The sequence below is a fragment of the Corynebacterium tuberculostearicum genome, assembly GCF_030229345.1.
Lineage (GTDB): Bacteria > Actinomycetota > Actinomycetes > Mycobacteriales > Mycobacteriaceae > Corynebacterium > Corynebacterium tuberculostearicum_G.
In genome coordinates this window covers 54,914-112,047 of record NZ_JASPGP010000005.1, presented here as the reverse complement: position 1 = coordinate 112,047, position 57,134 = coordinate 54,914, and the positions used below count along the sequence as shown (strand labels likewise).

Below are 57,134 nucleotides of genomic sequence, written 5' to 3'. Positions count from 1 at the left end.
CGATTACACTGCCTTCACACAAAGAGTGCGACACAATTTGGGAAAGCTGGTTTATACATGTCTGCCTGGGATCTCTACGATGACCTCATCGATGCCATTCCCCGTGACATAATGGTCTCCCGCGCCGCCCAAGGCCCGCGGTGGACGCGGGTATACACCGAAAGCCCTAGCTGCGGCATGGCCATGACCATGTCTGCCACCTCTCGCCCGGCCCAGATGCGCGCCGAGTACACCGGCGTTCCTCTACGCGCCATCGCACAGCTGGCCAAGAGCTGGAATTTCTCGGAGGCTTCCTTCGGCATGGCTGCGCTAAATTCCTACTACGCCACGCCTTCTGTAGCCGATGAGCATGGTTTTACGCTTGTCGACTCCCCCTGGCCCCACTTCTTTGATCCCTTCCGCAACGCCGTCGCGGGGAAGAAGGTCGCGGTCATTGGCCACTTCCCTTTTGCACCCAAGGCACTCAACCAGGCTGCGGATTTTATATGTTGGAGCGCTCGCTCAATGAGGGCGACTACCCCGATTCCGCCGCCGAATACATCCTGCCCGAGTGCGATTATGTCTTTATTACCGGCTCTGCCTTTGTCAATAAAACCGCTCCCCGCCTGCTCGAGCTCTCCCGCGAGTCCTTCAATGTCGTCCTGGGCCCATCAACTCCCCTAGCCCCTGTACTGCTTGAACACTACGGCGTATCGCAAGTCACCGGCATGGTTTCGTCCAATCCCGCGGGGATGTTTGAGGGCCTAGAGAAGGGTGATTCCCTCGATATGTTCAACTTCGGACACCGAGTCACCCTAGGGCGCTAAACAATCAACCCGGCCAAGATTACAGCAGCGAGAGCACCCAGGCCCGCCGCCGCAGTCCAGCCGATGAAGCGCACAGCTCGCAGCTGCGCCTTAAAACTGCTCCGGCTTACCAGGAACGCACCCAAGGATGCGCCGAGGGTATTGAAGACCAAGTCGTCTACGTCGCTAAATCCCAGCGAGAATACGTATTGGGTAATTTCGATACCTAGGCTGAGCGCCATTGCCAGCAGGATGGTTCCGCCGCGGCCAAAGCGGATGCGCCGCGAATTGTGCCCCATTACTACCAAGCACGCACCGAGCGGCATAAACAGCGCGATATTGCCAAAGGTATTGGTCCACGGACCCCACCACGGATGAGGGTTATTAAAGCCGTTGAACATTTGCAGATCGAGGCTGCGGCGTGCGTGCGCAGACGCATCAACCACACCGGGGATATCTATGAAGGGCTTGCCCACCGTAGCTACTGCGATAGCCACCATGACAACCACGCAGGCTACGGCTGCACTGCGCCACAGCGTGCGCTTAGCAGGCAGTCCACGCGCACCAATCTGGCGCGAGGTGCGGGTGGGCATCGTGGTCATCGTCATGTTATTCAAGTTAACAAGCGAGCCTGAAAAATCCCCGTGATATTCGCTGTTAAATCGCTGCATCACATTTAACGTACGATGGTGAGCATGAGCACTCTACTAGTTACTCGCAACGATGATAAATCCGTCACGACCTCCTTTGAAGAGGGAGAGTTCCTCGGCGAGGGCGACCTTATCGTCGATGTGTCTTATTCTTCGCTGAACTACAAAGACGCCATGGCAATTGCCGGCGATCGTGGTGTCATGCGCACCAGCCCACTGGTTCCGGGCATCGACGTGGTCGGCACCGTTGCCGAGTCCAACGTGGAACGCCTCCCGGTTGGCACCCTGGTAGCTTCCTTCGGTGATGGCCTAGGCGAGTTCCGCCACGGTGGCTACACCCCGAAGCAGCGCGTGAATTCCCAGGCAACCGTCGCCCTGCCCGCGGACTTCACCGCAGAGCAGGCGGCCGCCGTTGGCACCGCGGGCTACACTGCCGCCCTATGCGTTAATTCTCTGCGCGGGCTACCCGATGGTCCAGTTTTGGTCACCGGCGCCACCGGTGGCGTAGGCTCCATCGCTGTGAACCTCCTCTCCAATGCTGGTTACGAGGTTCACGCGATGACCGGCCGCCCGGATGACTACTCCCAGTACCTCCACGAGCTAGGCGCCCACACCATTGTGGACCGCGCCGAATTTACTGAGGCCGGAAAACCCTTGCAGAAGGCAACATATGCCGGTGCGGTTGATACCTCCGGCTCCCACGTCTTGGCTAATGTATTGTCCCGCACTGTGTGGGGCGGCACCGTTGCCTCCACCGGTATGGCCGCCGGCCCAGACCTGCCTACCACCGTCTTGCCGTTCATTCTGCGCAACGTGCACCTCGCCGGCGTTAACTCTGTCGACGCCCCGCTGCACTACCGCCAGAACGCTTGGCAGCTGCTCGCACGCAAGCTGGACCGGTCCATCCTTGAGTCACTGACCAACACGATTCCATTGTCGGCTGTAGTCGAAGAATCCACGTCGCTCCTCGAGGGCACCCACCACGGACGCACCGTTCTTAAGATTTCCTAGGTCCCGCCTAGCCAATCTTCTAAGGCGCCCGCCGTTATAGCGGGTGCCTTTTTACATGCACCGGTCGGCGCGGACAGCTAGCTTTCCGACGTCCCCTCTTTAACTACCGCGCGTAGCAATTTGCGGGAAACCCTGCCCAAGGTTTGTAGGTCTTCATCACTAAGGGTGCCCACCACGATTTCCTCGACTGCGGCGGTATGTCGCTCGATCGCTGCGTTGAAAGCAGCACTTCCCTTTTCCGTCACAGTGACTTCAACTGCACGGGTTCCTAACTCCGGCGCCTCGCGCCTGGAAACCAATTTTCGGGACTCCATACGCACTAACTGCCGATGCAGCCGCGACTTCTCCCACCCGAGCTCGGCCGCCAATTCATGCGGGCGTGTAGGGATCTGTCGGCGCCGATATAGGACCGCCAAGACCGCGTAGTCCGCCTCGCTCAAACTAGAGCCACTTTGCAACTCCCCAGAAAGCCGCGCGTGGAGCGCTTCCTGCATGGCAACAAAGTCACCCCACGCCACGCTCTGCTCCACACGCATCGCATTCCTCCTTTGGTTTTCCTTCTTTCACCAGTCTATACTGCAGAGTTGATCTAGCAACTCATTGGCCTGCCGGGAGTTGATACACCAACTCCCACTACTGCACGGCGATGTGCGTATAGGAAACCCACAATTTCACAAACCAATGCCTTTGGTCTCGAAAGCACTTATGTTTTGCTTTTGAATACCTATCTGATGAATCTCACCATTGTTTGAGTAGGTATGTTCTTGACCGGAAAATTAAATAGTGAAGCAACTACTCGCGGCAAAGATGCGGCTGCGAACGCAATGACCGCTCCGGCAGAGAAGACTGCAGCGTTTAGAATGGCAAACATGGATAAGCTATTTAGCACGTGCGGTTTCGACTTCGCGGATACGGAAGAACTCATTGCGGAGCTGCCTACCGACCACGACCTGTGGGACGCGCCCGGATTTGATCGAGTGCTGTTCCACGCCGACCCGTCCGGCATGGCGGTTACAGCTATGGAGTACGAGGGGGAGTGGGCAGCGGTTCCTTCGTACCGGGGTGGAGAAGAGGCACCGGGGACGATATATCGCGCAACGCCCTATATCGGCATTGTGGAAACGGGGGATTTACGGTTCGCGGCGCTGGCGGATGCGCCCTTTGCCCTGCCAGCGGGCAACCCGGTCGGCGGAGAAAAGCTCCAGGGACAGGTGCGGCCGGCGGTTGTGGCATTGAAATACGAGGTAGGGGAGCCGGAAGAGTTTTCCTTGACTTCGCCTGCAACCGAGCGCTTCTACCGAAACTTCAAGCCCAGCATGCTTAACCCGCAGGTAGAGGTAGCGGGGACTATCGGAGGCGTCGCCAAGCACAGCAATGAACTGGGCATGGGGGAGTTTTGGGTATGCAACCTCGACGGCCTCCCGCTCATTGTGAACGAGAAGCTGGAGGTAGGCCAGGGGATCCGGACGCACGGCATTGCGCTGTGCGCCACGGAATTTTGGGACGAGTAACTACTTGACCACGAGGTTGACCATGCGGCCCGGAACGTAGATCTTCTTCACTACGTTCTTTCCGCTGGTCAGATCAGCAATCTTCGCGTCGGCGAGGGCAACGTCAAAGACCGCGTCCTGGTCCGCATCAGCGGCAACGTTGATGCGAGCCTTGACCTTGCCATTGATCTGAACCGGCACCTCGATCTCATCATCGACCAGGTACTTTTCCTCAAAAGTGGGGAAGGGCTGGTAGGTGATGGTCTCGTCATGGCCGAAGCGCTGCCACAATTCCTCCGCAATATGCGGGGCAATGGGGGAGACCAACTGTGCGATCGGCTCCACGGCAGCGCGCGGGGCCTCGGTGCGGTAGGTCTTGGTCAGGTAGTTGACGTACTCGATAAGTTTGGCCACCACGGTATTAAGCCGCAGGTTCTCGTAATCATCGCGCACGCCCGCAATGGTGCGGTGAAGCTGCTTGAGGTCATCCTCGCTCAAGGCGGCGTCGGTAGTGGCCAGCTCGCCGGTGTCCTCGTTGACGGCCAGGCGCCACAGGCGCTGCAAGAATCGCTGGGAGCCTACGACGTCCTTGGTAGCCCACGGGCGAGACGTATCCAGCGGACCCATGGACATCTCATAAACGCGCAGGGTATCGGCACCGAAGTCGCGGCAGATATCGTCCGGAGCCACGGCATTCTTGAGGGACTTGCCCATCTTGCCGTACTCCTGATTGACCTCTTCGCCGTTGTAGTAGAACTTGCCGTCCTTTTCCTCTACTTCAGCGGCCGGCACGTACACGCCGCGGGAATCCGTGTAGGCATAGGCCTGGATATAGCCCTGGTTATACAGGCGGCGGTAGGGCTCTTGGGAGCTAACAAAGCCCAGGTCAAAGAGCACCTTATGCCAGAAGCGGGAGTAGAGCAGGTGCAGCACGGCGTGCTCAACGCCGCCGACGTAGAGGTCCACGCCGCCCGGGTCCTGCGGGCCATGCTGTTCTGGACGCGGGCCGGTCCAATAGCGCTCGTTCTCGATATCGCAGAATGCCTCATCATTGCGGGGATCGATATAGCGCAGCTGGTACCAGGAAGAACCCGCCCACTGCGGCATAACGTTGGTATCGCGGAAATAGGTCTGTGGGCCGTCGCCCAGATCCAGCTCGACCTCTACCCAATCGCGCACCTTTGCCAGCGGTGGTTGTGGGTCGGAGTCCTTGTCCTCTGGATCAAAGGAAACGGGCTTATAATCTTCTACCTCTGGCAGCTCTACCGGCAACATGGATTCCGGCAGGGCGTGGGCAAAACCGTCCTTGTCATAGACGATGGGGAAGGGCTCGCCCCAGTAACGCTGGCGGGCGAAGAGCCAATCGCGCAGCTTGTACTGCACCTTTTCGCGGCCGGAGCCGTCCTTTTCCAGCCATTCGATGGCCGTGGCAATGGCCTCAGCCTTGTTCAGGCCGTTGAGATCCAGGCCCTTGTCGTTGGAGGAATTAACCAGCGCGCCGTCCTCGGTCCAGGCTGCTTCCTCCACGTTTCCGCCAGAGACAACCTCCGTAATAGGTAGGCCGAAGGCCCGGGCAAACTCGTAGTCACGGGTGTCGTGCGCCGGAACTGCCATGATGGCGCCGGTGCCGTAGCCGGTCAGGACGTAGTCTGCGATGAAGATCGGGACCTTCTTGCCAGAGACCGGGTTGGTGGCATAAGTACCCAGGAAGACGCCGGTCTTTTCCTTGTTCTCCTGGCGCTCCAAGTCGGACTTGGCGGCAATATCGGTGCGGTAGGACTCCACGGCCTCCTTCGGATCATCGTGGCCATAGGTCCAACGCTCATCCACGTCATCGTCATAAGGGATGGGGGAGAGGAGGGCGTCGACAAGCTCATGCTCTGGGGCCAGCACCACGTACTCGGCACCGAAGAGGGTATCCGGGCGGGTGGTAAAGACCTCGATCTCGTAGCCCTCGGCAGGGAAGGAAACCTCTGCGCCGCGGGAACGGCCGATCCAATTGCGCTGCATGGACTTCACCTTGTCCGGCCAATCCAAAAGCTCCAGGTCATCCAGCAAGCGATCGGAGTAGGCGGTAATGCGCATCATCCACTGCGAGAGGTTCTTGCGGAAGACCGGGAAATTGCCGCGCTCGGACTTACCCTCAGCGGTGACCTCCTCGTTTGCCAGCACGGTACCCAAGCCCGGGCACCAGTTCACCGTGGAATTAGACAGGTAGACCAAGCGGAATTCATCGATGGCCGCGGCCTTTTCCTCTTCGGTGAGGTCCTCGTAGTAGCGGCCGTCCTTAGTGGTGCGCTTATTGGCCTCTAGTTCCTTGATGAGCTCTGCAATGGGACGCGCCTTCTGCTGCTCCTCATCGAACCAAGAGTTATAAATCTGCAGGAAGATCCACTGCGTCCACTTGAAGAACTCCGGATCGGTTGATTCCACAGAGCGGCGCGGATCGTGGCCCAGGCCCAACATGTCCAGCTGGCGGCGCATGTTTTCAATATTCGCCTCGGTGGTGGTGCGCGGGTGGGTACCGGTCTGAATGGCGTACTGCTCGGCCGGCAGGCCGAAGGCGTCGTAGCCCAAGGTGTGCAGCACGTTCTTGCCCAGCATGCGGTTATAGCGGGCGTAAGTATCGGTGGCGATATATCCCAGTGGGTGTCCCACGTGCAGGCCCGCACCGGAAGGGTAGGGGAACATATCCTGCACATTGAGCTTTTCCTTAGGCAACTCGCCCGCATCGGTGGCGAGCTCGCCTACCGGGTTCGGGGCATTAAAGGTGCCATTGTCTTTCCAGTACTGCTGCCAGGTCTTCTCGATCTGGTTCGCCAGCTCCGGGGTATAGCGGTACGAAGTGGAATCGCTCTGGGTAGTCATAATCACACAGTGTAATAGCCGCATCCCGGAGCGGGGTAGTTCACTACGCTTTCCGCGTTCCGCAGGGCACGCACACCCAAAATCCCCGCCGTAATCGCCCCCGGTTTTCGCGTCATTTCCGCCGCTCGCAGCCAAAATGCAGATCTGCATGAAAATGTTCTAGGCTGGGGTAAATGAGCCAGGAGAAGTTTCGCAGCCAGCTATCATCTTTTGCAGACGCAGCGGTATTTCAGGGGATCCCGCACCTGCGCCTCTCTCCAGCTACCGACACATTGGAGCTGTACCTACCGGCCGTAACCGCAGGTTATGAGCCAGAAGATCCCCAGTGGACCGTGACCGCACAGCTGCTCGACGGCAGCGAGGACACCCGCAAGTTCTACTACGTGGAGGGCGAGGAGCCCGGCTTGTGGATCAGCATGCCGCGTGCCTTTAGCCACCTCAGCGTCTCCTTTGAGGAGCACACCGTGGAATTTGCCGGCGTGGCCAATGGCGGCCTGCTGCTGGATTCCACCCATCGCCCAATCGATACCACCACCGCGGTGGCTAAGGGTTCTTATACCTTTATCGCCCCGGCCGGCACGGAGCTGGCCAAGGCCAAGGTCGGCGAGTCCCGTCCCCACGGCGCATGGGAGGGCTGGACCATCACCCCAATAGAGGTCAGCCAGTCTTTCACCGTGGAGGTTCCGCGCCAAGAAGCCGCAATTATCAAGGTGTCCGGCAGCCCTGATTTTGCCTGGGACATGGCCGTCAAGACGCTACCCAATGCCCATGGCCTCGATGGCGAACTGGTCTATACCCAGTCCCCGCGGGTCATCGCCAATACGGAACTCAGCATGGAGCTGGCCTATGTCCCCATTGGTGGGGAAGAGGAGGCCGTGCTGGAGGACGAGCTGCCGGAGGGTATTCACGAGGTGCTTCCCGCAGACGCCTTCGAGGATCCCTGGGTAGGCCGCTACCGCTTCACCCTGTACAAGGACGAGGAACTGGTGGATATCCAGTACCTCAATTTTGCGGAGTCGCTGCACATGCGTGCCAAGAACGAGGGCCCGCGCGGCACCAACTTCCGCTTTATCGATGCCCTGGGCAACCTTTCGCCGTTTAGCTATGCCTTGGCTTCTGCGCCGGGCAAGGCTATCCAGATGGAAAAGGGCCAGCGCGTCTTTGGCGAGGACGAAAGCGTGCGCGAGGAGACCGTCGGCAGTGAGGCCGGCTATGAGCTGACCTTCCAGGTGGAACCGGCGACGATTCGTACTCGCGTGAAGCGCACCGCGGCCGAGCCCGTGGATTACCTGGATAAGCAGGTCATCCTGGCGGACCAGCTCGATGCGGATGCACTTTTTACCATCCACTCACCGGAGCCACTGCCGCTGGCAAAGTTCGTGGTCATTGACAAGAACCAGAAGATTAGGGACCTGGTCACCGCCAATGGCTCGACGGAAGCGGCCACCAGCCTGTCCGTACCAAACCGCGCGCTGAAGTCGGCGCTGACGAAGAAGACCTCGCTGGAGCTCTACCTCCTGTGGTCCACGTTGTCCTATGAGGAATACCTCGAAGGACTGCCGGAAAAGGAGCGCGCAGCGCACCAAAAGCGCAGCTTTGAGCGTCGCGTCATGGAATATGAGGCCACCGCGGCCAGCGACCTCATTTATGCCGCCATCGCCACCGTGCGCAAGGCACCGTTGGTCGCCCGCGCAACCATTGAGGACGGCATCCTCATCCCCGAGCAGGCACACGAGGAAGAGGTAGAGCTATTGGCTTGGGCGTGGCCGCTGGGCAACCCTGCGGGCGAGCCGCAACCGCTGGAACCCACGGAGGAAGGCTTCGAGCTGCCCGAGGAGCTGCTGAACGCCGGCCACCTCATCGTGGACTTCCGCGAGGATGAGCCGGCCAGCGACTTAGCCGCGCCACAGTACCCGCCGGCTAGCGCCCTCATCATCTTCCAGGACGGCGAAACCGAAAACACCGAAGGTATGTGGCCTACCTACGCGGCCATGCGCCGCCTCGCGCCCAAGGCCAAGGAAACCTTCGAGGGAATCATCAAGGAGATTGAGGCGGATCCGCGCGCCAGCATGGACGCCCTTATGGCCGCAGACTTTGAGCCAGGGCAGCGCATGCGCGCCTTTGTCCGCACCGGCTTGGTCTCCCGCACCTTCCGCCGCGAGGAGCCGGCCACCGAGCCTTCCTCACTCTTGGCCGCGCTTGCCGACGCCGCCCATGACTACGTCGAAGCCCACGGCTCCGCCTCCCTCGCGCGCGTGCCGTCCACCGGCGTCGACGATGTCACCCGCCCCATGCTGCTGATGAGTGCAACGGGCGAGGCACCTACGCCAGCAATGGACAGCGACCAGCTCTGCGATGATGCCCACCGCATCGCCGCACTGCGCGAGTGCTTTGCCAATGACCTTGCGCTCACCCGCCTGGGCACCATTTCTAACCTGCGTAGCACCGCAATGCAGCTGCGGGTGACGCTGCAACAGCTGGGCGTCGATAAGTCCGTCCTGCATACCCTGCTCGCGCTGGACGCCTTTGGCGATGGCAATTCGGAGCTCGGCGATTCCGCCTGGATGCCGTTTATTTCCTATGTCTTTGCCATCACGGCGCGCGGCGTGGCCAATGGCAAGCTGGCGGACCCTGCTTTCGCCGCCACGCTTGACGACGCCCTCCCACAGCTCGCCGAGGCCGTCTCCCTCGCCCCGCAGCTGTTCTACCGCGATATTCTCACCGCGGAGGCGCTCACGCTCAGCTAGGGTGGCAGGCATGCAGGTCATCTCTACCAATGTCGCCGTCCGCCGACCGGACCCGAGCGGGCGGCATGAGTTCTCGGGCATCGACAAAAAGCCGCAAGACTTTATCGATCTGGCAGCACCCGGACCCCATTATGGCGATGGGTCCGGCGTGCGCGGCGATATAATTGGTGACACCCAACATCACGGCGGCAACGATAAGGCCGTCTATGCCTACTCCCGTGAGGAACTGGATTACTGGCAATCCGAGCTTTCCCGCCCGCTGGCCTCCGGCAGCTTTGGCGAAAATCTCACCACGCAGGGCATCGAACTGTCTGCTCTGCTCATCAATCAGCGCGTGCGCATCGGCACCGCCGTGCTTGAGGTATCCGTGCCCCGCCAACCGTGTGCCACCTTCGCTGGCTGGCTAGGGGAGCGCGGCTGGCTCAAGCGCTGGACCGCGCGTGGCGACTGCGGCACCTACCTGCGCATCATTTCCCCCGGCCGCATTCGTCCCAGCGACGTCATTGAGCTGGATACTCCGCCCAGCCACGGCATCACGATGCGCATGGCCTTTGCCGCCAAGATGGGCGACCGCGCCCTTGCCCGGCGCGTTGTAGATGCTGGCTGCCTGCCCACTCACCAACAGAACTCGCTTCGCACCTAGTTACACAAGGGCTCATAGTCCGCCGATCCAATCCACCTTGAACGTTCCCCATCACTATTGGCACTGCTCGAAAGGTATCGCCTTGCCGCGTCCTCATGTCGAGCTCAGCGGGTCTCGACGCATACTCTACTCCCGGAACCGCAGGCTGAGTCATGGCCTTTAGCTTACCGGCGAGGACAGCACCCTCTTCCTGCCCGGAATGCGCGCAAAACAAAAGCACGCCAGCGCTAAGCGCTGGCGTGCTTTTCATGCCGAGTGCGAAGGAGGGGCAGTGGCTGTGTTACTTGCCCGCTTCAAAGCTCAGATGGTGCCCCTTCGCCTTAGGGAAGCGGCCGTGCACGAAGAAGTAGTAGATAGCGGCGATGACCACGAGACCCGCGAGAATGAGATACATCGTGTCAAAGCCCGTTGCCCCAACAATGGGGCCCAGGCCGAACGGGGCCAGGCCAATACCGAGGTCCATGAGCAGGAACATGGTGGAGATACCGGCGCCCATCTGCGCGGTAGGAACCGAGCGCACGGAGATGGCTTGGCAGGCGGGGCTGAGGGTGCCGAAGCCCAAACCGGTGCAGGCGCCCGCGACCACCAGCATGACGTCATTGGTGGGGAAGCCCATGATCAGCAGGGCCACGACAAAGGCGGCCAAGCCGAGGTACATTACGGCATTATCACCCTTATGGTCCTGGATACGGCCCAAGAAGAAGCGCATGATGAGCATCGTGACCGCATAGCCGATAAAGAAGAGCCCTGCGCCGGTGGCCAGGTCTTCCTTGCGGGCGTAGGCGTTGAGGTAGGTCACCACGCCGGAGTAGGCGATGCCGACCAGGAGCATGAATAGACCGATGGGCACCACGTTGGGGTGCACGGCATTGCGCAACGTAAAGGCCGGCTTTTCGGAGGAAACCTCGGCCGGATAGCGCAGCACCAAGGCCAGGATCAGGGAAACAATATTTGCACCAAGGGCGGCAGCAAAAAGCGTGGTGTAGCCGATGTTATTGGCCAAGAGCAGGCCGATAGCTGGACCAAACGCGGTTGCAAGGGTAGTGCCCAGGGCGAAGTATCCGGTGCCTTCCGCACGGCGTTCGTGTGGGATAACGGACTGCGCCACCGCCATGAGTGCGGTGGAGGTCAAGGCATAGCCCGCGCCGTGCACCATTCGCACGATAATCAAGACCGCAACATTATGGGCAAAAAAGTACGCCACAGCTACAACTGTGACGAAGGCCAGGGAAGTCAAGGCCGCTTTCTTATGGCCCACGCGGTCCACGATCCAGCCGGAGAACACGCGCATGCACGTCGCGCCCAGAACAAAGGCACTGGAGGCGAAACCACCGACGGTATCCGATGCCCCGAAGCTCTCTACCGCGTAGAGGGCCATGGTGGTTACGAACAGGTAAAAGACCAAGAACTGACAAAAATTAGCCACCCACGCGAGGACAAACGTAGGCGTAATCAGCTGCGGCTTAGCCGCTGCAGATTCTGTAGGCGTCATATACTCACTCCAAATAACAAAAAGAAAATTCCCTCTCCACGCGCTGGCCATAAGGCCGCGCATCGCAGACGAAGGAAATAGAAATTGAATTATACGGAGAGGCACTATACGCCCCGCAGGCTGCAAAGGTTAATTAAAAGCCCTTACAGGCTCTTATCGAAGCCGCCCTCGTGTAGGCGGCTACCGGCAATCGCCACGCCTTGAACTGGCACAATGCTACCCACTGGGCAGGTAGCACAGATTCGTGCACGCTTAAGAAAGTTTCTTCAGCGCTGTCTCTTCAGCACTGTCTACTGAATAGACTTGAGCTGGGGCGCGAAAGAAAGCCCGGCTGGTTTCTCGCCTTGTTAGGCGCTCAAACCTTTAGGCGCCGGTATAAGGATTACGGATACCCAAGTACTGCACCGCGGTATATTCTTCAATACCTTCGGCGCCGCCTTCGCGTCCTAAACCAGATTGCTTGACACCGCCGAATGGGGCAGCGGCATTAGAGATGACACCGGCATTGAATCCCATCAAGCCAAACTCGAGGCCGTCGGCAACGCGCCAGAGGCGATCGGAATCCTCCGTATATACATAGGAGGCAAGTCCGTACTCCGTATCGTTCGCAATCTCTAGCGCTTCCGATTCATCCTTGAAGGTAAGGATGGGCGCGACCGGTCCAAAAATTTCTTCCTGAGCCACGCGAGTTTCACGTGAAACATTGCTCAGAATTGTGGGCACATAGAAGTGGCCCGCGCCCTCGCCGCGAGAGCCGCCGGTGACAACGGTCGCGCCCTTGTCCACCGCATCCTCAACCAGGGCTGCGATATTGTCGAGTGCCTTAGCCTCAATCAGCGGACCACACGTCACGCCTTCGTCCATGCCATTGCCGACGACGAGCTTCTCAAACTCTGCTGCCAGCTTCTGCGTAAACTCTTCCGCCACGGACTCGTGCACCACGAAGCGGTTGGCCGCGGTGCAAGCCTCGCCAATATTGCGCATCTTCGCGCCCATGGCTCCCGCAACCGCTTGGTCGATATCCGCATCCTCGAAAACAATGAACGGTGCATTACCGCCTAGCTCCATGGAGGTGCGCAAGACATTGTCCGCGGCACCCTTGAGGAGGGTTTTGCCCACTGGGGTAGAACCGGTGAAGGAGAGCTTGCGCAAGCGGACGTCGGCAAGCAAGGGCTCCGAAATGGCCGAAGCGGAGCTACCGGAGACAATATTGAGGACACCCTGCGGCAGGCCGGCATCGAGCATGGTTTGGGCGAAGTACTGCGCGGTGAGCGGCGTCAGCTTGGCCGGCTTCAGGACCATGGTGCAGCCCGCTGCAACGGCTGGGGCAACCTTTCGGGTGGCCATGGCGAGGGGGAAGTTCCATGGAGTAATCAATAGGCACGGACCCACGGGCTTGCGGCGGGTAACCATGCGCAAGGTGCCTTCCGGGACAGGGGAGTAGCGGCCATAATCGCGCGTGGCTTCCTCACTAAACCACCGCAAATATTCCGCACCATAGGTGACCTCACCTTGCGACTCGGCAAAAGGCTTTCCCATTTCAAGGGTCATCAGGGTGGCGAACTCATCGGCGCGCTCGTGTACCAATTCAAAGGCGCGACGGAGAATATCGGCGCGCTCGCGCGGAGTGGTGCGCGCCCACTCATCCTGGACCGCACAGGCAGCATCGAGGGCAGCCACCGCATCATCAGAATTCGCCGACGACAGCGTGGCGATGGTCGCGCCCGTCGCCGGATTTTCTACGTCAAAGGTCTCGCCGGAAGACGCGTCGCGCCACTGTCCGCCAATCAAAAGCTGAGTGGGGACCTTCGCTAATAGTTCCTTCTGATCGATGCTCATATTCATCACCTTTCTCCATTGCGTGAATGCACTCCACAGTACCGCGATTCGTTAGCTGGTTTTCTTGGTTCGGCGCCTAGCACAAGCGCATAGGGGGAGAGGATGAATATTTTTATCGATTACCTGACAGGCTATAGAAATGTAGGTTAGTATGACCGACATGAAGAAGATGACTACTGCTTGGTGGTGGCGCGCGTAACCCGCGGGCCTTATTCCACCTCCCATTTTTAGGCTCGCATTCTGCGGGCCTTTTGGCGTTTTAGTGCCCCTGCTCGCGGAAGCTCACTATCCGTTTCCCTCACCCAGCGAAAGGGCACTGCAATGCCATACACCGCCACTCGCGATATACCCTACGACAGCGACGCGGCCGCGATTTTTGACGGCCTCGCACAACCGCACGACTCCCTATTGCTCGAGAGCGCAGACATTGAGACCAAGAAGAATCTCAACTGCCTCGCCGTACTCAAGGCGGCCCTGAAAGTAACGTGCCACGGCCAGAGGGTCGAGGTACGCGCTCTCACGGAAGCGGGGGAGTCGCTCCTTCCTTCCCTGGAGGAGCGGTTCCACCATCGCTTAGTTTCACGTGAAACTACCACCGCGGTTTTCGAGTTCTCGCTGTCCACACACCCAGACGAGCGGGAGCGGCTTCTTGCCGAATCTACCGCTGATGTTTTGCGGTTCCTGCAATTAGAAGCCAACTATTCCACTCCTTTATTGCCGTTCCTTGGGGGTGGATTCGCCTATGACTACCTCGCTACTTTCGAGGAACTGCCCGAGGTTAAACCGGGGGCCAACACTTACCCGGACTATGAATTCTTGGTAGCCCAAACGGTCCTGGCAGTGGACCACCTGCAAGGGACTGCGCACCTAGAAGGCTGGGACATCGACGACAAGCGCCTGCGGGAAGAGTTGGATTCTCTTGCCTCACTGCCGGCCGCCGCTCGTCCCGCGGCGCCCCAAAAGGAAAAGATCCGGGCGGTGGCGGATGTGGATGATGCAGGGTTTCGGGCGGGCGTCGACAAGCTTAAAGGCAATATTCACGCCGGTGATATCTACCAAGTAGTGCCCGCGCGCGCCTTCACCGTGGAATGCCCCAACGCCCTGGCTGCCTACCGAGCACTGCGCGAGACCAACCCCTCGCCTTATATGTTCTACCTCCGCGGTGCCGCCTATGAGCTCTTCGGCGCCTCGCCGGAATCAAACCTCAAATTCACGCCAAAAGATAGGCAGGTCCAGCTCTATCCCATTGCCGGAACCCGGCCGCGCGGGCTCAACCCGGATGGCAGCATCAACCATGAACTAGATATCCGCAACGAGCTGGACATGCGTACAGACCAGAAGGAGATTGCGGAACACACGATGCTGGTTGATCTTGCACGCAATGACCTCGCTCGCGTGGCTGTGCCCCGCAGCCGGCAGGTGGCTGAACTCCTGCACGTTGACCGCTACTCGCGGGTCATGCACTTGGTCTCCCGCGTCACGGCGACGCTCCACCCGGACTTCGATGCGCTCGATGCCTACCGTGCGTGCATGAATATGGGAACGCTTACGGGAGCACCCAAACTGCGCGCCACCGAACTGGTGCGCCGCACGGAGGGAAAGCGCCGCGGCTCCTATGGCGGGGCGGTGGGATACCTGCGCGGCGATGGAGCCATGGATAACTGCATCGTCATCCGCTCGGCCTACGTCCAGGACGGCACCGCGGTGGTACAAGCCGGCGCCGGCGTGGTCAAGGATTCCGTGCCGCAAGCCGAGGCCGATGAAACGGTGCATAAGGCCTACGCCGTCCTCCATGCCATCGCTATGGCACACGGAGCCGAATTGGAGGTACAGCGATGACCTCGCCGCATATTGTCCTTTTGGATAACCACGATTCTTTTGTCTACAACCTCGTCGATGCCCTCGCTGGGTTCGATACCACCGTGTTTCGCAATACCGTTGCGGTCCAAGACGTGATGCGCGCGCAGCCCGACATTATTGTGCTTTCCCCGGGCCCCGGTCATCCACGGGACGCCGGCTGCATGATGGAGCTTATCGACGCCACCCTAGGCACCATCCCGATCCTCGGCGTGTGCCTCGGCTTCCAAGCGCTACTCGAGCACCACGGCGGCGCAGTCGAACCGTGCGGGCCCGTACACGGGAAATCCGTCCCGATGACTCTTACCGAGGCCGGGGTAATGCACCCCGTCTTTCAGGGCCTTGCCACTGATACCGAGCCGGACCAACCGGGTCACCTAGGTACGCAAGTTCCGGTGGCGCGCTATCACTCGCTTGGATGCGCGGACCTCCCTCAGGGGATGCGGTGTCTCGCACGTACGCCCACGGACATCGGAGAGGTAGCCATGGCGGCCGAGACGGATGACGGTAGCACCCTTGGCTTCCAGTTCCACCCCGAGTCTATCCTCACGCCCCGCGGCCCCCTCATGCTTGAGCGTTGCATTAATCAATTATATACGCACACCACTATGGATACGGAGAACTAAAAATGAATCACCACCCACTGCGTACCTTGGAAGCCTTCCTGAATAACTCTCAGCCCACCATCGAAGAAGCCATGGAAGTATTTACCCCCTTGGCCGTGGGCGACTACGACGATATTCATATCGCGGCGCTGCTTACCCATATCCGCACCCGCGGCGAGACCTTCGCAGACATTGCCGGCGCGGCCAAAGCATTCTTGAAGGTGGGCTATCCATTCCCCATCACCGGAGAAGGACTCATGGATTCGGCCGGAACTGGTGGCGATGGCGCGAATACCATCAATATCACTACCGGCGCCTCCCTCGTTGCCGCCGCTGGGGGAGTGAAGATGATCAAGCATGGCAACCGCTCAGTCTCTTCCAAGTCCGGATCGGCCGATGTTCTCGAAGCCCTGAATATCCCACTGGACCTAGACGCCGCCCGAGCAGTGCGCCAATTTAAAGCTTCCAACTTCACGTTCCTATTCGCCCCGGCCTACAACCCAGCAGTCGCCCACGTACAACCGGTGCGCAAGGCGCTAGGTATCCCCACCATCTTCAATACGCTAGGACCGCTCCTGTCCCCAGGACGCCCCTCTCTCCAAATCATGGGCATCGCCAACCCGGCGCAAGGCCAACTCATCGCGGAAGTCTTCCGAGAACTCGGCCGAAAGCGCGCCTTGGTAGTCCACGGTGCTGGCACCGATGAGATTGCTACCCACGGCACTACGCAGGTCTGGGAGCTCAACGACGGCGAGATTGTCTCTTATGAGCTCACCCCAGAAGACCTCGGCATTGAGCGCCACGAGCTGACGGACTTGACCGGAGGCGACGGAGCCGCGAATGCCCGAGCCCTTCGTGCGGTCTTTGCCGGACGTGGCGAGTCCGCCCATTGTGACGCCATTGCCGCCACCGCCGGCGCCATGTTTTACCTCAACGGGACCACGGAGACTATCGCTGCGGGAGTCACTCACGCCAAGGAACTGATTAGTAGCGGCACTGTTGAAGATTGGCTCGCACTCCACGAGAACGCCAACTATGCCGTAGGGGAGGAGAGCTAATGTCGGAGAATACTTTGCCTACGGTGCTCGAGGAGATCGTCGCCCAGCGCCGCACTCACCTGCCCGCACTCCGGGAGCGCCTGTCCCACGTGGACTTGGCTCGCGTGCCACGCTCGGAGCGTTCGCTTGCCGACGCCCTCCGTGGAACCAACCGCTTCATCATGGAGTGCAAGTCCGCCTCGCCGTCCCTTGGCAAAATTCGCGAGGACTATCGCCCGGGCGATATCGCCCGGATCTACTCGCGCTACGCTTCCGCCATCTCAGTGTTATGCGAGCCCAATCGGTTTGGCGGCGACTACGACCACTTGCAGACCGTCGCGCTATCCACCCATGTACCGGTGCTGTGTAAAGACTTCATTGTCGATCCCATCCAGGTCTATGCCGCGCGTTATTACGGCGCCGATGCCATCTTGCTCATGATGTCTATCGTGGACGATGACACCTACGGTGAGCTCAAAGCACTGGCAGTCAAACTCGGCCTAGACGTCTTGACCGAAGCCATCACCGAGGACGAAGTGGATCGCGCGGTGAATTTCGGCGTCGATATCATCGGCATCAACAACCGCAATCTCCACGATCTCAGCATTGATCTAGGCCGTACCGAACGCCTAGCCCGCCATGTTCCAGACGGAAAGGTGATCGTTTCCGAATCTGGAATCCGAGATAATGCCACCGTCCGCCGGTTAGGAGCCCACGCTCATGCTTTCCTTGTAGGCTCCCAGCTCACCTCCCACGAGGATATCGATCGGGCGGCGCGCGACCTCGTCTTTGGCACCAATAAAGTATGCGGCCTTACTACCGCCTCCTCCGCACAAGCAGCGCGCGCTGCTGGAGCCCGTTACGGGGGACTCATCTTCGCGCCGGATTCGCCCCGCAGTGTTTCACGTGAAACCGCACAAAGCATCATTTCCGCGGAACCAGAGTTGGAGTACGTAGCCGTGACGCGGTCTACGGATTTGGACGTGCTAGGAAACCTAGCCAGGATCCCCGGCCTCAAAGTTCTCCAGCTTCACGCCCCATTCCAAGGCAGTAGGAAAGCAGAGCTGGAATTCCTTCAAGATGTTCGCGGCGTCGCTGACGGCCTTAACCTTTGGCGGGCCATCGACATGAATATCTCTGATTTCGCTGCCTTGACGCCGGACCTAGTGCCAGAGGTAGAGGCCCTCGTCCTCGACTCCGGTAGTGGCGGGACGGGAACCACATTTGACTGGCAGACGATTCCCCCTGAAGTGAAGGAGAAAGCTCTCCTCGCTGGAGGACTCCGGGTAGAGAACCTCGAAGAGGCACTGAGAATCGGAACCTCGGGACTGGACCTCAACTCAGGCTTGGAGTATGCACCGGGCCGCAAGGACTCCTCATTGATCGCCCAAGCCTTTAGCACCATCCGAAACTACACACACCCATAGAAAGAAGAGAACGATGACAGTTTCACGTGAAACGCTCCTTCCGGCATACTTTGGTGAATTCGGCGGACAGTTCGTCCCCGAATCCCTCATCCCAGCGCTCGACCAACTTGAGAAGGCTTTTGTCGAAGCACAAAACGACCCAGCCTTTCACAAAGAGCTAAGCGCACTGTTGCGTGACTATCTCGGCCGTCCCACACCAATTACAGAGGCGAGGAACCTCGGCGGCAAGGCGCGCATTTTCCTCAAGCGTGAGGACCTCGTACACGGTGGAGCACACAAGACGAACCAAGTTCTCGGCCAGGCACTGCTAGCAAAACGAATGGGGAAGACACGCATTATTGCGGAGACCGGAGCGGGCCAGCACGGCACCGCTACTGCACTTGCTTGCGCACTACTGGATCTCGAGTGTGTGGTCTACATGGGCGCGAAAGATGTGGCCCGACAGCAGCCAAATGTATTCCGTATGGAGCTGATGGGTGCGAAGGTCGTCGCCGTCGACACCGGATCCGGAGCTCTTAAGGACGCGGTGAATGAAGCCCTCCGTGATTGGACCGCCACTTTCCATGAATCCCACTATCTCCTCGGTACCGCGGCCGGACCCCATCCATTCCCAACCATCGTCCGAGAGTTCCACAAGGTGATCTCTGAAGAGGCTAAGACCCAGATGCTTGAGCGCACCGGTGGGCTACCGGATGTAGTCGTGGCTTGCGTCGGCGGCGGTTCTAATGCAATCGGTATATTCGCAGAATTTATTGAAGAAGAGGAAGTGGAACTCGTCGGCGCCGAACCTGGCGGCGAAGGCCTAGACTCCGGCAAGCACGGTGCCACCATCAACAACGGTACGGTCGGCATCCTCCACGGCGCGCGCAGCTACCTCATGCGCAACGCGGACGGCCAAGTGGAGGAATCTTATTCGATTTCCGCCGGGCTCGACTACCCGGGTGTAGGACCGCAGCACGCGCACCTTCACGCCAGCGGCCGCGCACAATATGTCGGCATTACTGACGCCGAAGCACTCGAAGCATTCCAGCTTCTTACCACTAAGGAAGGCATCATTCCCGCTCTGGAATCCTCTCACGCGTTGGCCTACGCCTTGAAGCGGAAGGATGAGGACATCAACATCTTGGTCTCCCTTTCCGGCCGCGGCGATAAGGATATCGACCACGTTCGCCACAGCCTTGAGAACCACCCAGAATTTAAGCTCCAGGAGAAGAACTAATGAGCACCCGATACGAAGACCTATTCCGCTCACTGCGCAACAGGGGAGAGGGCGCTTTCGTCCCGTTCCTTATGTTGGGCGATCCCACGCCGGAGTACACGCTGGCCATCGTGCGAACGGTCGTCGCGGCCGGAGCCGATGCATTGGAGCTCGGCGTTCCATTTTCTGACCCAGTGGCCGACGGCCCCACCATTCAGGCCTCCCACCTTCGGGCGCTTGATGGCGGCGCCACCGTAGATTCCGCTTTGGAACAGGTGCGAGCAATTCGCGCGGAATTTCCCGAGCTTCCCATCGGCATGCTCATCTACGGCAATGTGGCTTTCACTCGCGGTTTCGACCGGTTTTACGCCGAGTTTGCGGAAGCGGGCGCGGACAGCATCTTGCTTCCCGACGTCCCCGTGCGCGAAGGCGCTCCCTTCATCGCCGCAGCAGAAAAGGCCGGTATTGACCCAATCTTTATCGCCCCGGCCCGCGCGACTGCGCACACCCTCGAGGGCGTCGCTCAAAGCTCGCGCGGCTATATCTACGCAGTATCGAGAGATGGAGTTACCGGTGCCGAAAAGGAATCCGAGACTATTGGGCTCGAAGAAGTCGTCGCCAACATCAAAAGATTCGATGGACCTCCGGTACTGCTAGGATTCGGCATTTCCGAGCCGCAACACGTGCGCGATGCCGTGACCGCTGGGACAGCGGGCGCCATTACTGGCTCCGCAATCACCAAGATTATCGATCGCCACGTTTCACGTGAAACAGACGCGGAAGGCAGGCCAGTGGAAGGAACTCCAGGCCGCATTTCCGACGAGAGAGCATTACATAAGGAACTCGCCGAGTATGTAGCTCGCATGAAGGCAGCGACTCAAGAGTAGTCCTGAAGACGCGAAGAACCCTCCTCAGCTCTCGGCAGCTGAGGAGGGTTCCCTATAAAAAGCCTCTACGCGGTTGCTTCTGCAGATTCCTCTTCGGTGTGGTCCTTCTTGGAGCCCGCGAACTTGTCCACGATCATCGCGATAGCGCCGTCGCCAGTAACGTTGGCAGCTGTGCCGACCGAGTCAATGGCGATGTAGGCCGCGATCATCAGCGCCACCATGCCATCGTCAAAGCCCATCATATCCGCCAGTAGTCCAGCTGCGACCATAACCGCGCCGCCAGGCACACCTGGTGCCGCAATCATCATGATTCCCAACAGGAAGATGAAACCAAGGCCGGCGCTCATACTAATATCCAGGTTCGCCATGTACACAATCGCAAAGGCATAGAGCGTCAGCTTAATCATGGAACCAGAGAGGTGAATGGTCGCACACAACGGGATAACGAAGCTTGCCACTGGCTTCGAAATGCCGTTCTTCAAGGTGGACTCCATAGACACCGGGATGGTGGCGGCAGAAGAAGAAGTTCCGAGTGCGGTGAAATAAGCCGGAACCATATTGCGCAATGCCTTGAAAGGATTCTTACCGGTGATGGCACCAGCGATGATGTACTGGAGCACCAGGTAAACCAGAGTCATGACAACCGCCAGGATCAGGACCTTCGCGAAGGCCGAGAGTACTGAGCCCAAATTGCCATTCATGCCCAAGCCTAGGAACATGCCAAAGATATAGAAGGGCAGAATTGGCACTACAAAGCCCCAAATGACCTTGACTACTACGCTCTCCAATTCCTTTGTGACCGCATACAAGGTATCGGACTTCACTGTAGTCATCGCTACACCGATGCAGAATGACAACAAGAGAGCCGTCATGACCTCAAAAGGCGGCGCCATTTCCACCTCGAAGTACGGAGTGAGTGCCCCCTCATCAATATCGGAGACATTTGTAATCAGATCCTGACCACTGAGCATGGTGGGGTAGAGCCAGTGCGCAAGTACGTAGGCAAGAAGACCCGCAACAATCGTTGAGCCGTAGGCAATACCCGCAGTAACACCCAGCCATTTTCCGGCTCCCCGTCCCAGACCAGCAATCGACGGGGCGATAAGCGCGAAGATCAGGACCGGAATAAAGAAATTGAGGAAGTTACTAAAGAGTCCATTGAAGGTGGCGAATACGCGGCCAAACCATTCGGGCGCGAATTGGCTCACCACCACGCCAAGGATGATGGCGACGATGATACGGAACAATAGAGATTCCGAGAGTTTCTTGAAATTCATGTACTTACAATCAAATCGGGTGTTTCGCCCCTTGGTAAAAGTTCCAGAGTGAAACAGCGCGGTACAGAGGCAACGGCCGCTTCAATATCTATCGATCGACCTTAAAGGTATACTACCCGACAGAAGACCTAGCCATTACACTCACCCCAGCCACGATTTTTATCTTGGCGCTACAAGGTTAAACTAAGTACATGATCGCTGTGGGAATCATCTTTTTAATCCTCGCCGTCTTTCTCATCGTCGTGGGAGCCTTGGCCTCGACCAAGCGCCTACCTGGAAATAGCTATATCGGCTTGCGCCTGCAGGAGATTCGCAAATCCCGCGAAGCATGGGACAATGCCCATCGCATTGCCGGGCCATTCTGGATGCTGAGTGGCGTCTGCTTAGTCTTCGGCGGCATCGTCGCGCTCCGCGCTGAGGGCTGGATGTGGCTCATCCCGGTTCTTACTTTTGTGGCCGCTGTACTAGCCCTCTCCATCGGTTCCAACCTCGGCTCACGTGCCGCGTTCCTCTACGAACAAGCACACGCAGACGAGGAGGGTTGCGGAGACTCCTGTAATTGTGGTTCCGACGGTTGCGGTGGGGAAGAGGCCGCCGCAGCACCCGCCCCTCAGGTTGATGTCGACGCGCTCCGTCACGCCGCTCGCGAATCCGATAGGTGACCAAGCACTGCTGCGTAATCTTCCCCTTCTGGAAAAGAATCACATTTCATCCAGAAGGGGAATTTTTGTAGCTATGCCTTTCGTATTGAATTATCGTCACACGCTTCAGTCTAGTCACAGTGACGTTACTTTCCGGAGCAGTTGCTTACTCGATTTCAGTAACAGTCGATATTATAACTCTGGATATCTTCTGGCCTAACCCATACTTGACCGCACCTATAGTAGGTCCATCGTCCCATTCTGGTTCCTGCGAGGGAGGGTAGAGGTTGCGTAAAACTGCCATGGAACCCCGGCGGCTAAGGACGTAATCAGTACCCTAAAGGGCAGAATATAGTCCATGAAGAAAAGTACCGCCATAGCGGCCATCGCCGCTTCAACTTTTGTTATCGGCGCTTACGCTGAGCAAGACCATAAGGTAACGACGTCCGTAGCAGAAGCACACGAACAGCAATCTGCACAGAGCATCGTAGATGATTTAGGCTTCGAGTCTGGCACCTATGAACTTGTCACTACTTCCGAGGGCTCTCCGGAGACTTGGGAAGGACTCCTAGCTAACTAACTACAGTGTTTCACGTGAAACTCTGATTGCAACCGGCCAAACGGGTCCGACACATTACGCAAGACCAACGGGCTAGAGTAGAGGCATGATTAAGTGCTCCCGTCGAACGTTCTTGCTTGGAACCGCCACCACATTTGCAGGCGCCTACGCCGCAGCCTGTGGCTCCTCTCCGTCCGCAGAAATTGCGGCTACCGAGATACCAATTGGCTCCGCGAAGATTGTTGATGGCGTGATCTTCACCCAACCCAAGGAAGGCGAGTTTAAAGCCTACTCCCAAACCTGTCCCCACCAGCACAATCCAATCACCGAGATTGATGGTATGACGGCCACCTGCACGGCACACAACACTTCCTACAATCTCAGCGATGGAAGCGTAATCTCCGGCCCGGGACGCGATCCATTGGAAGAATACGAAGTTAAACAAGACGGCTCTAACGTCACCACGGCCTAAAGTGCACTTCCCGTGTAGTTTCACGTGAAACTACACGGGTTGTGTTTTCTTGGCCCGAGTATCTGCAGCATGTGATGACGAATCGGGTTTAAACTCTTAGCATGCTGCAGCGTTTGAAGAAGCCCGACCCGCTTATTGTCCTCATTATCTTGGCGGTCATCATTGCGATCATTGCACCAGCCCGCGGGAGCTTTGCCGACATATTCGGCAAATTAACAAACGTGGCCATCGCGCTACTCTTCTTTTTGTATGGCGCGAGGCTTTCCACTCAAGAAGCCCTCAACGGACTAAAACACTGGCGGCTACACCTCACAATTCTCGCTTTCACCTTTGTGGTTTACCCGCTAATAGGCATAGCACTGCGACCACTCACCGCTGTCATATCGCATGACATGTACCTGGGCATCTTATTCCTCACGCTGGTTCCATCCACGGTGCAGTCTTCGGTTGCCTTCACCTCAATCGCGAAAGGAAACGTGGCGGGCGCAATCGTATCGGCTTCTGCCTCAAACCTGGTGGGAGTGATCATCACTCCATTGCTCGTCATGCTCCTCATGGGAACTGGGGGAGGAGTTCGCATCGATACGTCAGTATTCGGCGAAATTGCACTTCTATTGTTGGCGCCATTTGTTTTAGGTCAGCTTACTCGGCGCTGGGTAGGCAAGGTTGCACAAAGCAAGGCCACTAAGGTCGTGGACCGCGGCTCAATCGCGATGGTGGTGTATTCCGCTTTTTCCAAGGGTGTGGTGGACGGAATTTGGTCCTCTATTTCTCTGTGGGACCTGGCGTTCCTAGTCGTCTTCGCCGCGATCTACGTCGCCTTCATGCTGTGGCTCACCAGAAAGGCAAGCCAAAAGATGGGATTCAACCGCGCCGATACCATCGCTATCGAGTTCTGTGGATCGAAAAAATCATTAGCCACGGGACTGCCAATGGCCTCGGTCATCTTTGCTTCTGGCGGTGCGTCTCTTGGTCTACTGATCCTCCCGTTGATGATTTACCACCAGGTTCAGTTGATGATGTGCTCGTGGCTAGCGGCCCGTTACGCACAGCGTCCCAGCACGTAGCTACACTTAAATGCCATGAAGAATTACCTTTACGTACGAACCGAACTAAATGTGCCCGGAGTGGGCTCAGCGATCCACATGGCAGAAATGGAAGAGCGCGACGCAAGCAGCTGCCGCATGGTGCGCATGATTGCACTGGATCCCTCGGATGCCATCGTCGGGGTAGCAACACCGACCAGTTCCACGGGCAACGTAGATCAGCCGCAAGAGGTTGTACCTCACCCGGATACCTATGATGATTTTCCGGATATTAGCGCGCAGTACGTGGACCAGTCTCGGTTCGACGCCCTGTGGTCCGAGGCCACCGCCAAGTTCGGCCTATAAGAGTCGCAAGGGCTAAAAGACTACGTTGACGAGGATCATATAGAAGGCGGTTCCACCGAAGATGGACAGCGCAGACTCCCGCTTCCACAGGTGAAGCAGGAAGGTGACAACCGCGCCGAGGAGAGCCGCCCAGATGCCACCGGGGGCGCTGGACTGCCCGTGGACGGTATAGACGACCAAGATGGTCATCACGCCCACAGGCATCATCATGCCGAGCAAGGAAAAGAACTGACTATCCTTCATCCATTTCACAAAGGAGAAAGGAAGTTGGCGTAGTACAACGGTAATGAGGCCGACGGGAACTAGGACGGCCGCGATGGAAGCAAGGGTGACTCCAGCCGGCATTTAGCACCCCTCCCGGAGCCGCTTAAGGTCGCCTCGCCTACGCAAGGTGAAAGCCGCATCGACGCGTGGGGATAGGTACCGAACAATGAGCAGGATGAAGTAGGCGCTCAGGGCCACCATGAGGAGTTGACCTGGGGCGAAGGCGGCCGCGAGGACTCCCACCAGAGCCGCGCTTAGGGGTAAGGAGAAGTCCTGGTTATTGCGGAAGGAATCCATCGCCAGTACGACGAAGAGCGCCACTAGGGCGAATTCCATGCCCTGCACGGTAGAGGGAATCACCTGACCGGCGAGAGCACCGACAATGCCACCGCCTACCCACAGAGCCTGACAAAAAATTTGGATGGTGAGGATCCGGGCCCCGGTCGGGCGGTCGTCGGTGGGGAGGGAGGAGACGATGGCATAGGTTTCGTCGGTAAGCGCATAGGTGGAATAAGCCCTGCCTAGGCGCGAGTGAATGCGGTGGCGAGGGAAGGTGAGGCCATAGAAAATATGGCGGAAGTTCACCATGAAACCGGTAACCAGGGAAGCCACGGCTGTGGCGCCGCCGGTGACCATGGAAATGGCCAGGAACTCCATAGAGCCGGCGTAGATGACGATGGAAAAAATCGGCGTCCACCACCAACTGAAGCCGGATTGGACCATGAGCAGGCCGAAGGCAAGGCCGAGGGGAATGAGGCCGATGGCGGCGGCCCAGGTATCCCGCAAACCTTGGGAAATATCCTCACGCATGCGGGCTAGTTTAGCCCACTGCCTGCAGCTCGATAGGAATTAATTGTCTTCTACGTTGACAGGGTAAGTGGAGTACAGCGGCAACGGCATGGGTTGGCGCTTCATAACATCGGACCAGAGGTCGGCCGGGCCCGGCGTAATAACGTCTTGGGCCAGGGCAGGGGAGACGAACCATTCGCCGGCCTCGATTTCCTCTTCTAGCTGGCCCGGGCCCCACTCGGCGTAGCCGGCAAACATGCGCATACCCGAGACCAAGGGCTCTATCTCTTCCGGCTCCGCGCGCAGATCCACATGCGCGAGGCGCGGGGCGAGGCGGGTGAGGCGATCATGCTTGTCCGGATCGACGCCCTGGTTGGTCTGCGCGAGCCCGACGACGGATTGCTGATTGAGCGGGCCGCCGATGTACAGCGCCTGCGGCTTGGCCACAACGGGAAGCCATTCTGGCAGCACATTGAAAATCGCCACCTCGGAGCGCTTGGTCAGATCCACGCCGAAGGTCATCATGTCATTGTGCTCAATGACGAGGATGACGGAACGGGCGAATTCCGGCGAAAGCATGCCCGGAGCGGCGATGAGCAGCTGGCCGGGGGCGGGGTCATTGCGCTCGAGGGCGTTGAATAATCTATCGGCAAACATCACTGTTTAGAATCCCACCACTCGCGCAACTTCGCAATCGCTTCCTCGCGCTCGAGGGGACCATGCTCGAGGCGCAGCTCCTTGAGATAGGACCAAGCCTGGCCCACCTCAGGGCCGGGCTGGAGGCCTAAGATCTCCATGATCTCGTTGCCGTCGAGGTCTGGACGCACGCGCGCCAGGTCCTCCTTGCGGCCGATCTCTTCGATGCGCTCTTCCAGCTGATCGTAGGTGCGCTGGAGGCGGCGGGCCTTCTTGGCATTGCGGGTGGTGCAATCGGCGCGCACCAGCTTGTGCAGGCGGGGGAGAAGATCACCGGCGTCGGTGACATAGCGGCGCACGGCGGAATCGGTCCATTGATTTTCCCCAAACCCGTGGAAGCGCATATGCAGATAGACCAGCTGGCCGATGGCCTCCGTGGTGGCCTTCGGGTACTTCAACTTGCGCAGGCGCTTGCGGGCGAGCTTGGCGCCCACCACCTCGTGGTGGTGGAAGGAGACCTTGCCATCGGTGTTATCAAAGGTATCCGGCTTGCCAATATCGTGGAGCAGCGCCGCCCAGCGCAGGACAAGATCAGGACCATCTTCCTCTTGATCCATGGCCTGGCTCAGCACCTTGAGCGAGTGCGCATAGACGTCCTTGTGCTGCGCGTGTTCGTCCGCAGTCATGCGGAGCGCGGGGATCTCGGGGAAGATATAGTCCGCGATTCCCGTAGATACCAGTAGATCAATGCCATCCCACGGGGCCGTGCCGCAGATGAGCTTATCCAGCTCCACCTGCACGCGCTCGACGGTGATGCGCTGAATTTCGCCAGCCATATCCCGCATGGCCTCCACGACGCGATCGGCGACGCGGAATTCCAACTGAGAGGCAAAACGCGCCGCGCGCAGCATGCGGAGCGGATCATCGTGAAAGGAGATCTCCGGCTTATCCGGGGTATCGAGCACCCGGTCAGCTATGTCCTGGAGCCCGTGGAGGGGATCGTGGAACTTAAAGGAGGCGTCGGCAAGCAGCTCAATGGCCATCGCATTGGCCTTGAAGTCGCGCCGGACAAGATCGCCTTCCAAGGTGTCGCCGTAAACCACCTCAGGATTGCGGGACTGGCCGTCATAAGAATCGGAGCGGAAGGTGGTGATCTCAATCTGCTGGCCCTTGTAGGCCGCGGAGACGGTACCGAAGTCTATGCCGGTATCCCACACGGTTTCGGCCCACTCATCGAGGATCTCCTTGACCACCTCGGGGCGGGCCGGGGTAGTAAAGTCCAGGTCATTTCCCAAGCGGCCCAAAAGCGCATCGCGCACAGAGCCGCCCACGAGGTAGAGCGAGTAGCCGCGCGCGGCAAATTTCTCCACCAGCTCACCCAGCAGGTTGCTGAGGGAGGAGACGGTGGATTCCGCGCGGGCAAGAACGCCGATTAGCTGAGTGTCCTGAAAATTCACGGGTGAGAGTCTACTACGATTGGCAGGGATGACTAACCAAGAACAGGGCCCCTCCAAGGGAGGCGGCCGCAACCGCAACCGGTCCCGGCGCAGGCGGCGCCGCCGGCCGGATAATCGCGCGCGCCGCACCACTCAGCAGCGCAAGCCCTACCGCGGTGGCAATGGCCAATCCACGGCCATGGAAACCCGCGATGAAACCTCCGCGGGTGGCCTCGTTGTCTCCGGCTTGGCGGAGTGCGTCGATGCCAATGGCAACGTCGACCTTTCCCGGCTCTATGTGGCGCTCATCGGCCGCCTTGACCGCCGCGGACGCCTGCTGTGGTCCATGCCTAAGGGCCACGTGGAAAATGGCGAGGCCAAGGAGGTCACCGCTGAACGCGAGGTATGGGAAGAAACCGGCATTTCTGGTGAGGTTTTTGCGGACCTCGGCATGATTGATTACTGGTTCGTCTCTGATGGGGTGCGCATCCATAAGACCGTGCACCACCACTTGCTGCGTTTTGTAGACGGCATTATGAACGATGAGGATCCAGAGGTGACTGAGGTCTCGTGGATCCCCGTCTCTGAACTCATCGAGCACTTGGCCTACGCCGATGAGCGCAAGCTAGCGCGCATCGCGCATGATCTTCTTCCCGATCTCGCACGAAAGGAAGCCGCGGCGGGGAAAGTGACGCCACGGTAATGCGCCTACGCCTGAAGTCTTGGGTCGCCGTGGGCGGCTGCATGGCGGTAGCGGGGTGGGGCTTGTGCCTGCCGCTACCAGAAGCCGCCGCGCAGATGGACGCGGCCGCCGAAAAGCAGCAGGATATCCAGGCATGGTTGGGTGCGCGCGGGCCGGAGCGGGCCAACCTTGATCTCCTTGCGGCCGAGCCCTTTACCGTGGGCAAAGACCTCAAACTGACCTTCCGGCTGCACAATCCTACCGATGAAACCATGGAGGATCTCCAGCTCACGAGCCGCCGCGGCGATGCCGTGGAGGATACCGCGCAGGCCCGCACGCAGTTGGCCACCGGCGAATTCCCGTATTACGGTCCCAGCACTACCACCGCGCCCCTGCAGCCGGGCGAATCCCGGGAGGTCACCTTCCAGGTTCCTACCTCCCTGCACGGCGAGCAGACCCTGGCCATCGAAGAGCCTGGCTCCTATCCGCTGCTGTTTACCCTCACCGGCACCGTAGGCGGCGAGGCGGTCAGCTTTGCGGAGGAACGCCTTGTTGGCCAGATAAAGGGGAAGAAGCAGGCGCTTGGCGATGCCCCCTCGGATCCCACACCCCACGATCTCACCGTGATCTATCCCATCAGCGCCGATATTGACTCGGTACCAGGCGGCGCTGGGGGAGAGGACCTTATCCTCTCCTCTGATGAGCTGGCCGGTGAGCTGGCGGAGGGTGGCCGGCTCGATCGATTGGTCAGCACGTATGCCAGCCACGATCTGCGCGGGGCAGGCTGCGTAGCCATCGATCCCGCCCTCTTGGATACGGTCAACCGCATGGCGGAGGGCTATAAGGTAGGTTCGGCCCGCCCACCTCAAGCCGAGCGCCCTAAGCGCCTGCGCGATTCGTGGTTCACTAATGAGGACGATGTGCACCTCGAACCCGGCACTGGAAAAGAAGATGCTGCCCGCTGGCTCAAGCGCCTGCGCGAGCTCGATTGCTTTATGTCTATGCCGTGGGCGAATGCCAATGCTTCCTCCGTGGCCAAAGCGAATAATCCCTTCCTTACCTACGAGGGACTGCAACGCGGCAATCACACCATCGAGCGAATCCTCGGTGCCAAGCCGGCCACCACCGTGCTCGCGGTCGGCTCCGGCTATGTAGATCAGCAGCTGCCCCTGCCCGCATTGGTGGCGGATAATACTTCGTGGCCTGGCCGCGCCGTGACTTTCGACGCCTCCCTGGGCGCCCTCCTCGCCCAAACCGGCTCCAAACCACAGACGGTGGGCTATTCCAACCCGGAGCTGCGCTACGATTACTCGCTCGATTCCGATCTTTCTCGTGCCATCACCGGCGGCGCCGCACTGAGCTTGGCCGCGAGCGATGACACCGTGGCGCGCTTGCCCAATTACTTGGATCCCAGCGCGGCCGAGTACGCACTCGACTCTGCCGAGGCGCTCATCGCTTCCGGTAAGTCCCATCCGCGCACCGTCGGTAGCCTAAAGCAGGAGACCGCGGAGCCCGGTTCACTGCCCGGCAGCCCCTTTAGCGATCCCGCCGCCTTTGCCGAATCCGATATCGTCCGCGTGGAGCAGCAGGCCCGCTATACCGATGAGCTGATGAATATCATGGTCGATGATCCCGATATCGCGCTCACTCGCTATGAATTTGTCTTGCCTTTGCGCAGGGATCTGCTCGCCGCCCTCTCGCTGACCAACCGCGATAGCTTGAGCGCCAATGCGGAGGCGCAGCGCCGGTTCACTCACACGATGGATGTGCATTCCGATACGCTGCGGGACCTGCGTTCTTCTGTGGCTCTTATCCCACCGGGCAATGTCTATACCCGCGTATCCGAGTCATCGCCGCTGCTCATCGTGGCAGAAAATGGCCTGCCACTACCGGTGGAGGCCAAGCTGCAATACGATGCCCCCGATGGCGCGCGCCTCAACACGCCCAAGAGCGTCCGTATTCCGGCCAAGGGCTCTATTACTGTATCCATGACCGCCGATATGCCTAAGGACGTCGATCGCACGGACATTGGCCTGTGGCTTGCCACCCCAGAAAAGCAAACCATCTCCGAGCCCATCAATATCGCTGTGCAGACGCGTGCCGGTATCGTAAGCGTGTATGGCGTCGGCATAGCCGGCGCCCTTGCGCTGGTCTTAGCCACGCTCTTCCGGCTAGGCCGCCATCGGCGCAAAAAATCACAAAGGCTTAAAAAGTAAGTTGAAGTTGTATCCTCTATGACTGATAAGACTGGCCGCGAGGCCGAACACGTGGAGAAGTCACCTGCGGGTGTAGTTGACCCGAAGGATGCCGCCGCGCCGGCAGAGCACCCCGCCCCAGCGGGTGCCCGCGGCCGCATCGTCCAGGCCTCTCCTCCCGCTCCGGTACCAGAAAAGCGCCCCACCCCAGCGGTGAAGGACACAACCGTTCCTCCTGAGGAGGATAAGTCCGCGCTCACTGGACGCAACGCGGACAATGAATCATCCAATCAGGATGTCATTCGCGCAACGGGCACGATGGCCATCGCGACGCTGCTATCCCGCATCACTGGCTTCTTGCGCCAGATGCTCATCGGCGCCACGCTCGGCGCCACGGTGGGAACTGCGTTTAGCAGCGCCAACCAGATCCCGAACCTCGTCACCGAGATCGTTTTGGGTGCGGTGCTGACCTCTCTGGTTGTGCCCGTCCTCGTGCGCGCCGAAAAGGAAGACACGGACCGCGGCGAGACCTTTGTCCGGCGGCTATTTACCCTGGCCTTTTCCATCCTGGGCATAGTCACCATCGCCTCCGTGGTGCTCGCGCCCTTCTTAACCAGGATGATGCTGCCGGAAGATTCCAAGGCCAATGCCGTGCAGGCAACCTCCTTGGCCTTTTTATTGCTGCCGCAGATTCTTTTCTACGGCCTCTTTGCCCTTTTCCAGGCCGTCCTCAATACCAAGAATGTCTTTGGTCCGGGCGCCTGGGCACCGGTGATCAATAACTTCATCTCCATTGGCGTGCTGCTGGCTTATCGCTTCCTGCCCGGCCAACTAGACCCGCATGAGCCCACGCCGGTGGCCGATCCCCACGTCATGCTCTTGGGCTTGGGCACCACCACAGCGGTGATGGTGCAGTGCCTCATCCTATTGCCATACCTGAAGAAGGCTGGCATTAACCTGCGCCCCAAGTGGGGCTTGGATGCGCGCATCAAGCAATTTGGCGGCATGGCTTTGGCCATCATTACCTATGTGGCCATCTCCCAGCTGGGCTACGTGGTCACCTCCCGCGTGGCCGCCTATGCGGATGCCGGCGCACCGCTGGTCTATCAGAATGCTTGGCTCATGCTGCAGGTGCCCTATGGCGTTATCGGCGTGACGCTCCTGACGGCAATTATGCCGCGCCTGTCCCGCAACGCCGCCGACGGCGATGTTGATGCCGTGGTCCGCGATCTCACCCTGGGCTCCAAGCTGACCTTCATCGCGCTTATCCCCATCGTCATCTTCATGACCGGCTTCGGCGTTCCTATCGCCCGCGCCCTCTTCCAGTACGGTGCCTACGGCGCCGAAAGCGCCGAGCAGCTCGGCCTGACCATCAGCTTCTCCGCCTTCACACTCATCCCGTATGCCTTGGTGCTGTTGCACCTGCGCGTGTTCTATGCCCGCGAGGAAGCCTGGACGCCAACCTTCATCATCGCTGGCATCACGCTGACCAAGATCGTCCTCACGCTTTTGGCACCATTGATGACATCCAACCCGGACCGCGTGGTGATTCTGCTCGGTACGGCCAATGGCTTTGGCTTCGTCTCCGGCGCGGTCATTGGCGGCTTCCTGCTCAAGCGCAAGCTCGGCAGCCTCGGCGGCAAGGCCGTCACGCAGACCGTGCTGTGGGCTTCCGGTGCCGGCCTAGTGGGCTTGGTCTTCTCCTGGGTGCTGTACTGGGGCGTGAATTGGCTCCTCCCGGAGAATCTGCCGTCCATCGTCTCGCTGATCAAGGTCGCGGTGCTTGGCATCATCTTCCTCATCGCCACCGGCCTGGTGCTGTCCAAGTCCTCCTTGCCGGAGGTCCAGAACCTGGCCCGTGCCCTACAGCGCATCCCGGGCATGTCCCGCTTCATCAAGGTCGATTCCTCCAAGGCCATCGAGCTGGAGGAGCCCGACGTGCCGGAAATCCGGCCGGTCTTTACCCAGGACGCTTTCAATGCCACCCTGGTGCCGCCGCCGATGTCCGCGGGCATCGTCCGCGGCCCACGCCTGGTCCCGGGCGCCCCGGTATCGGATGGTCGCTTCCGCCTGCTTCAAGATCACGGTGCGGTTACTGGTGCACAATTCTGGCAAGCACGCGAGCAGGCCACCGGTCGCCTGGTCGCCTTGACGTTCGTCGATACCAATAGCCTGGCGCCAATTGCGCCGGCGACGCCGGGAGTTGCAGCCCGTCGCTCCGCAGAGATTTCGCGCAATACCCGCCGCCTTGCCGAGCTGGAGCTCGATACCGTGGCGGATAATATCCAAGTTTTGTCTTATCGCACCGGCTGCCTGGTAGTGGCGGATTGGTTTGAGGGCACCTCCCTTAAGCAGGTGGCTGAGGCCGATAACCTCGATCCCCATTCCGTCGCACGAGCTACTGCGCCGCTTTTTGCTGACGCCGCCGCTGCCCACGATGCCGGCCTCATCCTCGGCGTGGAACACCGCGATCGTTTCCGCGTTTCTACCGACGGTGTGGTCAAGGTTGCCTTCCCCGCCGTGCTGGATGGCACCTCCGCCGCTACCGACCGCGAGGCTCTAAGCTCCGCCCTCGAGCTGCTCGTAGAGTCCACGGAGCCTTCGCCGAAGAAGCTGCGCGATATTTCTGAGGACGCCAACCTTCCCGCGGACGAGGCCGCCCAGCGCGTCGAAGATGCGCACTACGCGCTCGATAGTGCCGACGAAGACAGCCGTGAGGAAAAGATGGAGGAGCTGCAAGAGGCACAGGCGCTAACCTTGGCCGGCATCGCCCAGCGCCTGCGCGACTTCGCACCGGATGAACCAGAAGAAGCACCTGAAGCCCTGCCGGTGAAGGCGCAGGTAGAACCGGACCAAGAGGATGACCCGGCGCAAGAACCCGGCTTTGGCGGCCGCGGTTATTCCGGTTCCGGCGTCATCGTCATCGGCATCTTCGCCACCATCTTCGTCGTAGCAATGGCCGCGCTCACCACCTGGATCATGTCCTTGCTCAGCAATGTGGAGGCATCCAACCCGGTCAGCGAGACCATCCACGGCAGCACGGACATTCCGGATACCCCGCCGGTGCGTCTCCAGCCTTCCTCTGCGGTTACCGTCCCTGATAACAAGGACAATGCAGCGCTTATCGACGGCAAAACGGCCACCACTTGGTCCACCGAAGAGGAGGACACCGGCGTCCTCGTCACCTTGGATACGCCAACGCACCTTGCGGTCCTGCCGGTGGTGCAGTCCAACTCCACTGGGGCGAAGTACGCCGTCTATGGCGTAAATCAGGACAGCTTCAATCCGGAGAACCCACAAGCTGGCTCCCTGCACCAACTGGCCAGGGGCAAGTTCGAAAGCGGCAAGGAAGATATCGAGCTGGAGGAAACCACCGAGCAATTCGACGGCCTCCTCCTCATGATCACCGAGCTGCCCAAGTCCGATAAGGCAACCATCGCAGACATTGGTCTCGTCGGGCAGCCCTAGGCACAACCCACACCGCTATCGGATTCGTCGCCAAGCATGCAATGGTCACCAAGGTTCGCGGTAACTTCGCAGACTTCGAAGGCACCATTACCGTGGCCGAGAACATCGCTGAGTCCGCTGCTAAGGCCACTATCCGTACCGCATCCATCTCCACTGGCAACGACGACCGCGATGCGCACGTAAAGAACGAGGACTTCTTCGCGGTAGAGCAGTACCCGGAGATCACCTTCAAGACCACCAACCTCAACGTTGATGAGAATGGCAACGGCACCGTCACCGGTAACCTCACCATTAAGGACACCACCAAGTCCGTTGACCTCGACGTTGAAGACGTTGCTACCGCTGAGGACCCCTTTGGTAATACCCGCCTGGGCTTCGAGGCAACCACCAAGATCAACCGCAAGGACTTCGGCATCGACTTCAACGCTCCGCTGAAGACCGGCGGCGTGCTGGTCTCCGAGGAGATCAAGATTGAGCTCGAGGTTTCTGCTATCAAGCAGTAGACCCATAACCCCAGACACACTAGAAGCATTGAGCTTCCCCAAGCCCGCAGCCACCTTTGGCTGTGGGCTTTTTCTTGGTGCTGTTGCAAAGTTGGGCGGAGAGCCGAGACGCCCCAGTTTCTCATTTCCTGATGGCCGCTGCGTGCCGGCGTTCTCAGGCCGTCTCGAAGACCCGGTTGACGATCACCGCGTCCGGATTGGGGTGCCCATAAGCAAACATCGTGCCCTGACCTTTCCGTAATGAATGCATCGCTTCCATCCCTTTCAACGTCCGGTAGGCGGAAATTCGGTTTTTGAACGCCCCCTTCGGTCCCAGGATTCGTTTCAACCGGCCATGATCTCCCTCGAGAACGTTGTTCAGGTATTTCACCTGACGGTGCTCCACCATCTGAGGGCAGATTCCCTCCGCCTTCAGCTCGGAGATCGCCTTGGCCAGGGAGGGTGCCTTATCTGTATTAATTACCCGCGGGGACCCGGCTGTTGTATTCGATCGCAGCGTCTTGGCCAGGAAACGCTTGGCCGCCGCGACATTGCGCTTCGGAGAGAGATAAAAGTCCAGGGTCTGCCCACCGGCGGTAATAGCCCGGTAGAGATAGCACCACGTGCCGCCGACCCGAATATAGGTCTCATCCACCCGCCAGGACCGGGCCTGCCAGTCGGGTACCTGCCGGTACCACCGAGTGTGCTTATCCAACTCAGGGGCGTATTTCTGCACCCAGCGGCAGATCGTGGTGTGATCGACTGGCACACCCCGCTCGGTCATCATCTCTTCGAGATCGCGGTAGCTCACGCCGTAGCGGCAGTACCACCGCACCGCCCACAGGATGATGTCACGGGGGAAATGCCGACCGGAGAAGATGCCCATGGCCGTGATTATTTCACGCCGGTCTTTCTACTGCCCCAACTTTGCAACAGCACCAGTGCTACTACTGCGGCGTTGTGTCTTTTGCCTTCACGGCGCTTTCGTTCATAGAATTGCCGGGAACGCTCGTGGAATCTGATGGATGCAAAAGATGATTGCCATAGGGCGTTCTTTAATTTTTTATTGCCGGCTCGGTTCAGTGAGTTCGACATGATTGAGGTTCCGGACTGATTCGTTCGGGGCGATAAGCCAGCGTAGGAGGCTAGGTGCCCAGCTGACGGAAAGTCGGACATGTCGCCCGCGGTCATGAGAATTTGGGCAGCCGTCTTTGGCCCGATTCCCAGCATGGATAGGAGGAATTGGGTGTGGGGGATGTCGTTGATGAGCTCGATGACTTCCTTTTCGATTTGTTGGCGGTGCTCGAGCTTTAAAAGTGCGTCCTTCGCCGACATTGCTACGCCCATTTCGGCATAGTGTGCACCTGCAATGGTGACTGTTTGCTCAGAGATGGCAGCGAATATGGCATCGAGGACAGGTTCGGGATTTCGTGCCTTATATCGTCGAGCAAAGGCGGCTGCCTTGGCCTTACCTAAGCGCTTTATCTTGGTGGGCCCCGCCGTAGCGTGCAAGTAGGTGCAGAACCCACTTGCGGTGGATTATCTGGCCGCGAAGAGCTTGTTCGAATTGCGGGTAACAGCCAACTAGTGCACTTCGAATCTGATTGATGAGCCTGGTGTAGGAGCGCGCTAAGTCCTCGTCGATGCCGTTGAGGACTTTCAACTGGAGGAAGGCTTCTTCGACGCGGTCGACACTGCGGAGGGATTCCGGAAGGTTCTTTGCAGCGTGGGCGATGATATATGCATCCCGGATATCAGTTTTGGCATTACCAGCGTGGATGCGTGAGAGTTGACGCATAGCTAAACCTGGAAGGTAGCGCACGTCGATTCCGATATCTTGGGCAACTGCGACAGTTAGTCGCCCAATGTTATTGGGCTGGTCCACGACGACAAGGACCTTGTGGTCGTGTGCGCTGAACGCTGAAAACAGTGCGCGCAGGGATTGTTCATTTTGATTGATGCGCTTAGATAGCACCTGGGTGCCGTCGATATCTAAGACGCAAGCGTGGTGAAAGTATTTGCAGGCGTCCATGCCGATGACATAGTCGTAGGTCATGCCAGACCTCCTAGCGAATTGAATGAGTATGGGACTTATTTCATCGCTGGTGGTCGGACATACTTCACGCTGGCATCCACATTACTTTGAGACCTCGCACATTCTGTGCGGGTCAGGTTCCTATTAGCAGTCTGGAGTATGTCACTGCCTTCGGCGGCATCACCCCCGGATCATTTTCAGACAGGGACGAAAATAAGCCATACCGAAGCCAGCGACTAGTTCCACTGCCACAAGGCAGAAGGAACGCAGATAAACATAGCCTGCCCCAGCATGGGGCTAGGAGTACGAATCCTGGGCTCCTTCAAGCGGAACTGCCAACAACGTAATGGGATTAGGCTGGGATCTGGCGCGGGTCAGGAGGCGCAGCAGGAGAGTTTGGAGACGTCGGTGGTGAAGGACTGTGCGGCGATTTTGATCCCTTCGGCCATGGTCAGGTATGGGCACCAGAGGTTCGCGACCTGGTCAACGGTCATGCCGGCCTCGAGGATGTAGACTCCGGCGGCGGCCAGGTCACCGGCCTCCTTGCCGACGGCGGTGATCCCCACAATCCGTCCGGTGTCGGCGTCGGCGACGATTTTGATGAAGCCGCGGGTGTCCCGGTTCACCAGTGCCCGGGGAACGTATTCCAGGGGCAGGACCCGGCATTCACACCGGATGCCCGCCTCGTTGGCTTCCTTGTCGGTCATGCCGACCGCGGCCAGTGTCGGGCTGGTGAACGTCACGCGGGGCAGGTGCCGGTAGTCGACCTCGCGCCCGGCGTTGTTGAAGGCGTTCTCCACCATCAGGGTTCCGTGGGCGGACGCGACGTAGACGAATTCTCGGTGCCCGGTCACATCCCCTGCGGCCCAGATCCTGGGGTTGGAGCTGGCGAGTGTGCTCTCGACCAGGATCTGGCCGGTGTCGCCGGTCTTGACGCCGACGGCGTCCAGGTTCAGTCCGTCGGTGACGGCGCGTCGGCCGGTGGCTACCAGCAGCTTTGCGGCGCGGAATTCCTCCTGGCCCCCGGCGACCGTGGCGGTGACAAGGACCTCTGCGCCGGCGGGATCTGTGCGGACCGAAGTTACGGCTGCGCGGCGGACCACGCGGATGCCCTCGTCGGCGAAGACGCCCATCAGCGCACGGGAGGCTTCCGGTTCCTCGTGCGAGGCAAGCCTGGAGCGGACCAGCAAGGTCACTTTGGATCCGAGGCGGGCAAAAAGCTGCGCCTGCTCCAGGGCCACGTACCCGCCGCCGAAGACGATCAGGGACTCGGGCACCTCGTTCAGTTCCATGGCGGTGGTCGAGGTCAGGTAGTTGACTTCATCCAGTCCCGGCACCGGGGGTGCCCACGGGGTCGAACCGGTCGCGACCAGATAATGGGCGGCGGTCAGGGAGTCGCGGGTGCCGTCGGGTCCGGTGATTTCCAGGACCGGTTCCTCCGGGGTGCCGGCGAACACCGCGGTGCCCTGGCGCAGGTCCCATCCGTAGTCGGCGGCCAGATCCACGTATTTATCCGAGCGCATTCCCTCGACCAGGGAGCGTTTCCCGTCTATCAGTACACCCATGTCCACCGGGGCGGCGGAAGTGCTGATCCCGGGGAACCTTCCGGTCGCATCCACAGCGACATGCCGGGCTTCGGCGGCGGCCAGCAGGGCTTTGGAGGGAACGCACCCGGTGTTCACACAGGTCCCGCCCACCGTGGAGCGTTCGATCATCACGACCCGATTGCCCAGCTTGGTGGCCCGGATGGCGGCGGCGAAGGCGCCGCCTCCGGAACCGATCACGGCTAAATCAAAATCTGGTGCTGCCTCAGGCATTAGTCCTCCATGGAGTCTCGAATGAACACCCCGGGGGCGTTCCTTTTTGCATACTGTCCCCAGTCTGCACCTTCCCCTGCACGGGAAGGTCAAGAACGGGAGCGAAGAGATCGGTGTTGCTACGGAAGTGTTGTGTCAAGAAATTCCTTCAGGGCATCGGCCTTCATGGGCCGGGAATCGGCCCGGCCCAGGATGTCACCGTCAGGTGCGATGACGACGGTACTGTCCAGGGATGTGACCGCGTACTTTTGGGTGAGTTCCCCGGTCCGGTCGACAACGAAGGGGTATCCGGGTGTGCCGGCCATTTCGCGGAACTGGTCCACTTGGGTTTTTGTGGTCTCCGGCGTCACGTCCACGGCGACGAAGTCTGCCTTATCGGCATATTCCTGTTCCAGTTCCTTCATCGCTTCTGTCTGCGGAACGCAGGTATAGCACCAGCTCGCCATGAAATACAGCACTGTCGGGCGGGTGGAAGGGACGGTGAGGGCCTTGCCGTCCACAGATGTGATCTCGATCCTGTCCACGTTGTTTGCGCCCGCTGGCCCGGCGGCGGGAGCGGTTTCGCTCCCGCGGTTCAACGCAGTGAGGGCCAGGACCAGGATGAGGGCCGCGGCCGCTACGACGGCAGTAATGGTGAAGATCCGCCGGTGGTTTCTGGTCGTTGTCATGGGTTTCCTTTCTGGTTGGTGCGCCCTGGCGCCGTGTCGGGAAGAAGATGTTCCGGGCCGCAGCACGCTTCGGTGCTGTCGCTGCTCTCAGCCCCATCCGTGATTGCGCTGTTGTCCTGTGCCTTGCTTTTACTGCGGCGCCGCAGGGCCAGGGCCGCGGCGGCGAGGACGGCGGCCACCGCGGTGAGGGTGATGATGGGCCAGTTGCCCGAGATGAAACCGGACAGCGCCACGCTGGCTTCGGTGACCGTCCCGCCCATGATCTCCCCGGCCTGCCCGCCGGACAGGGCCGGAACCCAGTAGAGCAACAGGTAGATCCCTGCGAGGATAAGCGCGGCTCCGCCGAGACGATTAACAAACGGCAGGATCCTTCGGACGTGGCGTGCCAGGACGTCCCGCGCTACCGCTGCACCGAGGGACAGAAGGACCAGCACCACCGAGGAGCCCAAGGCGTAGGCGGCGAAGACCGCCAGCAGCCCGGCCAGGCTCCCGGTGGACACAGCCTGGGCGACAACAGCCAGCAGCAGGGCCAGGCTGCAAGAGAGCGCAGCCACCGCATAGGCCACCCCGTAGCCAAAGACCGCCCTGAGGCCCGAACTGGTCCCGTCCGTCTTCAGAATCCGGGGCAGGTTCAACCTCGCCCCGGGCAGCTGCCATCCGAACACCATGCCAAGGCCGGCAACCACAATAACCGCTCCGATCAGCGCCGCCGCCCAGGGAAGCGCCGACGCCACCGACCGCAGGCCTACAGCGGCGAGCAGGCCGGCCGTAACAAAGACAGTGGCGAAACCGGCGCTGAGGGCAACCCCGGCCTGAAGACCTGCAAGCAACGGCCGCTTCCGTCCCGCACCGGGGCCTGAACCAATGAAATACGCCAGATAGGTTGGCAGCATCGCAAACCCGCATGGATTCACCGTGGCAAGCATTCCGGTCAGAAAGGCCAGACCCAAAACACCCGTCATCCCTGTGACCCCGCATCCTCAGAAGCACCGGCCCGGGACTGCCCGGACCGCTCCTGCTCCGACGATGAATGAGGTGTTGGAGTAGAACTCGCGGACAGGCTGGCCCCCGGGCGGGAACGGGCGCAACAATCCGTCCCCGGGCTGCCCCGACGCTGCGCCCGCAGGAGCAGGGCCCCCGCGGCAAGGGCTGCGGCGGCAAGGGCTGCGGCGGCAATGAACCAGAGGTTGCCGGCCATTGCGCCGGCCGCGGCGAAAACACCGGCTGCAGCCGTCAGAACGGGTACCCCGCAGCACACCAGCGCCACCATCACAACACCAAGGAAGGACAGCAGAGTGCCTGCCGCAAGCACCAGGCCAGAGCGCTTCCGGCCCTTCACTTTTATTGACATGATCATCCCTTCATATGTCCGGCTCGTGTCCGGAACCCCGACAGGGGACCCCAACACGAAACCGGACGGCCAGTAGTACGTCACACCCCATTATCAACCTTCCACTAAGGGGGAAGGTCAAGCTGGCGACGGGACCTGTTGGTTTGCGGGTGCCGATGCGGAACGTTCCAGTACGATGGAAGGGTCATATGCGATTTTTTGGAACGAGATGAGGACCCGAAATGCGAATCGGTGAAGTTGCTGATGCTGCCGGTATAACAACCAAGACGATCAGGTTCTATGAGGACCGGGGCCTGCTCCCACCGGCTGAGCGCTCGGCCAACGGCTATCGTGACTACACCCACGACACCCTCAGCCGCCTCGAATTCATTCGCCGCAGCCAAATCGCCGGGCTGACCCTGGCGCAGATCCAGGGCATTCTGCGGATCCGCGATAGCGGTTTGACGCCTTGCACCCACGTACGGGATGTCCTGGGGAAACAGTTGCAGGACCTGGACCGGAAAATCGCGGAGCTCACCGCGCTCCGGGTGACCGTGGCCGAACAATATGCAACCGCCGAGGTGGCCGACCCTCAGCGCTGCGATGCTGAACAAATCTGCAGTTACATCTGAGCCCGCCGCAGGCTAAGGGGCTTCACTGAGCCGGCTCCCGCCGCGGCCAGTGCCGTCCGCAGTTACGCAGCACCCGGCTCCACGGCACGGAAGACCTCCGTGCCCGCGGCGTCCAGGATTACAGCGGTGCTTACCTGGTTTATCCGGTAGGCGGTGATGAGCCGCGTATCGGTATCAGAGGCAAAGGCCAGGGATGACGCCCCATTTCCGGCCAGGAATTCCCTGATTTCATCGGCCGTCTCGTAGGACGCGATGTCCACCGCGACATAGTTCACGGCAGCAGGAGAGCTTCGCTGGACCTTGGCAAGCACCCGGGCTCCCGGCTCGAGGGTCAAGCCCCATGGTGATGCCGTGGCCCGGCGAGTGAGCGAGGTCAGGCCGGTTGGCGGCGGCTTTCGGTGGGAATGATCTGGGGTAGGAACCGGACGTAGAGGATCATGCTCTGATTCTTATTCTCTCCGAGACAGATAACACTTGCAAAAGTTGATTACACCCTATTGTTACGCCGCTTTGGAGCAGAATGTTTCCTGTAAATAGGGCCGTTCCTAGCATTGTTTTACACGCGTCTAGTGGGGTCTAGGCCTTATGTTTACAGAAAGTGGTGAGTGTGGTGTTATCGCCTGACGGTTTCCATAGGTTGCATCCCTCAGTGTGGTGTAACGCTTGCTGATGGTCACTGGCATTTTGCGCCACATGAAGAGTATGGGACGGGCAAAAACTAATCCAACTGGTCCACAGCGGGGCTCCGAAACCTGCTGGGTAATTTGCCTCTAAAGGGCAGCGGGCTTAGGACCCCAACCCCGCACCCTACGTGACGGCGGTAACTATAGTTCCTAAGTATGACCGCACCACAAAATAAGACGCAGCACGAGTTGCTCCAAGAACGCGCAGCGGCGGTGGACCTGCGCGCCTATCACCTCCACCTCGATCTCTCGGAGGTACTCGATAGCCCCACCTACCGCGTGACTACCCGCCTCGAGCTCAGCAGCAGCGAACCAGAACTTTTCCTGGATTACCTGGGCGAATCCGTCGCGGAGGTCAAGGTCAATGGCACCCCGCAGGAGGTAGATTTTGATGGCAGCATCATCCGGCTGCACGGCCTGCCGGTAGGGGAGGAGCTCGCCATCGAGGTCACCGGCCACTCGCGCTATTCGCGCACCGGCCAGGGGCTGCATCGGATGCACGATCAGGCCGATGACGCGACCTACCTGTATTCGCACCTCGAGCCTTCCGACGCCCGCCGCATCTTCCCCTGCCTGGAGCAGCCGGATCTCAAGGCCGTCTTCCACGTGCGCATGACCGCACCGAAAAAGTGGCAGATCCTTTCCAACCAACCGGAAGTCGAACGCAGCGAGGAGGGCGATCTCGCCACCGTTACTTTTGCGCCAACCCCGCCGCTGTCGACGTACCTGACTTCTTTCGCCGCCGGCCCCTACCGGTACCAAGAGCGCACGTGGACCGCCCCGGATGGCAGCCACTCGGCACAGCTGCGCGCCTTTGCGCGCGCATCCATGTTTGAGCACCTGGACGAGGAAATCCTAGAACTTACCGCCCAAGGCATGGACTTTTTCCACCAGAACTTTGGCTATCCCTATCCGTGGGGCAAGTACGATTCCATCTTTGTACCCGAATACAACCTCGGCGCGATGGAAAATCCCGGCCTGGTGACGTTTACGGAGAACTACATCTTCCGCTCCCGCGCTACCCGCGCGCAGCACGCCGGCCGTGCAAATACCATCCTGCACGAGATGTCCCATATGTGGTTCGGCGATCTGGTCACTCCGCAGTGGTGGGATGACCTGTGGCTCAAGGAGTCCTTCGCGGAATTTATGGGCGCGGATTCTTCCGTGCACGGCACCGACTACACCGAGGCTTGGGCCAATTTTGCCGGCGCCCGCAAGAATTGGGCCTACCTGCAGGATCAGCTGCCCACCACGCACCCCATCAAGGCGGATATCCCGGACGTAGATGCCGCGCGCCAGAACTTCGATGGCATCACCTATGCCAAGGGCGCGGCGGTGCTCAAGCAGCTGGTGCACTACGTCGGCCACGGTAATTTCTACGCCGGTGCGCGCGACTACTTCCAGGAGCACGCCTTTGCCGCCGCCACCTTTGATGACCTCCTGCAGGCGCTCAAGAAGCACACGGACCGCGATCTTGATGCCTGGTCCCAAGCCTGGCTGCGCACCTGGGGCCCGGATACCCTCACTCCGGAGTTGCACACCGAGGGCGAGAAGATTGCAGAGCTGGCCATCATTGCAGACGCCGAGGACGTCACCCGCCCGCACCGCCTGACCGCCTCGCTCTTTGATGCGTCCCTGCACAAGTACCGCGAGATCGACATCGATCTCCCAGCCGGTGATGGCACCACCCGCACCATCATCGATGAGGCGGCCGGCCTTCCGGCTCCGGCATTGCTGCTGCTTAACGACGCCGACCATACCTACGCCAAGATCCGCTTCGACGAGGCCTCCCTAGACACAGCGGGCGAGCGCCTGACCGACATCGAGGATGAATTGACCCGCGCGGTGATCTGGACCGCCCTGTGGAACCTCACCCGCGATGGGGAAATGTCGGCGATTGACTATGTGGGGGTCGTCGTCAAGCACGAAGCCTACGAGACCAATACCACGCTGCTGGCTGCTGCCTGCGCCAATGCCAACTTTGCCAGTGCGCATTATGTTGCCGACGCCGACCGCGAGCAGGTCCGCACCGACTATGCCGAGGCAATCTGGGGCCACCTAGACGAGGCCGAACCAGCCTCGGATGCCCAGCTGGTGCTCGCTCGCGCCGCCATCCGCGCCCTCGCCGCAACGCCGGAGGAATCCGGCACCGAACGCCTTAAGGCCCTGCTTTCCGGTGACATTGCCGGCCTTCGCTTGGACCCCGAAATCCGCTGGTCGATCTTGCGCGCCCTCGCCGCTCGCAATGCCGTAACTCTGGCCGAGCTTGAAGAGGAAAAGCAGCGCGATAATACGCTGACCGGCGCTACCGAATTCCTCGGCGCCAGCCACGCCTTCCCCACGCCGGAGACCAAGCGCTCCGCATTCGATAAGGCGCTCACGCCCGGCGCATATTCCAATGCCGAGGTCGACGCACTGGTCGCCGGATTCAATGCCCCGCGCTCAGCTAGCCTGCAGGAGGCCTTTGCGGAGGAATTCTTCTCCCGCGTGGAAGACATCTGGGCCGCGCACCCGATTGAGATTGCCAACCGCCTCATCCGCGGCTTCTACCCAGAGTTGCCGATGGCCGATGCCGCCACTACGCGCCTGCTGCACCGGGAGCTGCCAGGAGCGCTGCGCCGCATCCTGTTGGAATGCCGCGATAACCTGCGGCGCACCCTGCGCGTGCGGGCTGGTCAATAGACTGTACCGCCTAGCGCTCGCGGCCTAGTTCCCCTCGGGTCACACTGTGTATAACAGTTGTTGATCCGGGGGGAATCTACATATGACGCTCAGTCATGACCGCAGTGACGAAGAACTAGTTGATGCTTTTATTGAGGGGGATAATAAGGCCTTTTCCACCATCGTGGAACGCCACCGCACGCGGCTGACCACGGTGGCGCGCCGCTACACCAGAAACGATCATGACGCCCAAGATGTGGTTCAGGAAGCCTTCCTGCGCGCCAGCTGCAACCTGCACTCCTATCGCCGCGAGTCCGCGCTATCGACCTGGCTGCACCGGCTGGTGAAAAACTCTGGCTATGACTACTTGAACCACCGCTCTAACAGGGAAAATGCTTCATTAGATGCGGAGGACTTTGACGACGATCGCAACCCGCTGCTCGCGCATAACCCTTCCGAAAACCTAGCGGAGCAGCTGGTGGTGCGAGAGGCAATGCAGCTGCTGCGGGAGGATCAGCGCGAGGCGCTGGTGCTTACCGACGTCGCCGGGTTCCGCGTCGGCGAAGTTGCCACCGCCCAAGGGGTAAAGCCCGGCACTATCAAATCCCGCCGCGCCCGAGCGAGGGAAGTCCTACGCGCGGCCATGGGGTGAGTTTGCTAATACCGACGTTTATCAGCGCGGCGGGTAGACTCAGGGCGTTACGCGAAACCACACTCTGATTTAAGGGAGTTAGCAATGACCGTCCACGATGTTGCCATCGTAGGTTCCGGCCCTGCCGGTTACACCGCCGCGCTGTACGCGGCACGCGCTGAGCTCAACCCGATCGTCTTCGAGGGCTTCGAGTACGGCGGCGAGCTTATGAATACCACCGAGGTAGAAAACTACCCCGGCTTCCAAAAGGGCATCATGGGCCCAGAGCTCATGGAAGAAATGCGCGCCCAGGCCATCCGCTTCGGTGCGGATCTCCGCATGGAGGTCGTTGACTCCGTAGAGCTAGAAGGCGATATTAAAAAGCTGCACGTGGGTGACGAGCTCTTTGAGGCTCGCACCGTTATCCTCGCCACCGGTGCCGCCCCGCGCCACCTTGGCGTTCCCGGTGAGGAAGAACTGTCTGGCCGCGGTGTATCCACCTGCGCTACCTGCGATGGCTTCTTCTTCAAGGGCCACAATATTGCCGTTATCGGCGGCGGCGACTCCGCCATGGAGGAAGCTACCTTCCTCACCAAGTTCGCGGACTCTGTCACCATTGTGAACCGCTCCGAGAACTTCCGCGCCTCCAAGATCATGCTGGAGCGCGCCCAGGCCAACGAAAAGATCAAGTGGGAGACCAATAAGGTCGTCGAAGAAGTTATTGAAGCCGATGGCAAGGTCGGCGGACTCAAGCTCAAGGACGTCACCAACGGCGAGACTTCCACCTTGGATGTCACTGCCATGTTCGTAGCAATTGGCCATGATCCGCGCTCTTCCTTCCTCACTGATCAGGTCAAGCTCAATGACAACGGCTATGTTGTAGTTGAACAACCCACCACCAAGACCTCCCTGCCAGGCGTTTTCGCCTGCGGTGACTTGGTAGATGACCACTACCAGCAGGCAATTACCGCGGCCGGCTCCGGTTGCCGCGCGGCAATTGATGCGGAACATTTCCTCGCAGAAAGCCGTTAATTCAGTATGAGCAACGTCAAGAAAGTAACCACTGATACGTTCCGTAAGGACGTCATCGAGTCCGATAAGCCCGTCGTCGTCGACTTCTGGGCCGAGTGGTGTGGCCCCTGCAAGAAGCTTTCCCCGATCCTGGAAGAGGTAGCGGAGGAGCTGGACGGCCAGGTCACCATCGCCAAGGTCAACGTCGATGAAGAGCGCAACCTAGGCGCCATGTTCCAGATCATGTCCATCCCAAATGTGCTGATTTTCAACCACGGCGAAAAGGTAGACGAATTTGTAGGTCTGCGTTCTAAAGATGACATCGTGGCGCAAGTGAAAAAGCAGCTTTAACTGTTAATCTAATTCCTATTAGATTAAGCGTGTAGAAATTCTGGAATGCGGCCCTAACTAAAGCGGGCTGTGAAAGGGGTATAAGGCGTGAATCGCGTTCTTCGAGTCGGCGATACAAGCGTGCGTGTAGCTGAGGCTCGCGCTACCTTGGCCCGTCTCGGCCTCTTGTCAGATTTCAAGGGGGAACTTTCTGCGTGGAAGAAGCAGAAGTACTCCGAGAGCGACAAGAGCTTTGATGCCAATTTGTCTGAGGTCCTCAAGGCCTTCCAGCAATCCCGCGGTATCGTGCCCACGGGCGAGATCGACGATCTCACCCTGCGCGAACTGCGCCAAGCCTCGTACACGCTCGGCAGCCGCGTACTTAGCTACGAGCCTGCGAATGAGCTGGTGGGTGACGATATCTCGCAGCTCCAGCAGCAGCTGCAGGAGCTCGGCTTCTACCAGCAACGGGTAGACGGCCACTTCGGTACCAATACCCACGCGGCGCTGAAGGAATATCAGCACAACTGCGGCCTGCAAGAAGATGGTGTGTGCGGCCCCGCCACCATCCGCGCCCTTGGGCTGCTTGGCCGCCGTATCACCGGCGGCTCCGCGCACAATATCCAAGAGCGTGAGCGCGTCCGCAACGCCGGCCCAAAGCTGGCGGGCAAGCGTGTTGTCATCGATCCCGCCTTGAGCGGCGGCGACGCCGGCCAGCTGGTCAAGGGTCGCTTCGGTGATATTTCCGAGCAGGAAATCCTGTGGGACCTCACCCAGCGCATTGAGGGGCGCATGATTGCCGCGGGCATGGAGACCATCATCTCCCGTCCCCGGACCTCCGATGCGGACGTGAAATCCCGCGCCGAGTTGGCCAATGCCTTCGATGCGGACATGGTCATTTCCCTAGCCTGCGATTCTTACCCCAATGAGAAGGCCAATGGCGTTGCCACCTTCTACTTCGGTTCCGAATCCGGCAACTCCTCTCTCATTGGTGAGACCCTTTCCGGTTTCATCCAGCGCGAGATTGTCGCGCGCACTGAGCTGCTGGACTGCGGCAACCACGGCCGCACCTGGGACCTGCTGCGCTTGACCCAGATGCCGGTCATCCAGATCGTACTGGGCTACCTGACCAACCCAGAGGACTTAAAGATCCTCACCAACCCGTCCTGCCGCGATGACATTGCGGAAGCGATCGTGATTGCCGTAAAGCGCATGTACCTCATGGAGCAGGACACCGCCGTAACCGGCACCTATAAGTTCTCCGAGCTGCTCCAGGCCGAACAGGCCTAGACCTAGTTCTTAGGCCAAGGCGCGGGCTAGGAGGTCTTCGGCCGCTGCCGCACTGAGCATATCGTGCTCTGGCGGCAGCTCGAGCCGCAAGCGGGGGAGTACTGGGTGATCTGCGGCTACCTCAAAGCCGGCGGAGCGCAAAGTCTCATAAGACATCAGCCCGATATAGGCCGGTTTGTGGCCCAAGAAATCCGCCGCTGCCGCTGGATCGCCGTAATAGCCAAAGGCCTCCACGGCGGTGCTGCCGCGGTTGGTGAGGTGCATAATGGCGGCGTCGACAAGCACTGCTTCAATGCCACGCCCCATTAAATGTGCCTTAACGAAGAGCGAGGTAATGATCTCCGCATCGTTTGAAACGGGGGCGGTGGGAAGCTTGGCGGCGCCGGCAGCATCCTCGCGGGAGCAAAAGAGAATGGTGGCGTCCTCGCCCACGGTAAAGCCGCACTGACCAAAGGAGAGCAGGGTAGTGGCCAGCCACGCTTCCTTTTCAAAGGCGGGATCGACCACGGAGGCCTCCAGCTCCCAAAAGGTGCTGCGCGCGGCCTGGCGGTGAATGCGCGTGCCTTCGCGTACCGGCTCGAGGATCATCGCCCCGGTTTAGTGCTGGCCCTCAATGAGCGCCATGATGCGCTCGAAATCTTCTTGGTCGCCGAATTCCACGACCATCTTGCCCTTGCGCTTGCCCATGGTCACGGTGACCTTGGTATCGAAACGATCAGACAGGCGCTCAGCGGAATCGGTAAAGTACTGCGGCTGCGGTGCCGGCTGCTTCTTCTTGGATTCGGCCGGCTTACCATCGCGTTTGTAGAGGGTGACTGCCTCCTCGGTGGCGCGTACGGACAGGCCCTCCGCGATGATGCGGTTGGCAATGTATTCCATGGCCTCGGTGTCATCCAAGGACAATAGGGCACGCGCGTGGCCGGCAGATAAGGTACCAGCAGCTACGCGCTTTTGTACCTCTACCGGCAGCTTGAGCAGGCGCAACATATTGGTCACCTGTGGGCGCGAACGGCCAATGCGGTCCGCCAGCTCGTTCTGGGTAACACCGAATTCTTCCAGCAGCTGCTGGTAGGCGTGCGCCTCTTCCAAGGGGTTGAGCTGTACGCGGTGGATGTTCTCCAGCAGGGCATCGCGCAGCAGGTTGTCATCCTTGGTATCGCGCACGATGGCCGGAATCGTGGCCAGGCCCGCCTTGGAGGAAGCGCGCCAACGACGCTCACCCATGATGAGCTCAAAGCCGCCTTCCTCGGAAGGACGAACGACCACAGGCTGCAACAGGCCAAACTCGCGGATCGAGTGGACGAGCTCGCCGAGTTCATCCTCGTCGAAGACCGTGCGCGGCTGCTTCGGGTTGGGGATGATATCCCCAATGGAAATCTCGCGGTAGGTCGCACCGATAGGAGCCGGGGTGGCCTGGCGCTTCTTGGAGGACTTAGAGCCAGAACCCTGCTGAATGGTGGGAGCACCCTTTACGCGCTTGCCTTCACCACCCTTCCGGCCCGGCTGCGGGGTGGAATTACCCAAAATAATATCCGCGGCGGAATCGCCCAAGCGCGGCTTGCGGGTAGGAGCATCAGGACCGGACGGGATGAGTGCGGCTAGGCCTTTGCCAAGGCCACCTTGCTTCTGTTCTGCCATGAGTTCCTATCCTTCCAATTCCGCGTAAATCTCTGGGCTCACGCCAATCGCCCCGGTGGTCGGGTGCGGGCGATAATCGCCACGCCGGTCAAGCTCGCGCGCGGCCGCAAGGTAGGCGCGGGCACCGGTGGACGAGGGAGCGTAATCAATAACCGTAGTACCGTACCCCGGTGCCTCGGAAACGCGCACGGAGCGCGGGATAACATTGGCCAGCACCACGGCGCCAAACTGTTCGCGGACGTTATCTGCCACGTCCTCGGCCAAGCGCGTGCGGGCGTCATACATGGTCAGCAACACGGCGGAAATATGCAGATCCTCGTTGAGGTGCTCGCGAATCATGGAGATATTGCCCAGCAGCTGGCCCACGCCCTCCAGGGCGTAATACTCGCATTGAATCGGGATGATGACCTCTTCAGCGCACGTCATGGCGTTGATGGTGAGCAAACCCAGTGATGGCGGGCAATCAATGAAGACATATTCAAAGCCGTGCTCTTCAAGGAAGCCATTATGTAGGGCGTCGTACAGCCGAAATTCACGGCGTACCAAGGAGACCATTTCAATCTCCGCGCCGGCCAGATCAATGGTGGCGGGGATGCAAAAGAGGTTCTCGTTGTGCGAGGAGGGCTGCATGGCCTTCTCGGCGGTGCAGTCTCCTAGGAGCACCTCATAGCTGGAATCGGTGCCGGAATTATGTTCCGCGCCCATGGCCGTGGAGGCGTTTCCCTGCGGGTCAAGATCGATCACCAGCACTTTTTTGCCCTCTGTGGCTAGCGCTGCGGCCAAGTTGGCGGCGGAGGTGGTTTTGCCTACGCCGCCTTTCTGGTTAGCAATGGTGATAAGGCGCGGATTAGTCATGCCGTCTACTTTAGTTCACGCGCGGGACACGAATGATCGTGGTTCCCTCGATGGTGCTGACCTCGGCCTTTCCACCGCCGGCCTTCTTAATGTCGGCGGCATCGCGTTCCAGTTCCTCGTGTACAGAAGAACCCTTCAGTGCGATCATCTCACCGCCCTTGCGTACGAGCGGCAGCGACCACTTCGCCAGCTTGCCCAGGGGTGCGACGGCGCGGGAGGTGACCACGTCTGCTCCCGCCACGGCCTTTTTAATCGGGCCCTCCTCGGCACGGCCACGCAGGACCGTCACGTTGTCTAGGCCCAGCTCTTCTACCACCTCGTTGAGGTAGTTATAGCGCTTGAGCAGCGGCTCGATCAGAGTGATCTGCAGGTCCGGGCGCGCAATGGCCAGCGGAATGCCGGGCAGCCCGGCACCCGAGCCGACGTCGATAACCGTGGCACCCTCCGGGATTGCCTGCTTGACGACGGCACAGTTAATAATGTGCCTGTCCCACAGGCGTGGCACCTCACGAGGGCCTATAAAACCACGAGTGGACCCGTCTGTAGCGAGCGAATCATGGTAAGCCTGCGCGAGGGGCAAGCGGGAGCCGAATACTACTGACGGGTCCATCTCGGACACGATGGGGTTCTCCTCCGTGTTTATTTGTTTTTGCGCTGTTTCTTGGTGCGGTTGTCCTTCTTGCGGGCACCCGGCTTAGGCGCGGAAGTGCGCTTGGCCTCTACCTTAGCGGCTTCCTCTTCTTCTTCCTCGCGGTCCATCTTGGCATAGACGATGCGGGTTTGGAAGAAGGTCCAGACCGTATTGGCCATCATGTAGAACAGCAAACCAATCGGCCAGATGGAGCCGGAGAAGACCAGCATGGCCGGCATGACCCACAGCATCATCTTGGACATCATGGCCATTTGCTGTTGCATCATTTCCGCGTTCTGACCCTGCGGCGCTTGGGTCTTGCCAGCAGCACGGCGCTTTTCCTGGCGGTTCAGGCTCATGCGGGCGTTGAAGTGCGTCATAACCGCAATGATGGCGATCATCGGAACGATGATGACGGCTGCCTGGGTGGTGGTTACGCCCTCCACAATCGGCGAGTTCAAGCGCAGGTTGGTCACCAGCGGAACATCAAAGATCTTGGCATCCAAGAACTGCTGAACCAGTTCCGGCTTAAAGATGTAGTTCGCGGTATTGGCGTTATCCTCAATGGACATTGGGTCGCCACTGGGATGGCCAATGCCACCGGCTACCGCGACGGTGCGGTCGAAGGAGCGTAGCACGTGGAACAAACCAACGAACATTGGAATCTGCACGAAGACTGGCAGGCAGCCGGCCATCGGACGAACGCCGGACTCCTTGTAGACCTTCTGCATTTCCTGCGCGGCCTTGGTTTGGTCATTGCCGTACTTCGCGCGGATTTCCTGCACCTTAGGCTGGATTTCCTGCATCTTGCGCGAGGAACGAATCTGGCTGATGGTCGGCTTGACCATCAGTGCCTTAAGCGTCCAGGTCAGCAGCACAATGGCCAGAATCCAGGTAATGCCCCAGGCAGGGTCCATTACGAGGGACAGCAGCCAGTGCCAGAACCACAAAACGGCCGAAATTGGCCAGTAAATGAAATTAAGCACGAGTGTTTAATCCTCAATTGTTGTTGGTACCCGGGACCGGATCGAATCCGCCCGGATGCCAGGGGCCGCATTTGCAGACCCTAGCTATTGCCATCGCCGTACCCTTGATTGCGCCGTGTTGAGACAGCGCCTCTAGGGCATAAGCACTGCATGTCGGCTCAAACCGACAGGTCGATACCATCTTAAGGCCAGAGACATGTTTTTGGTAGAAACGAACCACTTTGACCATTGGTTTGGCCAATCCTCTGGCTGGGGGAATTTCCTCCCCGCGGGAATTTAGATATCCCATTGCTTGCGCAGTGCTTTGGCAAGATCTTTTTCTAATTGCTCACTGCTAGCAGTGGCGCTGGCGGGCAAGGCACGGATGACAACGTCCACGCTGGCGGGCAGCTTGGGGATGAATGTCATGCACACATGGCGAAGCCGCCGGGAGGTGCGGTGGCGAACCACTGCATTCCCGACGGCTTTAGAAACAATCAGCCCGAATCGCGGCCCAGTGGCGGCGATATCGGCTGCCTTGTCCGTACCTGCGTTGTCGCGCGCATGCACGACGACCGTACGAGTGCCCGCCCGGCGACTGCCCTTCATCGTGCGCCGAAATTGCGTCGGCGACGTGAGCTTGTGCTGGGCTGGAAGCATAACTTATGCAGTCAGCTTTGCGCGGCCCTTCTTGCGACGAGCTGCAACAATGGCGCGACCTGCACGGGTGCTCATGCGGGTGCGGAAGCCGTGCTTGCGAGCACGACGACGGTTGTTCGGCTGGAACGTGCGCTTACCCTTTGCCACGTTAATTCTCCTTGAAGTTGTGCGTAGGCACACCACCGCGATGCAGCGGCACGCCCACTGATGAATAGATTCCATGAACCTGACGCATCACAGTCTCTCCGGTGCACGGCTAGCCGACGGGCCCAGCCAGTGCGAGGTGACGCTGTCACTTTCACGCGCAACTCTTTGTTGCAATAGACCATGCCAGATTACGTGATTTCTGCCGCTGGAAACAAATCGACACCCGGGTACACCCGAAATTACATAAATGTTTTTTCCTGCAGCTAGAGGGCCAGATTCTGCGCTCTTACTGCACCTAATCCACCACACCGCGAGGCCCACCCCAACCCACACCCGGGTGGTGAATTTTTCTCGCTAGACACACCCGCCGTTTCGGCGGTAGAACAGAAGAATCAAATTCCACAGCCCAACCGGTCATGTGGATAACTCTAAATCAACGCTTGAGACTTTTGTAGTTTCCGCAGCATAAGGCCATAAACTGACCAATGAAGAGTTATCCACAGTCATGAACTAAGCTGTGAATAACTATTTCATCCACACCTGTGGATAACTCTGTGGAGATCGAGGTGACTCGATAAAAACCGATGTGAAAACCACAGTGGAATCCGCGGTGAAAATTGTTATTCAATGTCCACCCGTCCCCGACTAAATTCCACAAAGGTAGCCTGTTGTGACTGACCCACAAGCGAACCTGCATGCCGTTTGGCGCGCGGTCGTTGATGACCTGCTCGCACAATCCGAGCAACCCAATTCCGAGGTCCCCAGTTTTTCGCACTCGCAGCGCCTTTACCTCCAGCTGGTTCGTCCCATCATGATGGTTGAGGGCTACACCCTCGTTGCCGCAGAGAACCTGGATGCCAAAAATGTGGTCGAAAATGAGTTGGGCGAGCACATTGCCAAGGCACTAACCCGCCACCTCGGCCGGCCGTGTTCCTTTGCGGTTACCCTTGCCACCCCGCAAGAGCCACAGCCGCCGGCTGCGGACCCTGCACCACAGGCAACTCCCCCTCAACAACAGCAGCCTCCGCAAGCGCAACCGCCGCAGAACACGGAATCTACCCAGAACTACATTCCGCGCCCGCAGCAAACGGATGCCGCTGCACAGCAGGCCCCTTCCCAGAACAATTGGCAGTCGAGTCACGCCCCTGCAAGCCTGGATGAGCTGGCCCAGCACTATAACCAACAGCAGGCAGAATCCGCGGGAAATTTCTCCGGTGCCGCCACCAATTCCGCCCGCATCCCGCGTGAGGCCCCGGCGCACGATCCCAACCGTGAGACTTCCCTCAATCCGAAGCACACCTTCGATAGCTTCGTGATCGGTTCTTCGAATCGTTTTGCCAATGGTGCCGCCGTGGCTGTGGCCGAGAATCCCGCCCGTGCGTACAACCCACTATTTATCTGGGGTGGCTCTGGTCTGGGCAAAACGCACCTTTTGCATGCCGCCGGCAATTACGCCCAGGTACTGCATCCGGGTCTGCGCGTGAAGTATGTGTCTTCAGAAGAATTCACGAATGACTATATTAATTCCCTGCGCGATGACCGTCAGGAATCCTTCAAGCGGCGCTACCGCAATCTCGACATTCTGATGGTCGATGACATCCAGTTCTTGGAGGGCAAGGAATCCACCCAGGAAGAGTTCTTCCATACTTTCAATGCGCTGCATCAAGCCAATAAGCAGATCATTTTGTCTTCGGACCGCCCACCGAAGCAGCTAACCACGCTGGAAGATCGCCTCCGCACCCGCTTTGAAGGCGGTCTTATCACCGATATTCAGCCGCCAGATCTAGAAACGCGTATCGCGATTTTGATGAAGAAGGCAGCTAATGACGGCACCGAAGTGGATCGCTCCGTGCTTGAGCTCATTGCCTCACGTTTTGAGTCATCTATTCGTGAGCTCGAGGGCGCACTGATCCGCGTTTCGGCCTATTCCTCCTTGGTGAATGAGCCGATCAACGTGGAGATGGCAGAAATCGCGTTGCGTGATTTGGCCCCAGATTCCGCCGATAGGCAAATCACCGCTACCTCGATCATGGAGGTCACCGCAGAATTCTTCGATATTGACGTAGAAACTCTGCGCGGTGCGGGCAAGAAGCGTGCGGTGGCGCATGCGCGCCAGTTGGCTATGTATCTGTGCCGCGAACTGACCGAGCTATCCCTTCCCAAGATTGGTGAACAGTTCGGCGGCAAGGACCACACCACCGTCATTTATGCGGATCGCAAGATCCGCAAAGAGATGACTGAAAAGCGCAATACCTACGACGAGATCCAGGCGCTTACCCAGCGCATCAAGAATCGCGGTCGCGCCTAGATCTCGCCACCTTTTCTACAGCGCCTTCCTTATATAAAGGAGGGCGCTTTTGTCTGTCCTTTGTCACTTCGCGCATTCTGTTCGCGCTACTTAAAGGTGGAACCAAACTACAAGATCCGAGATCCTTAGCCGAGAGACCGAAACTTGGAACAAAACCGTCCACCCAGCCGCCCACACACTTGTAATTCCACAGAGAACCCGGAAAATACTCTGAAAGTAATCGATTAGCTGCGAAAAGAGTTATCCACAGCGTTATTCACACTTGTGTAATTCCATCTTTGTAATTCATAGATCTTACTCACAGTTTTAAATTCCACAGGCTCTATGCTGGGAGAACTGCCCTGTGATCAGCGCTGTGTGTAGATCGGTGATCAAATGACAAAACCTGTGGATAAAACGGTGATCCCGTTAGTTGTCCACAATTCGCCCCGATTGATCACAGCAAGATCACAAGAATTGGCACACCCCGGATCTGTGTCCTGAACTTGTCATTTCCCTAGTTACCCACAGATCCCACAGCGCTTATTACTACTACTAAATTATTTCTCTGATCTGTATAGAAGAAAGAGGGTGTGTGGAATTCGGCCCGGCCTGCCTTGGGCCAGGCGCCTATCGGGCGGGCAAAGATGGAATTACACGTTGTGGCGCACCGCGCCCGATGCGGTAAGTTGGAAGCCAGTCTTTTGTAAGTAACAAATTTCCTACTTGCCTCAGAGGAGCTCTTCGCACCATGGATGAAGCCGTGTCATTTCGCGTTGCCAAAGATGACCTTGCCAACGCCGTAGCGTGGGTTGCTCGCAGCCTGCCGTCCAAGGTCACCCAGCCCGTGCTCCGAGCGATGCTGATCACTGCGGATGACAATGGTCTTGAGTTCACTGGCTTCGATTACGAGGTTTCCACCCGCGTCCGCATCGCCGGCATGGTGGATGAACCCGGACAGATCGCGGTAGCCGGCAAGCTCCTCTCTGACATCGTCGCTTCCCTTCCCAACAAGGAAGTGGAGATCTCCCAGGTAGATTCCAAGGCCTTGGTTACTTGTGGTTCTTCCCGCTTTGAGCTGCCACTGATTCCACTGGATGATTACCCGCAGCTTCCGGTCCTGCCGGAGGTTACCGGCACCATCCAGCCGCAGCTATTCGTCGAGGCCATCCACCAGGTCGCCGCCGCGGCCGGCAAGGATGACACCCTGCCCATGCTCACCGGTGTGCACATGGATATCCGTGGCAAGGACATTGAGATGACGGCAACGGACCGCTTCCGCCTGGCCATGCGCACCTTGGAATGGGAGCCGAAGTCGCCGGATGTAGAAGCGAAACTCTTGGTGCCTGCGAAGACCCTGCAGGAAACCGGTCGTTCCTTGGATCCGCACCTAAATATCCCAGTGGAAATCGCTGTGGGAACCGATGACAATATTGGTGCCGATGGCCTCTTTGGCCTGCACGCGGATAATCGCGAGACCACCACGCGCATGCTGGATGCGGACTTCCCTAATGTGCAACCCCTGCTGCCGAAGAGCCACACCAATATTGCCTCCATTGAGGTCGCCCCGCTGCAGGAAGCAATTCGCCGCGTGTCTTTGCTGACGGATCGCAACGCGCAGATTCGGATGGAATTCGCCGATGGCCAGGTAACCCTTTCCGCCGGTGCGGATGCTGGTAACGCCACCGAGACCCTGCCGTGCGCTTTCCATGGCCGCGATGAATTCCTCATCGCCTTCAATCCGGGCTACCTTAAGGATGGCTTGGGCGTTATCAATACCGACCGCGTGGTCTTCGGCTTTACCGAGCCTTCCCGCCCAGCCATCATGATCCCAGAACCGGAAGAGCTGCCTGAGGCCGATGAAGATGGCAACTTCCCCACGCCGGAGACCAACTTCACCTACTTGCTCATGCCGGTTCGCCTGCCGGGCTAATGTACGTCAGGGATCTCGATGTTCGGGATTTTCGCTCGTGGCCCGAACTTAATGTGCAGCTAGGGCCGGGGATCACCCTTTTTGTCGGGCGCAATGGCTTTG

Annotated in this window: 51 protein-coding genes and 4 pseudogenes (1 of these 55 cut by a window edge); 30 read left to right on the top strand and 25 right to left on the bottom strand. The window is 59.3% G+C overall.

The genetic code is table 11. From position 1 onward, the window contains the following. Positions 1–57: 57 nt before the first annotated feature. Positions 58–264 (top strand): annotated as a pseudogene (locus tag QP884_RS05285) (enolase N-terminal-like fold-containing protein); the annotation flags it as partial. Between the two features lie 221 nt (positions 265–485). Next, positions 486–806, top strand: coding sequence for a Rossmann-like domain-containing protein (locus tag QP884_RS05280; protein ID WP_284821112.1), 321 nt, complete (start codon positions 486–488; stop codon positions 804–806). Here QP884_RS05280 and QP884_RS05275 read toward each other — a convergent pair. Further along, a complete protein-coding gene (locus QP884_RS05275) occupies positions 803–1,393 on the bottom strand; it encodes a VanZ family protein (RefSeq protein WP_284821111.1) in 591 nt (196 codons plus the stop codon). The genes QP884_RS05280 and QP884_RS05275 overlap by 4 nt on opposite strands. A 78-nt stretch (positions 1,394–1,471) precedes the next feature. On the opposite strand from QP884_RS05275, the gene QP884_RS05270 reads away from it, so the two are divergent. Continuing rightward, positions 1,472–2,446 (top strand): MDR family oxidoreductase, encoded by a 975-nt coding sequence (locus QP884_RS05270; RefSeq protein ID WP_284821110.1) that lies wholly within the window; start codon positions 1,472–1,474, stop codon positions 2,444–2,446. Positions 2,447–2,523: 77 nt separating this feature from the next. Here QP884_RS05270 and QP884_RS05265 read toward each other — a convergent pair whose 3' ends face one another. Further along, complete coding sequence (locus QP884_RS05265; protein WP_284821108.1) at positions 2,524–2,982, bottom strand: MarR family winged helix-turn-helix transcriptional regulator; 459 nt, start codon at positions 2,980–2,982, stop codon at positions 2,524–2,526. 333 nt (positions 2,983–3,315) lie between these two features. Between QP884_RS05265 and QP884_RS05260 the strand changes: the two genes are divergently transcribed. Continuing rightward, positions 3,316–3,957 carry a hypothetical protein gene (locus QP884_RS05260; protein WP_284821106.1) on the top strand — a complete coding sequence of 214 codons (642 nt, stop codon included), beginning with the start codon at positions 3,316–3,318 and terminating at the stop codon, positions 3,955–3,957. Here QP884_RS05260 and leuS read toward each other — a convergent pair whose 3' ends face one another. Further along, entirely contained in the window at positions 3,958–6,804 is a 2,847-nt protein-coding gene (gene leuS / locus QP884_RS05255; RefSeq protein ID WP_284821104.1) for a leucine--tRNA ligase, read from the bottom strand. Positions 6,805–6,977: 173 nt separating this feature from the next. Here leuS and QP884_RS05250 point away from each other — a divergent pair, with 173 nt between their 5' ends. Continuing rightward, positions 6,978–9,551, top strand: coding sequence for a hypothetical protein (locus QP884_RS05250; protein WP_284821103.1), 2,574 nt, complete (start codon positions 6,978–6,980; stop codon positions 9,549–9,551). 10 nt (positions 9,552–9,561) lie between these two features. Further along, entirely contained in the window at positions 9,562–10,194 is a 633-nt protein-coding gene (locus tag QP884_RS05245; protein WP_284821101.1) for an MOSC domain-containing protein, read from the top strand. Between the two features lie 280 nt (positions 10,195–10,474). Here the strand turns inward: QP884_RS05245 and QP884_RS05240 are convergent, their stop codons facing one another. After that, positions 10,475–11,686 carry an MFS transporter gene (locus QP884_RS05240; RefSeq protein ID WP_284821099.1) on the bottom strand — a complete coding sequence of 404 codons (1,212 nt, stop codon included), beginning with the start codon at positions 11,684–11,686 and terminating at the stop codon, positions 10,475–10,477. A 363-nt stretch (positions 11,687–12,049) separates the two neighbouring features. Then, positions 12,050–13,531 (bottom strand): NAD-dependent succinate-semialdehyde dehydrogenase, encoded by a 1,482-nt coding sequence (locus tag QP884_RS05235; protein ID WP_434736448.1) that lies wholly within the window; start codon positions 13,529–13,531, stop codon positions 12,050–12,052. 315 nt (positions 13,532–13,846) lie between these two features. On the opposite strand from QP884_RS05235, the gene QP884_RS05230 reads away from it, so the two are divergent. From QP884_RS05230 to trpA, 6 genes are read left to right on the top strand one after another with little or no spacing between them, the layout of a single operon-like run. Further along, on the top strand, positions 13,847–15,364 hold the full coding sequence (locus tag QP884_RS05230; protein WP_284821096.1) for an anthranilate synthase component 1: 1,518 nt from the start codon (positions 13,847–13,849) through the stop codon (positions 15,362–15,364). Further along, positions 15,361–16,008, top strand: a complete 648-nt coding sequence (locus QP884_RS05225; protein ID WP_284821095.1) for an anthranilate synthase component II — start codon at positions 15,361–15,363, stop codon at positions 16,006–16,008. Before QP884_RS05230 ends, QP884_RS05225 begins: the two co-directional genes overlap by 4 nt. 2 nt (positions 16,009–16,010) lie before the next feature. After that, the gene (gene trpD, locus QP884_RS05220; protein ID WP_284821093.1) at positions 16,011–17,045 is read left to right on the top strand and encodes an anthranilate phosphoribosyltransferase; all 1,035 of its coding nucleotides are present in this window, start codon (positions 16,011–16,013) and stop codon (positions 17,043–17,045) included. Further along, positions 17,045–18,451, top strand: coding sequence for a bifunctional indole-3-glycerol-phosphate synthase TrpC/phosphoribosylanthranilate isomerase TrpF (gene trpCF, locus QP884_RS05215; protein WP_284821091.1), 1,407 nt, complete (start codon positions 17,045–17,047; stop codon positions 18,449–18,451). The genes trpD and trpCF overlap by 1 nt, the downstream gene beginning before the upstream one ends. 13 nt (positions 18,452–18,464) lie before the next feature. Next, positions 18,465–19,670 carry a tryptophan synthase subunit beta gene (trpB, locus tag QP884_RS05210; protein WP_284821090.1) on the top strand — a complete coding sequence of 402 codons (1,206 nt, stop codon included), beginning with the start codon at positions 18,465–18,467 and terminating at the stop codon, positions 19,668–19,670. After that, positions 19,670–20,536 (top strand): tryptophan synthase subunit alpha, encoded by an 867-nt coding sequence (trpA, locus tag QP884_RS05205; RefSeq protein WP_284821089.1) that lies wholly within the window; start codon positions 19,670–19,672, stop codon positions 20,534–20,536. Before trpB ends, trpA begins: the two co-directional genes overlap by 1 nt. Positions 20,537–20,601: 65 nt before the next feature. Here trpA and QP884_RS05200 read toward each other — a convergent pair whose 3' ends face one another. Further along, positions 20,602–21,813, bottom strand: a complete 1,212-nt coding sequence (locus QP884_RS05200) for a dicarboxylate/amino acid:cation symporter (protein WP_284821087.1) — start codon at positions 21,811–21,813, stop codon at positions 20,602–20,604. A gap of 191 nt (positions 21,814–22,004) precedes the next feature. On the opposite strand from QP884_RS05200, the gene QP884_RS05195 reads away from it, so the two are divergent. The 5 genes from QP884_RS05195 to QP884_RS05175 all read left to right on the top strand — a co-directional run bounded on the left by QP884_RS05195 (position 22,005) and on the right by QP884_RS05175 (position 24,876). Further along, a complete protein-coding gene (locus QP884_RS05195) occupies positions 22,005–22,475 on the top strand; it encodes an SdpI family protein (protein WP_284821085.1) in 471 nt (156 codons plus the stop codon). A gap of 337 nt (positions 22,476–22,812) precedes the next feature. After that, a complete protein-coding gene (locus QP884_RS05190; RefSeq protein ID WP_250412825.1) occupies positions 22,813–23,034 on the top strand; it encodes a hypothetical protein in 222 nt (73 codons plus the stop codon). 85 nt (positions 23,035–23,119) lie between these two features. Next, positions 23,120–23,485, top strand: a complete 366-nt coding sequence (locus QP884_RS05185) for a Rieske (2Fe-2S) protein (protein WP_284821082.1) — start codon at positions 23,120–23,122, stop codon at positions 23,483–23,485. Between the two features lie 101 nt (positions 23,486–23,586). Further along, positions 23,587–24,552: a bile acid:sodium symporter family protein gene (locus QP884_RS05180; protein ID WP_284821079.1), complete on the top strand. Its 966-nt coding sequence runs from the start codon at positions 23,587–23,589 to the stop codon at positions 24,550–24,552. A 15-nt stretch (positions 24,553–24,567) separates the two neighbouring features. Continuing rightward, entirely contained in the window at positions 24,568–24,876 is a 309-nt protein-coding gene (locus QP884_RS05175) for a hypothetical protein (RefSeq protein WP_284821077.1), read from the top strand. A gap of 12 nt (positions 24,877–24,888) precedes the next feature. Here the strand turns inward: QP884_RS05175 and QP884_RS05170 are convergent, their stop codons facing one another. Genes QP884_RS05170 through QP884_RS05155 form a run of 4 tightly spaced genes read right to left on the bottom strand, consistent with a single transcriptional unit; the run spans position 24,889 to position 28,022 of the window. Then, positions 24,889–25,221, bottom strand: a complete 333-nt coding sequence (locus QP884_RS05170; protein WP_284821076.1) for a branched-chain amino acid transporter permease — start codon at positions 25,219–25,221, stop codon at positions 24,889–24,891. Beyond that, complete coding sequence (locus QP884_RS05165) at positions 25,222–25,950, bottom strand: AzlC family ABC transporter permease (protein WP_284821075.1); 729 nt, start codon at positions 25,948–25,950, stop codon at positions 25,222–25,224. A 39-nt stretch (positions 25,951–25,989) separates the two neighbouring features. Continuing rightward, a complete protein-coding gene (locus tag QP884_RS05160) occupies positions 25,990–26,586 on the bottom strand; it encodes a YqgE/AlgH family protein (RefSeq protein ID WP_005325866.1) in 597 nt (198 codons plus the stop codon). Beyond that, a complete protein-coding gene (locus QP884_RS05155) occupies positions 26,586–28,022 on the bottom strand; it encodes a CCA tRNA nucleotidyltransferase (protein WP_284821073.1) in 1,437 nt (478 codons plus the stop codon). The genes QP884_RS05160 and QP884_RS05155 overlap by 1 nt, the downstream gene beginning before the upstream one ends. Before the next feature lie 178 nt (positions 28,023–28,200). Here QP884_RS05155 and QP884_RS05150 point away from each other — a divergent pair. From QP884_RS05150 to QP884_RS05135, 4 genes and pseudogenes are all read left to right on the top strand, one after another. Then, positions 28,201–28,704: pseudogene (locus QP884_RS05150) on the top strand (NUDIX hydrolase); the annotation flags it as partial. Further along, positions 28,704–30,899 (top strand): DUF6049 family protein, encoded by a 2,196-nt coding sequence (locus QP884_RS05145; protein WP_284821072.1) that lies wholly within the window; start codon positions 28,704–28,706, stop codon positions 30,897–30,899. The pseudogene QP884_RS05150 and the gene QP884_RS05145, both read left to right, overlap by 1 nt. A gap of 18 nt (positions 30,900–30,917) precedes the next feature. Next, entirely contained in the window at positions 30,918–34,346 is a 3,429-nt protein-coding gene (gene murJ, locus QP884_RS05140; protein ID WP_284821070.1) for a murein biosynthesis integral membrane protein MurJ, read from the top strand. After that, positions 34,343–34,849: pseudogene (locus tag QP884_RS05135) on the top strand (YceI family protein); the annotation flags it as partial. The gene murJ and the pseudogene QP884_RS05135, both read left to right, overlap by 4 nt. Positions 34,850–35,003: 154 nt before the next feature. Here the strand turns inward: QP884_RS05135 and QP884_RS05130 are convergent. The 6 genes and pseudogenes from QP884_RS05130 to QP884_RS05105 all read right to left on the bottom strand — a co-directional run bounded on the left by QP884_RS05130 (position 35,004) and on the right by QP884_RS05105 (position 40,699). Further along, positions 35,004–35,714, bottom strand: a complete 711-nt coding sequence (locus tag QP884_RS05130) for an IS6 family transposase (protein ID WP_284821068.1) — start codon at positions 35,712–35,714, stop codon at positions 35,004–35,006. A gap of 53 nt (positions 35,715–35,767) precedes the next feature. Next, positions 35,768–36,884 (bottom strand): annotated as a pseudogene (locus tag QP884_RS05125) (IS110 family transposase); the annotation flags it as partial. Positions 36,885–37,237: 353 nt separating this feature from the next. After that, entirely contained in the window at positions 37,238–38,680 is a 1,443-nt protein-coding gene (gene merA / locus QP884_RS05120; protein WP_014309781.1) for a mercury(II) reductase, read from the bottom strand. A 119-nt stretch (positions 38,681–38,799) separates the two neighbouring features. Further along, positions 38,800–39,348, bottom strand: coding sequence for a TlpA family protein disulfide reductase (locus QP884_RS05115; protein ID WP_049361035.1), 549 nt, complete (start codon positions 39,346–39,348; stop codon positions 38,800–38,802). Further along, positions 39,345–40,310, bottom strand: coding sequence for a cytochrome c biogenesis CcdA family protein (locus tag QP884_RS05110; RefSeq protein WP_005532162.1), 966 nt, complete (start codon positions 40,308–40,310; stop codon positions 39,345–39,347). Before QP884_RS05110 ends, QP884_RS05115 begins: the two co-directional genes overlap by 4 nt. Next, on the bottom strand, positions 40,307–40,699 hold the full coding sequence (locus QP884_RS05105; protein WP_284821064.1) for a hypothetical protein: 393 nt from the start codon (positions 40,697–40,699) through the stop codon (positions 40,307–40,309). Before QP884_RS05105 ends, QP884_RS05110 begins: the two co-directional genes overlap by 4 nt. Before the next feature lie 227 nt (positions 40,700–40,926). Between QP884_RS05105 and QP884_RS05100 the strand changes: the two genes are divergently transcribed. After that, positions 40,927–41,310, top strand: a complete 384-nt coding sequence (locus QP884_RS05100; RefSeq protein ID WP_369815758.1) for a heavy metal-responsive transcriptional regulator — start codon at positions 40,927–40,929, stop codon at positions 41,308–41,310. Between the two features lie 62 nt (positions 41,311–41,372). Here the strand turns inward: QP884_RS05100 and QP884_RS05095 are convergent, their stop codons facing one another. Continuing rightward, entirely contained in the window at positions 41,373–41,585 is a 213-nt protein-coding gene (locus QP884_RS05095) for an alkyl hydroperoxide reductase (protein WP_236251949.1), read from the bottom strand. A 564-nt stretch (positions 41,586–42,149) separates the two neighbouring features. On the opposite strand from QP884_RS05095, the gene pepN reads away from it, so the two are divergent. From pepN to QP884_RS05070, 5 genes are all read left to right on the top strand, one after another. Further along, positions 42,150–44,675 carry an aminopeptidase N gene (gene pepN, locus QP884_RS05090; protein WP_284821062.1) on the top strand — a complete coding sequence of 842 codons (2,526 nt, stop codon included), beginning with the start codon at positions 42,150–42,152 and terminating at the stop codon, positions 44,673–44,675. Between the two features lie 82 nt (positions 44,676–44,757). Further along, positions 44,758–45,306 (top strand): RNA polymerase sigma factor, encoded by a 549-nt coding sequence (locus QP884_RS05085; RefSeq protein ID WP_005326023.1) that lies wholly within the window; start codon positions 44,758–44,760, stop codon positions 45,304–45,306. A gap of 84 nt (positions 45,307–45,390) precedes the next feature. Further along, positions 45,391–46,317 (top strand): thioredoxin-disulfide reductase, encoded by a 927-nt coding sequence (trxB, locus tag QP884_RS05080; protein ID WP_284821061.1) that lies wholly within the window; start codon positions 45,391–45,393, stop codon positions 46,315–46,317. A gap of 6 nt (positions 46,318–46,323) precedes the next feature. Continuing rightward, positions 46,324–46,647, top strand: a complete 324-nt coding sequence (trxA, locus tag QP884_RS05075; protein WP_049359078.1) for a thioredoxin — start codon at positions 46,324–46,326, stop codon at positions 46,645–46,647. An 87-nt stretch (positions 46,648–46,734) separates the two neighbouring features. Further along, positions 46,735–47,916, top strand: a complete 1,182-nt coding sequence (locus QP884_RS05070; protein WP_250411833.1) for an N-acetylmuramoyl-L-alanine amidase — start codon at positions 46,735–46,737, stop codon at positions 47,914–47,916. A 9-nt stretch (positions 47,917–47,925) separates the two neighbouring features. On the opposite strand, the gene QP884_RS05065 is transcribed toward QP884_RS05070, so the two are convergent. The 8 genes from QP884_RS05065 to rpmH are packed head-to-tail and all read right to left on the bottom strand — an operon-like array spanning position 47,926 to position 52,812. Beyond that, the gene (locus QP884_RS05065) at positions 47,926–48,504 is read right to left on the bottom strand and encodes a hypothetical protein (RefSeq protein WP_284821059.1); all 579 of its coding nucleotides are present in this window, start codon (positions 48,502–48,504) and stop codon (positions 47,926–47,928) included. 9 nt (positions 48,505–48,513) lie between these two features. Then, entirely contained in the window at positions 48,514–49,554 is a 1,041-nt protein-coding gene (locus QP884_RS05060; protein ID WP_005326890.1) for a ParB/RepB/Spo0J family partition protein, read from the bottom strand. Positions 49,555–49,560: 6 nt separating this feature from the next. Further along, positions 49,561–50,409, bottom strand: coding sequence for a ParA family protein (locus tag QP884_RS05055; protein WP_005326017.1), 849 nt, complete (start codon positions 50,407–50,409; stop codon positions 49,561–49,563). Positions 50,410–50,419: 10 nt separating this feature from the next. Beyond that, a complete protein-coding gene (rsmG, locus tag QP884_RS05050; RefSeq protein WP_040425466.1) occupies positions 50,420–51,019 on the bottom strand; it encodes a 16S rRNA (guanine(527)-N(7))-methyltransferase RsmG in 600 nt (199 codons plus the stop codon). A gap of 29 nt (positions 51,020–51,048) precedes the next feature. Further along, positions 51,049–52,026 carry a membrane protein insertase YidC gene (yidC, locus tag QP884_RS05045; RefSeq protein WP_284821057.1) on the bottom strand — a complete coding sequence of 326 codons (978 nt, stop codon included), beginning with the start codon at positions 52,024–52,026 and terminating at the stop codon, positions 51,049–51,051. 13 nt (positions 52,027–52,039) lie between these two features. Beyond that, a complete protein-coding gene (gene yidD, locus QP884_RS05040) occupies positions 52,040–52,255 on the bottom strand; it encodes a membrane protein insertion efficiency factor YidD (RefSeq protein WP_005326014.1) in 216 nt (71 codons plus the stop codon). A 47-nt stretch (positions 52,256–52,302) separates the two neighbouring features. Continuing rightward, positions 52,303–52,665 carry a ribonuclease P protein component gene (gene rnpA, locus QP884_RS05035; protein ID WP_005326013.1) on the bottom strand — a complete coding sequence of 121 codons (363 nt, stop codon included), beginning with the start codon at positions 52,663–52,665 and terminating at the stop codon, positions 52,303–52,305. A 3-nt stretch (positions 52,666–52,668) separates the two neighbouring features. Continuing rightward, on the bottom strand, positions 52,669–52,812 hold the full coding sequence (rpmH, locus tag QP884_RS05030) for a 50S ribosomal protein L34 (protein WP_003847033.1): 144 nt from the start codon (positions 52,810–52,812) through the stop codon (positions 52,669–52,671). A gap of 670 nt (positions 52,813–53,482) precedes the next feature. On the opposite strand from rpmH, the gene dnaA reads away from it, so the two are divergent. The 3 genes from dnaA to recF form a co-directional block, all read left to right on the top strand. Next, on the top strand, positions 53,483–55,120 hold the full coding sequence (dnaA, locus tag QP884_RS05025; RefSeq protein ID WP_049378059.1) for a chromosomal replication initiator protein DnaA: 1,638 nt from the start codon (positions 53,483–53,485) through the stop codon (positions 55,118–55,120). A gap of 730 nt (positions 55,121–55,850) precedes the next feature. After that, positions 55,851–57,032: a DNA polymerase III subunit beta gene (gene dnaN, locus QP884_RS05020; RefSeq protein ID WP_179387173.1), complete on the top strand. Its 1,182-nt coding sequence runs from the start codon at positions 55,851–55,853 to the stop codon at positions 57,030–57,032. Then, positions 57,032–57,134: the beginning of a DNA replication/repair protein RecF gene (gene recF / locus QP884_RS05015; RefSeq protein ID WP_284821055.1), read on the top strand. 1,073 nt of this gene lie beyond the right edge of the window; 103 of the gene's 1,176 nt are visible here — the first part of the coding sequence; the start codon lies at positions 57,032–57,034; the stop codon falls past the right edge of the window. Before dnaN ends, recF begins: the two co-directional genes overlap by 1 nt.

What these genes read in the sequence shown, in the direction of transcription:
- QP884_RS05190 (WP_250412825.1), top strand. Translation starts at nt 22,813, where the DNA reads ATGAAGAAAAGTACCGCCATAGCGGCCATCGCCGCTTCAACTTTTGTT.
- QP884_RS05170 (WP_284821076.1), bottom strand. Translation starts at nt 25,221, where the DNA reads ATGCCGGCTGGAGTCACCCTTGCTTCCATCGCGGCCGTCCTAGTTCCC.
- QP884_RS05275 (WP_284821111.1), bottom strand. Translation starts at nt 1,393, where the DNA reads ATGACGATGACCACGATGCCCACCCGCACCTCGCGCCAGATTGGTGCG.
- trpA (WP_284821089.1), top strand. Translation starts at nt 19,670, where the DNA reads ATGAGCACCCGATACGAAGACCTATTCCGCTCACTGCGCAACAGGGGA.
- QP884_RS05225 (WP_284821095.1), top strand. Translation starts at nt 15,361, where the DNA reads ATGACCTCGCCGCATATTGTCCTTTTGGATAACCACGATTCTTTTGTC.
- QP884_RS05185 (WP_284821082.1), top strand. Translation starts at nt 23,120, where the DNA reads ATGATTAAGTGCTCCCGTCGAACGTTCTTGCTTGGAACCGCCACCACA.
- QP884_RS05250 (WP_284821103.1), top strand. Translation starts at nt 6,978, where the DNA reads ATGAGCCAGGAGAAGTTTCGCAGCCAGCTATCATCTTTTGCAGACGCA.
- trpCF (WP_284821091.1), top strand. Translation starts at nt 17,045, where the DNA reads ATGTCGGAGAATACTTTGCCTACGGTGCTCGAGGAGATCGTCGCCCAG.
- dnaN (WP_179387173.1), top strand. Translation starts at nt 55,851, where the DNA reads ATGGATGAAGCCGTGTCATTTCGCGTTGCCAAAGATGACCTTGCCAAC.
- QP884_RS05105 (WP_284821064.1), bottom strand. Translation starts at nt 40,699, where the DNA reads ATGTCAATAAAAGTGAAGGGCCGGAAGCGCTCTGGCCTGGTGCTTGCG.
- QP884_RS05260 (WP_284821106.1), top strand. Translation starts at nt 3,316, where the DNA reads ATGGATAAGCTATTTAGCACGTGCGGTTTCGACTTCGCGGATACGGAA.
- QP884_RS05195 (WP_284821085.1), top strand. Translation starts at nt 22,005, where the DNA reads ATGATCGCTGTGGGAATCATCTTTTTAATCCTCGCCGTCTTTCTCATC.
- murJ (WP_284821070.1), top strand. Translation starts at nt 30,918, where the DNA reads ATGACTGATAAGACTGGCCGCGAGGCCGAACACGTGGAGAAGTCACCT.
- QP884_RS05085 (WP_005326023.1), top strand. Translation starts at nt 44,758, where the DNA reads ATGACGCTCAGTCATGACCGCAGTGACGAAGAACTAGTTGATGCTTTT.
- QP884_RS05165 (WP_284821075.1), bottom strand. Translation starts at nt 25,950, where the DNA reads ATGCGTGAGGATATTTCCCAAGGTTTGCGGGATACCTGGGCCGCCGCC.
- trxA (WP_049359078.1), top strand. Translation starts at nt 46,324, where the DNA reads ATGAGCAACGTCAAGAAAGTAACCACTGATACGTTCCGTAAGGACGTC.
- QP884_RS05280 (WP_284821112.1), top strand. Translation starts at nt 486, where the DNA reads ATGTTGGAGCGCTCGCTCAATGAGGGCGACTACCCCGATTCCGCCGCC.
- QP884_RS05145 (WP_284821072.1), top strand. Translation starts at nt 28,704, where the DNA reads ATGCGCCTACGCCTGAAGTCTTGGGTCGCCGTGGGCGGCTGCATGGCG.
- QP884_RS05200 (WP_284821087.1), bottom strand. Translation starts at nt 21,813, where the DNA reads ATGAATTTCAAGAAACTCTCGGAATCTCTATTGTTCCGTATCATCGTC.
- QP884_RS05055 (WP_005326017.1), bottom strand. Translation starts at nt 50,409, where the DNA reads ATGACTAATCCGCGCCTTATCACCATTGCTAACCAGAAAGGCGGCGTA.
- QP884_RS05180 (WP_284821079.1), top strand. Translation starts at nt 23,587, where the DNA reads ATGCTGCAGCGTTTGAAGAAGCCCGACCCGCTTATTGTCCTCATTATC.
- trpD (WP_284821093.1), top strand. Translation starts at nt 16,011, where the DNA reads ATGAATCACCACCCACTGCGTACCTTGGAAGCCTTCCTGAATAACTCT.
- yidD (WP_005326014.1), bottom strand. Translation starts at nt 52,255, where the DNA reads ATGGTCAAAGTGGTTCGTTTCTACCAAAAACATGTCTCTGGCCTTAAG.
- trpB (WP_284821090.1), top strand. Translation starts at nt 18,465, where the DNA reads ATGACAGTTTCACGTGAAACGCTCCTTCCGGCATACTTTGGTGAATTC.
- QP884_RS05110 (WP_005532162.1), bottom strand. Translation starts at nt 40,310, where the DNA reads ATGACGGGTGTTTTGGGTCTGGCCTTTCTGACCGGAATGCTTGCCACG.
- QP884_RS05265 (WP_284821108.1), bottom strand. Translation starts at nt 2,982, where the DNA reads ATGCGTGTGGAGCAGAGCGTGGCGTGGGGTGACTTTGTTGCCATGCAG.
- QP884_RS05230 (WP_284821096.1), top strand. Translation starts at nt 13,847, where the DNA reads ATGCCATACACCGCCACTCGCGATATACCCTACGACAGCGACGCGGCC.
- QP884_RS05175 (WP_284821077.1), top strand. Translation starts at nt 24,568, where the DNA reads ATGAAGAATTACCTTTACGTACGAACCGAACTAAATGTGCCCGGAGTG.
- QP884_RS05240 (WP_284821099.1), bottom strand. Translation starts at nt 11,686, where the DNA reads ATGACGCCTACAGAATCTGCAGCGGCTAAGCCGCAGCTGATTACGCCT.
- QP884_RS05060 (WP_005326890.1), bottom strand. Translation starts at nt 49,554, where the DNA reads ATGGCAGAACAGAAGCAAGGTGGCCTTGGCAAAGGCCTAGCCGCACTC.
- rnpA (WP_005326013.1), bottom strand. Translation starts at nt 52,665, where the DNA reads ATGCTTCCAGCCCAGCACAAGCTCACGTCGCCGACGCAATTTCGGCGC.
- QP884_RS05235 (WP_434736448.1), bottom strand. Translation starts at nt 13,531, where the DNA reads ATGAATATGAGCATCGATCAGAAGGAACTATTAGCGAAGGTCCCCACT.
- pepN (WP_284821062.1), top strand. Translation starts at nt 42,150, where the DNA reads ATGACCGCACCACAAAATAAGACGCAGCACGAGTTGCTCCAAGAACGC.
- QP884_RS05270 (WP_284821110.1), top strand. Translation starts at nt 1,472, where the DNA reads ATGGTGAGCATGAGCACTCTACTAGTTACTCGCAACGATGATAAATCC.
- QP884_RS05065 (WP_284821059.1), bottom strand. Translation starts at nt 48,504, where the DNA reads ATGATCCTCGAGCCGGTACGCGAAGGCACGCGCATTCACCGCCAGGCC.
- trxB (WP_284821061.1), top strand. Translation starts at nt 45,391, where the DNA reads ATGACCGTCCACGATGTTGCCATCGTAGGTTCCGGCCCTGCCGGTTAC.
- rsmG (WP_040425466.1), bottom strand. Translation starts at nt 51,019, where the DNA reads ATGGACCCGTCAGTAGTATTCGGCTCCCGCTTGCCCCTCGCGCAGGCT.
- QP884_RS05130 (WP_284821068.1), bottom strand. Translation starts at nt 35,714, where the DNA reads ATGGGCATCTTCTCCGGTCGGCATTTCCCCCGTGACATCATCCTGTGG.
- QP884_RS05115 (WP_049361035.1), bottom strand. Translation starts at nt 39,348, where the DNA reads ATGACAACGACCAGAAACCACCGGCGGATCTTCACCATTACTGCCGTC.
- leuS (WP_284821104.1), bottom strand. Translation starts at nt 6,804, where the DNA reads ATGACTACCCAGAGCGATTCCACTTCGTACCGCTATACCCCGGAGCTG.
- merA (WP_014309781.1), bottom strand. Translation starts at nt 38,680, where the DNA reads ATGCCTGAGGCAGCACCAGATTTTGATTTAGCCGTGATCGGTTCCGGA.
- QP884_RS05245 (WP_284821101.1), top strand. Translation starts at nt 9,562, where the DNA reads ATGCAGGTCATCTCTACCAATGTCGCCGTCCGCCGACCGGACCCGAGC.
- QP884_RS05160 (WP_005325866.1), bottom strand. Translation starts at nt 26,586, where the DNA reads ATGTTTGCCGATAGATTATTCAACGCCCTCGAGCGCAATGACCCCGCC.